Raw genomic sequence first — 45,164 nt, 5'->3', positions numbered from 1 at the left:
CCCAGACGAGCCCGGCGCAGCAGGCGGCCACGCCCGAAGCCCGGGCGGCGGCCACCGCCACGCCGTATGCCGCGCAGATCGCCGCGCCGGTCGGCTCGCCGGACTTCGCGCCGGGGCTGTCGGCCCAGGTCAGCGTGATGCTGCGCGAAGGCCTGCAGGAGGCCCGGCTGCAGCTCAACCCGGCCGAGATGGGCCCGATCACGGTGCGCATCCAGGTCGAGGGCAGCAGCGCGCAGGTCGTCATGGCGGCGCAGCAGGCCGACACGCGCCAGGCGCTGGAGCAGGCGCTGCCGACGCTGGCCGGCGCGCTGCAGGAGGCCGGGCTGACGCTGACCGGCGGCGGCGTCTTCGAGCAGCACCAGGGCCCCGCCCGCGACGACACCGAAGGCGGCCGCGGCACGGCCGACGCGGGACGCACACGCGGCGACGGCGGCGGCGACGAGTCCGTCGCGGCGGCCGCGCCGGCCCGCGCGCACACGCGCGGCATGCTCGACACCTACGCCTGATCACCCGCGGCGGCGGCACCGCCGCCACGGGCTTTAGACGGGCTTTCGGGCCGCTTATCGGCGCTTTCGCCGGCGGCGCGCCCCGAATAATTCCTTCCAAGCCCGTCGATGGCCGGTCATCGGCCACGACGGGGATCCCGACAGGAAGGAGTCCGCCCGATGGCCACCGCCGCCCCCGCCGCAGCCGCTGCAACCGATGCGGTCGCGCCGAAAAAAGGCAAGAAGAAGCTGCTGATCATCGTCGGCGCGCTCGTGGCCGTGCTCGCGATCGGCGGCGGCGCCGCGGTGTTCCTGCTGAAGAAGCCGCACGCCGACACCGAGGAAGGGGCCGAGGACGCCGAGCCGGCGAAGGCCGAGGTCAAGCACGACCCGAAGTCGGCGCCGACCTTCGTGCCGCTGGACCCGTTCACCGTGAACCTCGCCGACCGCGATGCCGAGCGCTACGCCCAGGTCGGCATCACGCTGGAGGTCCGCGACGCCAAGATGGGCGACACCATCAAGGCCTACATGCCGGCGATCCGCAACAACATCCTGATGGCGCTGGCCGACAAGACCGCCGCCGATCTGTCCGACCGCGAAGGCAAGGCCAAGCTCGCCGAGCAGGTGCGCCGCGAGACCGCACGCGCGATGGGCTACGAGGTCGAGGAGCCCGACGACGAGGCCGCCGCCGAGGACAAGCCGAAGAAGAAAAAGAAGAAGACCGAGGAGCTCCCGATCTCCGCCGTGCACTTCTCCAACTTCATCATCCAGTGACACCCGCTCGATGAACCAGCAGATCCTTTCGCAGGACGAAGTCGACGCACTGCTGCAGGGCATCACCGGCGAGAGCCAGAAGCTCGAGCAGGAAGAGCAGACCGCCGGCGGCATCCGCGACTACGACCTCTCCTCCCAGGAGCGCATCGTCCGCGGACGCATGCCGACGATGGAGGTGATCAACGAGCGCTTCGCCCGCAACATCCGCATCGGCCTGTTCAACCTGATCCGCAAGTCGCCCGAGGTGTCGATCGGCGGCATCAAGGTGCAGAAGTTCAGCGCCTTCCTGCGCGAGATCGTCGTGCCGACGAACTTCAACCTCGTGTCGGTGAAGCCGCTGCGCGGCTCCGGGCTGATCGTCTGCGACCCGAACGTCGTCTTCGCCGTCATCGACGCGCTGTTCGGCGGTGCCGGCAAGTTCCACACCCGCATCGAAGGGCGCGACTTCTCGCCGACCGAGCTGCGCGTCATCCTGCGCCTCGTCGAGTGCATCATCGCCGAGTACAAGAAGGCCTGGCACGGCATCTACCCGCTCGAGCTGGAGTACCAGCGCTCGGAGATGCAGCCGCAGTTCGCGAACATCGCCACGCCCAGCGAGATCGTCGTCTCCACCGCGTTCACGCTGGAGATCGGCGACACCTCGGGCGCGGTGCACTTCTGCATCCCGTACTCGACGCTGGAGCCGATCCGCGACGTCCTGTACTCGACGATCCAGGGCGACTCGGCCGAGCCCGACCGGCGCTGGGTCAACCTGCTCAAGCACCAGATCCAGGCCGCCGAGGTCGACCTCGTCGCCGAGCTCGGCCACGCCCCGGCCACCGTCGAGCAGCTGCTGTCGTTCAAGCCGGGCGACTTCATCGAGCTCGACCTCGACCCGATGATCCAGGCGAAGGTGGACGGCGTGCCCGTCTTCGACTGCCACTACGGCACGACCAACGGCCGCTACGCGATCAAGATCGACCGACTGCTGACCAGCTCCAACGTGGGCTGGCTCGGAGACCACCACCATGGCTGACACCAACATGTCCGAAGAGGACCGCATGGCCGCGGAATGGGCCGCCGCGCTCGCCGAGAGCAAGGAACCCGAGGTCGCCTCGGAGGTGCGGGCACCGGCCGAGACGGTGGCGCCGGCGGCGTTCACCAACTTCGGCGCGTCGGTGCCGGCTTCCGGCTCGGGCAACGACATCAACATGATCCTGGACATCCCCGTCCAGCTCACCGTCGAACTCGGCCGCACGCGCATCCCGATCAAGCACATCCTGCAGCTCGCGCAAGGGTCGGTCGTCGAGCTCGACGCGCTGGCCGGCGAGCCGATGGACGTGCTCGTCAACGGCTACCTGATCGCCCAGGGCGAGGTCGTCGTCGTCAACGACAAGTTCGGCATCCGGCTCACCGACATCGTCACGCCCAGCGAGCGCATGCGCCGGCTGTCGCGCACCTGAGGAGCCCCGCGTGGACGCTTCCGCCGGTTTCGGCGCCCTCTTCTCCTTCGCCGTCGTCATCGCGCTGATCCCGGTGGCGCTGTGGCTGCTGCGGCGCACGCCGATGGGCCGCAACGCCTCGTCGGCCGGGATGCGCACCGTCGCCGCGCTGCCGCTGTCGAACACCCAGCGCATCGTCACCGTCGAGGTCGGCAGCGGCGAGGAGCGCCGCTGGCTGGTGCTCGGCGTGACACCGGGCGCGATCAGCACGCTGCACACGATGGCGCCGCAGGACGAGGCCCCGGCGCCGGCCACCGGCACCGGCACGCCTTTCGGCCAGATGCTCGGCCGGCTGCAGCGCCGCGGGGACCACGATGCGCGCTGACCGTCTGCTGCGCGGGCTCGGCACGGCCGCGCTGCTGGCGCTGCCGGCGGCCGCCTTCGCCCAGCAGGCGCCGGGTGGCGGGCTGCCGCTGCTCGTCGGCCAGGGCGCCGGCGGCACCAGCTACTCGGTGCCGATCCAGACGCTGCTGTTCTTCACGGCGCTGTCGTTCATCCCGGCGCTGCTGCTGCTGATGACCGGCTTCACGCGCATCGTCATCGTGCTGTCGCTGCTGCGCCAGGCGCTGGGCACGCAGGCCGCGCCGCCGAACCAGGTCATCATCGGCATGAGCCTGTTCCTGACCTTCTTCGTCATGTCGCCGACCTTCGACCGGGTCTACGACCAGGCCTACAAGCCCTTCGCCGAGAACCAGATCGCCTTCGACGAGGCCTTGAAACGCGGTGAGGTGCCGATGCGCGAGTTCATGCTCAAGCAGACGCGCCAGAGCGACGTGCAGCTGTTCGCCAAGCTGGCCAAGCTGCCGGCCGAGGTCAAGAGCGAGGACGTGCCGCTGCGCGTGCTCGTTCCCGCCTTCGTCACCAGCGAGTTGAAGAGCGCGTTCCAGATCGGCTTCATGATCTTCATCCCGTTCCTGATCATCGACATGATCGTCGCGAGCGTGCTGATGAGCCTGGGCATGATGATGCTGTCGCCGGTGCTGGTGGCGCTGCCCTTCAAGCTGATGCTGTTCGTGCTCGCCGACGGCTGGAACCTGCTGCTCGGTTCGCTCGCCGCCTCCTTCGTCACCTGAAAGCCGCCGCCATGGACGCACAACAAGTCCTCTCGATGGGCCAGCAGGGCCTGTACCTGCTGCTGCTGGTGTCGGCGCCGATCCTGCTGGTCGTGATGGCCATCGGCCTGATCGTCAGCGTGCTGCAGGCGGCCACGCAGATCAACGAGGCGACGCTGAGCTTCGTGCCCAAGATCGTCGCCGCCGTCGCCGTGCTCGGCTTCGCCGGGCCGTGGATGATCACGACACTGGTCGAGTACCTGCAGCGCACGCTGCAGGCGATCCCGAGCGTCGTCGGCTGAACGTCGCCCGCCCCCGCACCCAAACGCGCCGGCCGTGATCAGCTTCGACGAGGCCCAGATCCTGGGCTGGATCACGCCGCTGATCTGGCCCTTCCTGCGCGCGCTGGCGCTGTTCACCGCGATGCCGGTGCTGGGCACGCGCAGCGTGCCCACGCGCGTGCGCATCGGCCTGGCCGGGCTGATCGCGTTCGCCGCGCAGCCCTCGCTGCCGGCCGTCGAGCCGGTGCCGCTGGACTCGCCGCAGGCCTTCGTGCTCGTCGTGCAGCAGGTCGTGATCGGGCTGTCGCTGGGCTTCGCGGTGCGCATCGTCTTCGCCGCCGTCGAGTTCGCCGGCGAGATCGTCGGCCTGCAGATGGGGCTGAACTTCGCCGCCTTCTTCGACCCGATCCGCGGCGGCACCGCCACCGCGACGAGCCGCTTCTACGGCACGACGATCGCGTGGCTGTTCATCGTCATCAACGGCCACCTGCTGGTCATCGCCGCGCTGGTGCAGAGCTTCACCGCCTTCCCGGTCGGGCCCGAGCCGTTCGGCTTCCTGAAGGAGGCGCGGCCGCACCTGTGGGCGGCGGAGATCTTCTCGACCGGCGTCTGGATCGCGCTGCCGCTGCTGGCGATGCTGCTGTTCGTCAACATCGTGCTCGGCGCGGTGTCGCGCGTAGCGCCGCAGATGAACGTGTTCTCGGTCGGCTTCCCGATCACGCTGGGCGTCGGCCTCGTCGGCATCCTGCTGACGCTGCCGGCGATGCAGGGGCCGTTCACCGTCGCGCTGGAGCGGCTGCTGGCCTTGTTCCAGTAAGGACGCCGGGGTCAGGACGCCGGGGTCAGGCACCTCGGACGCCGGGGTCAGGTACCTTGGTACCTGACCCCGGTATTTCGAGTATTTCGCCTCAGCGCTCGATGCGCGCCCAGGCGGAATGGTTGTGAATGGACTCGAAGTTCTCGACGTCGACGACGTAGCGGCCGATGCGCGGCTCGCGGTTCAGGCGCAGCGCGACGTCGCGCACCAGGTCCTCGACGAACTTCGGGTTCTCGTAGGCGCGCTCGGTGACCCACTTCTCGTCGGTGCGCTTCAACATCGGCCAGATCTCGCTGGAGGCCTCGTCCTCGGCGAAACGCACGAGTTCGTGCCACTCGACGGGCTGCAGCAGTTCGACGCGGATCGTGACGATCGAGCGCTGGTTGTGCGCGCCGTAGTCGGAGATCTCCTTGGAGCACGGGCACAGGCTCTTCACCGGCACCGCGACCTCGGCCCACAGCGTGGTCTTCGGCGTGTCGCCGTCCAGCCGCGTCTCGGCAATCCAGCGGCCCTGGTAGTCGAGCAGGCTCTGCAGGCCGGAAACTGGCGCGCGCTTTCTCAGGAAGAACGAGAACGAAGCCTCGACACGGCCTTCGCGCGCGCCGAGCTTGTCGAGCATCGCGGCGTGGCGGCGGGCCAGCGCGGCGGCGTCCAGCGGTTCGTCGAGCGCGTCCAGCCACGCGACGAAGCGCGACATGTGCGTGCCCTTCTGCTCGGCCGGCAGCGCGACGTCCAGCGTCCACGACGCCGCCGTCGCCTGCACCGCGCCGGCCACACGCAGCTGCAGCGGGTAGCGAACGTCCTTGACGCCCACGCGCTGGATCGCGACGTGGCGCTCGTCGCGCGCGCTCTGGGTGTCGGGGATGTGGAGGGCGTCGGTCAGGTTGGTCATGTCGGGCTGAATGATGCCTGCGTTCGGCAGCGCGGACGGTGCAAGGGTTTCCACGCAGCGTTCAATCAAGGCGAAGGCCGCCCGCAGGCGGCCTTCGGGTGCGGGCGCAGCCGGCTCAGCCGTTGACCGCGGCCAGCGCCGGGCGGCTGGCGAAACGCTTGACGATCGAGGCTTCGATGCCCTCGGCGTCCAGGCCCATCATCGACAGCAGCTTGTTCGGGTCGCCGTGTTCGGTGAAGCGGTCGGGAATGCCCAGCTGCAGCACCGGCGTCGTCACGCCGGCGGCGGCCAGGCACTCGAGCACCGCGCTGCCGGCACCGCCCATCACGCAGCCTTCCTCGACGGTGACGATGGCCTCGTGGCGGCGCGCCATCTCGAGCACCAGCGCCTCGTCCATCGGCTTCACGAAACGCATGTCGACGACCGTCGCGCCGAGCTTCTCGGCGGCGGCCAGCGCCGGGTGCAGCAGCGTGCCGAAGGCCAGGATCGCGATGCGCTGGCCTTCGCGGCGCACGACGCCCTTGCCCCATTCCCATTCGCCGAGGCCGGTCTCGATCTCGGCGCCGCAGCCGCTGCCGCGCGGGTAGCGCACGGCAACCGGCTGGTCTCGGCGATAGGCCGTGGTCAGCGCCTGGCGGCATTCGTTCTCGTCGCTGGGCGCCAGCAGCGCGCAGTTCGGGATGCAGCGGATGAAGGCGATGTCGTAGACGCCGGCGTGCGTCGGGCCGTCGGCGCCGACGATGCCGGCGCGGTCCAGCGCGAAGACCACCGGCAGGTTCTGCAGCGCGACGTCGTGCACCAGCTGGTCGTAGGCGCGCTGCAGGAAGGTGCTGTAGATCGCGACGACCGGCTTCAGCCCTTCGCAGGCCAGGCCGGCGGCGAAGGTCACCGCGTGCTGCTCGGCGATGCCGACGTCGTGGTAGCGGCGCGGGAAACGCTTGTGGAACTCGACCATGCCCGAGCCTTCGCGCATCGCCGGCGTGATGCCGACCAGGCGCTCGTCGGCCTCGGCCATGTCGCACAGCCACTGGCCGAAGACCTGGGTGAAGGTCGGCTTGCCGCCGCTGCTCTTGGGGAAGCCCTCGGCCGGGTTGAAGCGGCCGCTGGCGGCGTGGTACTTGACCGGGTCGGCCTCGGCCATCTTGTAGCCGTAGCCCTTCTTCGTGACCACGTGCAGGAACTGCGGGCCCTTCTTGTTGCGCAGGTTCTCCAGCGTCGGGATCAGCGCGTCGAGGTCGTGGCCGTCGATCGGGCCGACGTAGTTGAAGCCGAACTCCTCGAAGATCGTGCCCGGCACGACCATGCCCTTGGCGTGCTCCTCGAAACGGCGCGCCAGCTCGAACAGCGGCGGCGCAGCCTTCAGCACGCCCTTCACGCCCTCGCGCGCGGCGGCGTAGAAGTTGCCGCTCATCAGCCGCGCCAGGTGCTTGTTCAGCGCGCCCACCGGCGGGCTGATCGACATGTCGTTGTCGTTGAGGATGACGAGGATGTCGGCGTTGACGCCGGCATGCGGCACGCCGGCGTTGTTCAGCGCCTCGAAGGCCATGCCGGCGGTCATCGAGCCGTCGCCGATGACGGCGATCGCCTTGCGGTCCTCGCCCTTCTGCTTGGCCGCCAGCGCCATGCCCAGCGCGGCGCTGATGCTGGTCGAGCTGTGGCCGGTGGCGAAGGTGTCGTACTCGCTCTCGTCGCGGCGCGGGAAGCCGGCGATGCCGCCGAGCTGGCGCAGCGTGTGCATGCGCTCGCGCCGGCCGGTCAGCACCTTGTGCGGATAGGTCTGGTGGCCGACGTCCCAGACGATGCGGTCGTGCGGCGTGTTGAACACGTAGTGCAGCGCCACCGTCAGCTCCACCGTGCCCAGGTTGCTGCCGAGGTGCCCCCCGGTCTGGCTGACGGTGTTCAGCACGAACTCGCGCACTTCGCGCGCGAGCCCGGGCAGGTCGCTGCGCGACATGCGGCGCAGGTCGGCCGGCGTCTGGATCGAATCGAGGATTTTGCTCATGTCAGTTTCCACCGCGCTGGACGAGCCGCGGCGCCGGTGACGGCACCACGAACCGCTCCCGAAGTCGCCCGCCTCCCGACGGCCGGCAACGGGGATGAAGCCGTCAGTTCAGTTCTCGCGTTCCACCACCTTGTCGGCGATCGCGGCCAGGGCTGCGCCATCGGCCAGGCCGGCGCGCGCCAGTGCCGCATGCGCCTGCGTGCGCAGCTCCTGCGCGTAGCGGCGGGCAGGCTCCAGGCCGAGCACCGAGACGTAGGTCGGCTTGTTGGCCTCCAGGTCCTTGCCGGCGGTCTTGCCGAGCTTGTCGGAGGCCTGGGTGCAGTCGAGGATGTCGTCGACGACCTGGAAGGCCAGGCCGATGGCCTCGCCGTACTCGGACAGCGCCTGCCAGGTGGCCGGCGCCGGCGAGCCGCAGGCCGCGCCCATCTGCACGCTGACCAGCAGCAGCGCGCCGGTCTTCTTGCGGTGCATCTCGCGCAGCGTGGCCTCGTCGAGCAAACGCCCGGTGTTGGCCAGGTCGATGGCCTGGCCGCCGGCCATGCCGGCGTGGCCCGCGGCACGCGCCAGCAGGCGCACCAGGCTGGCCTGCAGCGCCGGCTCGACGCCCTCGTCGGGGGTCAGGATCTCGAAGGCCAGCGCCTGCATCGCGTCGCCGGCCAGCATCGCCTGGGCCTCGCCGTACTTCACGTGCACCGTCGGCTTGCCGCGGCGCAGCACGTCGTTGTCCATGCACGGCATGTCGTCGTGCACCAGCGAGTAGGCGTGGATCAGTTCCACCGCGCAGGCACTGCGCAGCGCGGCTTCACGCGAGCCGCCCAGCGCCTCGCAGGCGGCCATCACCAGCAGCGGCCGCAGCCGCTTGCCGCCGTCGAGCACGCCGTAGCGCATCGCTTCGCCGAGGCCGGCGGGGGCATTGTCGGGAACCCAGGCTTCGAGCGCGGCTTCCACCGCGTCGAGCTGGCGTCGCGCCCATTGATCGAAATTCAGGGTGCGCTCCATGTCTTCAGCTGTCCATCGTCAAGTAGCTTGACCTGTTCCTCGACCGCCTGCAGCCGGTTGCGACAAAAGGTCAGCAGTTCGCTGCCGCGCCTGTAGCCGTCGAGCAACTGGTCCAGCGGCATCTGGCCGGTCTCCATCTGCTGGACCAGACGGTCCAGTTCGGCGACGGCCTGCTCGTAGCTGGCGGGCTCCTGCGGGGCGGGGACGGACGACATTCGGTGGGAACGTGACAGCAAGCCGGGCATTCTAGACACACGGCAGTGCGGCGCTCGGACACTCCGCCTGCCCCGCTGCGCCACCCACCCGGCCGGTACAATGGTCGGTTCGCCTGACGAAACCCATGCGACGCCACCGAGGGGCGCATTCGTCAGTCACCATGCCCGCCCGCGGGGCCACCGGGCGGGGGTTTGGACATCCGTCACGGAGGATCCCCTCGGATCATGTCTGACCTGAGCATCCGTCTCGAAGCTCTCGATCGAAGCACGTCTCAGCTTCCCGTCACCCACTATTTCGACGAGGGTCTGTTCCAGCAGGAACAGAAACTCATCTTCGAGTCCGGCCCGCGCTACGTCGGGCACGAGCTCGCCGTTCCCGCCACTGGCGACTATCACGCCCTCGTGCACGAAGGCGAGGGGCGCGCGCTCGTGCGCCACGAACGCGGCATCGAGCTCGTCTCCAACGTCTGCCGCCACCGCCAGGCGATCATGCTCAAGGGCCGCGGCCGCACCCAGGGCGGCATCGTCTGCCCGCTGCACCGCTGGACCTACGACCTGCAAGGCCAGTTGGTCGGCGCGCCGCACTTCGCCGAAGACCCCTGCCTGAACCTGAAGCAGTACCCGCTGCGCGCGTGGAACGGGCTGTTGTTCGAGGACAACGGGCGCGACCTCGTCGCCGACCTGGCCGGCATGGCGCCGCAGCCGCTGCTCGACTTCTCGGGCTACGTCTTCGACCGCGCCGTCGTGCACGAGTGCGACTACAACTGGAAGACCTTCATCGAGGTCTACCTCGAGGACTACCACGTCGGCCCGTTCCACCCGGGGCTGGGTTCGTTCGTCACCTGCAACGACCTGCGCTGGGAGTTCGGCGCGCACCACTCGGTGCAGACGGTCGGCGTGCACCAGGCGCTGGCGCGGCCGGGCTCGCCGGTCTACCGCCGCTGGCACGACGCGCTGCTCGCCTACCGCGCCGGCCAGCCGCCGGCGCAGGGCGCGGTGTGGCTGACGATCTACCCGACGATCATGGTCGAGTGGTATCCGCACGTGCTCGTCGTGTCCTCGCTGTTCCCCAAGGGCCCGCGCAAGACGCTGAACCTGGTCGAGTTCTTCTACCCCGAGGAGATCGCGCTGTTCGAGCGCGAGTTCGTCGAGGCCCAGCAGGCCGCCTACATGGAGACCTGCATCGAGGACGACGAGATCGCGGAGAGAATGGACGCCGGCCGCCACGCGCTGATGGTGCGCGGCGACAACGAGGTCGGGCCCTACCAGAGCCCGATGGAAGACGGCATGCAACAGTTCCACGAGTGGTACCGGCGGCAGATGAACCTGTCACGGTGAGCCGCGCGCAGCCGGCCCCGGGCCCGCTGCGTGCCCCCTTGCTGATCGCCGGCGCCGCGTTCCTGTTCGCGGCGATGGGGCTGTGCGTCAAGCTCGCGTCGGCGCAGTACGGCGCCGGCGAGATCGTCATGTACCGCTCGGCCGTCAGCGTCGTGCTGATGGCCGTGCTGCTGCGCGCCAGCGGCACGCCGCTGGCCACACGCGTGCCGGGGCTGCACTTCAAGCGCAGCGCCGCCGGCGTCGGCGCGATCTGCCTGTGGTTCTACGCGCTGGGCACGCTGCCGCTGGCCACGGCGATGACGCTGAACTACACCTCGTCGGTGTGGATCGCCGCCTTCCTCGTCGGCGCCGCCTGGCGCGGCGGCCAGCGTCTCGACGCCCGGCTGCTGGCCGCGGTGCTGGCCGGCTTCGCCGGCGTCGCGCTGGTGCTCAAGCCAACGATCGAATCGAGCCAGCTTTTGCACGGGCTGGCCGGGCTGGTGTCGGGGCTGCTGTCGGCCCAGGCGCTGCTGCACGTGCGCTCGCTGGGCCAGGCCGGCGAGCCCGAGCAGCGCATCGTCTTCTATTTCGCTGCCGGTGGCGTGGCGGCCGGTGCGCTGCTGATGTTCGCGTCAGGCGGCCCCAGCGCGCACAGCGCACGCGGCGTCGCGCTGCTGCTGGCCACCGGCGTGCTGGCCTCGGTGGCGCAGCTGATGATGACGCGCGCCTACGCCATCGGCCAGCCGATGACGAACGCGGTGCTGCAGTACCTGGGCATCGTCTATTCCTTCGGCTTCGGCGTCTGGCTGTTCGACGACCCGGTCACGCTGTCGGCGCTGGCCGGCATGGCGCTGATCGTCGCCGCCGGCATCGCCGCCACCTGGCTCGCCCGCACGCCCCGCCTCACCCCTTCCACGGAGACCTGAGATGAGCTTCACCACCCTTGTCAGTGCCGAGGACCTGCGCACCGCGCCGGCCGGCGTCGTCGTGCTCGACTGCGGTTTCGACCTCGGCGACCCGGCCGCCGGCGAACGCGCGTACGCCGCCGGCCACCTGCCGGGCGCGATCTACGCCCACCTCGAACGTGATCTGTCCGGCCCCAAGGGCGACGGCCGGCGCGGCCGCCACCCGCTGCCCACGCGCGAGGCCTTCGCCGCCACCGTCGGCGCCTGGGGCATCACGCCCGAGACCCAGGTCGTCTGCTGCGACGCCCAGGGCGGGCCGTACGCGGCGCGCGCGTGGTGGATGCTGAAGTGGCTGGGCCACGAGAAGGTCGCGGTGCTCGACGGCGGCCCGGCGGCCTGGACCGCCGCCGGCGGCGAACTCGTGAGCTCGGCCACCGCGCCGGCCGCCGGCGCGCCCTACCCGCTGAGCCCCGAGCCGGCGATGCCGACGATCACCGCCGAATCGCTGCTGGCCGCGCTGGGCCACGTGCGCCTCGTCGACGCGCGCGCCGGCGAACGTTTCCGCGGCGAGGTCGAGCCGATCGACCCGGTCGGCGGCCACATTCCCGGCGCGACCAACCGCTGCTTCAAGGACAACCTGCAGGCCGACGGCCGCTTCAAGCCCGCCGCCACGCTGCGCGCCGAGTTCGAGCGCTGGGCGACGCCGGCCGAGCAGGTGGTATTGCAGTGCGGCAGCGGCGTCACCGCCTGCCACAACCTGCTGGCGATGGCGCATGCCGGCTTCGAGGGCATGCGGCTGTATCCGGGCTCGTGGAGCGAGTGGTGCCGCGACCCCGCGCGCCCCATCGCTCGCGGCTGACTTCCATCAATCCAACCCCGCTTGCAGGAACCCCGGCCCTGCAGAACACTCGAAACATCGAACCCAAAGGAGTCTCCATGTACAAGCGCATCCTGGTCCCCACCGACGGCTCCGAGATCACGGCCAAGGCGGTCCAGACGGCTCTGGAACTGGCCCGGCTCGCCGGCGCCGAAATGTTCGTCATCGGCGTCAAGGAGCCCTTCCCGTACAGCGCGATCTCCGAGATGCAGCCGGTGCCGCCGCAGGAGTTCTACGACGCGCAGGAACGCATCGCGTCGTCGCGCGTGAAGGCCGTCATCGAAGCCGCCAGCGCTGTCGGCGTGGCCTGCAGCGGCCACACCGTCGAGGCCCTGCATCCCTGGGAGGCGATCATCGACCACGCCAAGAACCAGGAATGCGACCTGATCGTCATGGCCTCGCACGGCCGCCGCGGCGTCAGCGCGCTGCTGCTCGGCAGCGAGACGCAGAAGGTGCTGACGCACAGCACGCTGCCGGTGCTGGTCGTGCGCTGAACGCACGCTCCGGTCTCGCGTTGAACCCCGCCGCCCGGCGGGGTTTTTCTTGGCGCCGCCTCAGGCCGGCTGCAGCGCCAGCCGCCCGTTCTGCGCGGCCAGCGTGCGCGCCAGCAGCGAGGCCAGCGCGTACAGCGCGTCCACCGTCGGCGTCGGCCGGCCGACGATGCGGCCGAGTTCGGCCACCGCGCCGACCAGCGCCTCCAGCTCCAGCGCGCGGCCGTGTTCGACGTCCTGCAGCATCGAGGTCTTGTGCGCGCCCACCGCCTCGGCACCGGCCAGGCGCTGCTCCAGCGTGATGCGGAATCGCACGCCCAGCGCCTCGGCCACCGCCTGGGCCTCGGCCATCGCCGCGGCGGCCAGCGCGCGTGTCGGGCCGAAGCGTGTGATGTCCTCGAGCGTCGCCTGCGTCAGCGCGCTGATCGGGTTGAAGCACAGGTTGCCCCAGAGCTTGACCCAGAGCTCGGCGCGGATGTCGCGCGCCACCGGCGCCTTGAAGCCGGCCTTCATCAGTGCCTGCGACAGCGCCTCGGCCCGCTCGCTGCGGCTGCCGTCGGGCTCGCCGATCGTGAAGCGGTTGCCTTCGACGACACGCACCAGCCCCGGCTCGAGCAGTTCGGCCGCCGGGTAGACGATGCCGCCGAGGATGCGCTCCGGCGCGATCGCCGCGGCGATGCGCCCGCCCGGGTCCACGCTTTCGAGCTGCCGGCCTTCGTACGGGCCGGCGAGCTGGTGGAAGTACCACCAGGGCACGCCGTTGATCATCGTGACGACGCTGGTGTGCGGCGCCAGCAGCGCCGGCAGCCCGGGCAGCAGGTCGGCGACCTGGTGCGCCTTGACGGCGAGGATGACGACGTCCTGCGGCCCGGCCTCGTCCATGCGCTCGAAGGCCCGGGCTTCGGGCGCCGCCAGCTCGCTGCCGTCTTCGAGGATCAGGCGGAAGCCGCGCGCGCGGATCGCCTCCAGGTTGCGGCCACGCGCGATGAAGCTGACCTGCTCGCCGGCGGCCGACAGCCGCGCGCCGAGATAACCGCCGATCGCGCCGGCGCCGACGATCGTGATCCTCATCCGCCCAGCCCCAGCTTGGCGGCCATGCCGATGCGCTGCAGCTTGCCGGTCGCGCCCTTGGGGATCTCGGCCATGAACAGGATGCGCCTGGGCACCTTGAAGTCGGCGACACGCGCGGCGACGAAGTCCTGCAGTTCGCGTTCGCTCGGCTGCTGGCCTTCACGCGGCACGACGGCGGCGGCGACCTCCTCGCCGAGCTTGGGGTGCGGCATGCCGAAGCAGACGACCTGGGCGACGGCCGGGTGGTCCATCAGGATCTCGTCGATCTCGCGCGGGCTGATCTTCTCGCCGCCGCGGTTGATGATCTCCTTCAGGCGCCCGGTGATCGTCACGTAGCCGTCGGCGTCCAGCGTGCCCTGGTCGCCGGTGCGGAACCAGCCGTTGGTGAAGGCCTCGGCGTTGGCCTTCGGGTTGGACTCGTAGCCGGCGGTGACGTTGGGGCCGCGGATGACGATCTCGCCGACCGCGCCACGCGGCAGCAGCGTGCCGTGCTCGTCCATGATCGCGATCTCGGGCCCCGCCGCCGGGCCGACGCTGCCGGACTTGCGCACGGCCGGCGGCAGCGGGTTGCAGGCCATCTGGTGCGTGGCCTCGGTCATGCCGTAGGCCTCGATCAGCGGCGCGCCGAACACCTCTTCGAGTTCGCGGATCACCTGCGGCGGCATCGACGACGAGGACGAGCGCAGGAAACGCAGCGGGTGCCGCGCGATGACCTCGGCGTTGCGCCGCGCGCGGCCCAGGATCGCCTGGTGCATCGTCGGCACCGCGGTGTACCAGGTGGGCGCGGCCTCGTCCATCCAGCCGAAGAACTTCAGCGCGTCGAAACCCGGCGTGCAGAAGATGCGCGAGCCCGCGGCCAGCGGCGCCAGCACGCCGGCGATCAGGCCGTGGATGTGGAACAGCGGCATCACGTTCAGGCCGCCGTCGGCCGGCGTCAGCTGCAGCGTGTCGCGGATGTGCTGCGCCGACGCCGCCAGATTGGCCTGCGACAGCGGCACGATCTTCGGCCGCGAGGTCGTGCCCGAGGTGTGCAGCACCATCGAGACGTCGCCGGGCTGGGCCGGGCCGCCGTCGGCCGCCGGCGTGCTGGCGGCAGAGCCGTCGCGCGGCACCAGCGTGAAGCTGCCCGCCGGCGCGCCGTCGGCGACGACGAGGTCGAGCACACGCACGCCCAGGCGTTCGGCGACCGCCACCGCCGGCGAGGCGCTGCCGCGTTCGACGATCAGCGCCTTGGCGCGCAGGTCCGAGAGGTAGAACTCGAACTCCTCGGCGCGGTAGGCCGGGTTCAGCGGCGCGCTGGCGACGCCGCTGGCGCAGGCGACGAAGCAGCTCGCCATCTCGGGGCCGTTGGCGAGCACGATGGCGACGCGGTCGCCGCGGCCGACACCCAGCGTGTTCAGCGTCGAGACGGTGCCGGCGATCTGCGCGCGCAGGCCGCGGTAGTTCAGCGGCGCGCGGCCGGGCGCGGCCAGCGCGACGGCGTCTTCGGCGCCGGCTCGCAGCAGCGCCTCCAGGGTCTGGTGCATCGGGTACTCCTTGCGGACGGACCGCGGCGTTATACCGCCGGCGCCGGCAGCGTCCCGAGCAGGCGCGCGACGGCGTCGGGGGCTTCCTCGTGCGCGAGATGGCCGACGCCGGGCAGCGGCAGGACCAGCGCCCGCGGGCACAGCGCTGCCACGCGCCGCGCCTGCGACGGCCGCACCGCGCGGTCGCGCAGCCCGGTGACCAGCCACAGCGGCACCGGAAAACGCCGCAGGTCCTGCTCCATCGTGCTCAGGTCCCAGTGGGCCATCATGCCCAGCGCCGCCTCGGCGTGGCCGGGGCGTGTCATCAGCGCCCGGTAGGCGTCCAGCCCGTCCTGGTCCAGGTGCGAGCCGGTGCCTTCGATCAGCCGGCGCACGACGGCCGGGTCCTCGGCGCGGCGCGCGAACAGGTGCGAGACCCAGCGCTGCGCGTACAAGAGCCGCGCCAGCGGCGACAGCAGCGCCGCCGCGCGGCCGCCGAACGGCAGGAAGGCGCCGTTGATCGACACCACGACCGACGGCATCACCAGGCCGTCGAGCACCATGCGCACCGCGACCGCGGCGCCGGCCGAGTGGCCGACGACGACGTCGGGCGCGATCTTCATCTCGGCCAGCAGCGCGCCGACGGCGGCGGCCATGCCGGGCAGCGTCAGCTGCTCGGGTGTCGGCCGGCTGGTCTCGCCGTGGCCCGGCAGGTCGGGCGCGACGAGGCGCCAGCGCCAGGCCAGGCGTTCGCCCAGCGCCGCCATGCTGTGCGCCGACGCGCCGGTGCCGTGCAGCAGCAGCATCGTGCCCGGGCCGCGCCCGGAACGTTCGACGTGCCAGCGCAGGCCGGCGGCGTTGACGAAGCGGCGGTCTTCAGCCACCGGCGCGGGCGCGCACCACCTGCGACAGGGTCTGCGCGCCGGCGTAAGGCAGCGGCATGTAGGTCGCCTGCATCGCGCCGGCGATCTTGCGCGCCTGGGCCGCGGGCTGCGGCGAGGTGTCGATCAGCATCGTCGCCGCGCCGCTGGCCAGCATGCGCTTGGCGGCGTCCAGCGCATCGGCCTCGGCCTTGGGCCGGCCGCCGGTGCCGTCGAGCGCGACATTGGCGCGGCCGTCGGTCAGGAAGACCACCAGCGGCGTGTCGCCGCGGCGGCGGATCGACTCGGCCAGCGCGCCGGCGGCGTCGACGGCCGCCGCCAGTGGCGTGCCACCGCCGCCGGGCAGGCCGGCCAGGCTGCGCTTGGCGCGCACCAGCGAACGCGTCGGCGGCAGCAGCAGCTCGGCGGCCTTGCCGCGGAAGGCGATCACCGCCACCTTGTCGCGGCGCACGTAGCAGTCGGCCAGCAGCAGCTCGACCGCGCCCTTGGCCTCGGCCATGCGGTTCAGCGCCGACGAGCCCGAGGCGTCGACGACGAAGATCGTCGTCGTCTCGCGCCGCTGGCGGTAGTGCGTGACGTGGAAGTCGTCGGGCCGCACCTGCACCCGCGGCTTGACCGCGCCGCGCACCCGTTGCCAGGGCGCCGCGGCGCGCAGCGTCGCGATCAGGTTCAGGCGCTGGCCGGCCTTGGGCTCGCCGCGGCGGATGCCCGACGGCCGGCCGCGGTGGCCGCCCTTGTGCAGCGCGCCCGACTTGCCCGACGAACGCGCGCGTTCGCGCGACGCGTAGTCGGCCTGCATCTGCGCCAGCAGCGCCGGCGGCAGCGACGCGAGCACGGCGTCGAGCACCTGGTCTTCCATCGGACCCTTCAGTTCCTCGGCATGCTGCTCGTTGTCCGGCGGCGGCGGGTCCTGGTTCGGGTCCTGCTGATCCGGCGGCGGAGGCGGCTCCTCGGGCGGGGCTTCCTGTTCCTGCTCGGGCGGCGCCGGCAGCTGCGTCGCGCGCGGCGCGAACACCAGGCGTGCGGCGGCGGCGGCGTCCTCGGCCTCGACCGTGTCGCGGCCGTTCAGCGCGGCGTGCGCGCAGGCCACGCGCAAGGCGTGCAGCGGCGCACGCAGCGAGGCGATGCCCAGCGCGACGGCGGCCTGCACCAGCGCCTGCAGCGCCTCGTCGCCGCAGCGCACGCGCGGCAGCAGCGCGCGCGCGTCGGCGACGTCGCCGAAGTCGATCTCGGGCGCTTCGCGCGGCGGGATCTGCGTGAAGTCGAGCTTGAGCCCCAGGCGGTCGGTCAGCGCGACCGGCACCGGGTCGTCGTCGGGGCCGCCTTCGTCGAAGGCGACGACGCCGAAACGTGTCGGGTGCGACAGCGCGACGCCGTCGCGTTCGACGACGACCTCGTGGCGGTCGATCACCGCGGCCATCTTCGCCGCGGTACCCGGCGGCAGGCGCTCGGCCATCACCGCGAGCACGACGCCGCCGTCGGCGTCGGCGAGCAGGCCACGCTGCGCGACCGGACGCCCGGCCTGCAGCGTGCCGGCGAGGTCCAGGCCGCCGAGCAGGCGGTCGTCGGCGATGCCCACCGGCATGCGCCGCGGCGGCGTCGGCAGCGCGCGTGTCAGCGCCGCCAGCCAGCGGTCACGCACCGGGCCGGCCGGCGAGCGCACGTGCACGCCGCCGATGCCCGCCGGATCGACGGCGAACACCGCCGCCGCCAGCGTGGCGTCTTCCCAGGCCTTGGAGGACATCAGGCGAACAGTTCCTGCACCGCGCGGTCCACGCGCACCGTGGAACCGGCGTCGTCGAGCACGTTGCGGCGCAGGCGGTGGCGCAGCGCCGGTGCGGCGATGCGCTTGAGCTGGCTGTCGCCGACGGCCTTGTCGCCGTCGATCGCAGCCAGCGCGCGCGCGGCGCGCATCAGCGTCAGCTCGCCGCGCAGGCCGTCGGTGCCGAGCTTCATGCACAGCTGGGCGGCACGCTCCAGCGCGGCGTCGGGCACCTGCACGTCTTCCAGGCGCTTGCGTGCGGCCAGGATGCGGCGACGGATCTTGTCGTCCTCGGCCTTCCACTTCTCGGTGAAGCCCTCGGGGTCGCGTTCGAAGGCGTCGCGGCGGCGCACGATCTCGATGCGCACCGGGATGTCGGTCGGCGTCTTGACCTCGACCGACAGGCCGAAACGGTCGAGCAGCTGCGGCCGCAGTTCGCCTTCTTCCGGGTTGCCCGAGCCGACCAGCACGAAGCGCGCGGGGTGGCGCACCGACAGGCCTTCGCGTTCGACGACGTTCTCGCCCGAGGCGGCGACGTCGATCAGCAGGTCGACGAGGTGGTCTTCGAGCAGGTTGACTTCGTCGATGTACAGGAAGCCGCGGTTGGCCCGCGCCAGCAGGCCGGGCTCGAAGGCCTTGACGCCTTGCGACAGCGCACGTTCGAGGTCGAGCGCGCCGACGACGCGGTCTTCGGTGGCGCCCAGCGGCAGGTCGACGACCGGCACCGGCACGAGGTGGGTCTTGGGCTTGGGCGCGCCGGCGGGTTCGAGCGCCGGGTCACGGTTGTAGGGGCAGCCGACGACGGCCTTCATCTTGGGCAGCAGCGCCGCCAGCGCACGCACGGCGGTCGACTTGCCGGTGCCGCGGTCGCCGAAGACCAGCACCCCGCCCACGCTCGGGTCCACCGCGGCGATGAGGATGGCGAGCTTCATCTCGTCCTGGCCGACGATGGCCGAGAAGGGATACGTCAACTTCATGAGGAAACGGGCTTTCAGGAGGGTCGGAGTTCTTCAGGAATCACGCTCGCTGGTGGCGAGGTGGCGGCGGGCGCGCCGCAGCACGAGGTAGGCGACGCCGGCCAGCAGCGGGATCGACAGGCCGACGATCAGCTCGGGGTCCAGCGGCAGCCCGGCGGCCTTGCCGCCCTTGACGACGTAGCCGACGAGGCCGGCGGCGTAGTAGACGATGGCCGCCATCGACAGCCCTTCGACGGCCTTCTGCAGCCGCAGCTGCAGCTGCGCGCGCCGGTTCATCGACGCCAGCAGCGCCTGGTTCTGCTTCTCGCGCACGATGCCCACGCGCGTGGCCAGCAGGCCGCTGGCCTGGGCGACGCGGTCGGCCAGCTCGTGCAGGCGCTGCGAGACGGTGTTGCAGGTGGCCACGGCCGGCGTGAAGCGCCGCGCCATGAACTCCTCGATGGTCTGCGTGCCGGGGATGCGCACCTCGCGCAGCTCGGCGATGCGGGTGCGCACCAGCTCGGCGTAGGCACGCGTGGCGCCGAAGCGGTATTGGGTCGCAGTGAGCTCGTGCTCGATCTCGGCGGCGGTGCGCGTCAGCTCCTGCAGCAAGCGCTCCTCGTCGGCGCCTTCACGGGCGATCTCGCCGGTCAGCGTCTCGAGCGAACGTTCGATCTGCACGATGCGCGGCAGCTGCTCGCGCGCCATCGGCAGCGCCAGCAGCGCGAGCATGCGGTAGGCCTCGATCTCGAGCAGGCGCTGCAGCATGCGGCCGGCCTGGCGCGGCGTCAGGCCGCGGTCCATCAGCACGAAACGCGCGCAGCCGTCGGCGTGGATCTTGAAGTCGGTGAAGGCGTAGCCCGCGCCCTCGCCGATCGACGAGCCGACGACGATGTTGCCGCCGAAGTGGTCGGCAAGCGCCTGCGGGTCGGGCACCGGCTCAGCGCCACCGACGAGCTTGGCGTGCGCGGCGACGATGGTCTGGCCGGGAATGGCCTCCAGCCAGCCGGCAGGCAGCCGCGTCGTCGCCGGCTCGGAGAACGGCGCCGGGCTCAGCCCGGGCAGCAGGAAGACGTAGCCGGAGAACTCGCCGTGGCGCTCCCACTTGATGCGCAGCGGCCCGATCGAGGCGCTGAACTGCGTCAGCGAGGCGTCCGGCGGCTCGGCGCCGAAGGCCTCGAACAGGCGCACGATGTGGGCGCGCTCGCTCTCGCGGTCGGTCGGGTCGACCATCACCGCGACATAGGTCGCTCTCGACGGCAGCTCCAGCGGCTCGGGGGGGCGCGCGTGGACCTCGTCGGCGAGTTCGAAACGACCGGGAAAGTCGGGTGGCAGCTGCGGCATCAGTCGTGACCTGAGGGCCTGAAGTATGGCATCCCCCCTGATCGGTCGAGGCGACACGGATCAAGCAGCGAGACGACCTCATTTCAAGGGACAATAAGGGGTTCGCGATACGAAAGGCTCTCGCAGCCTCCTACATAGCGCCATGGCCACCCGCCGTTCCGCAGCACCTCCGTCGACCCCGACCACCCCGCCCGGCCCGAAACTCCGCCAGACCCAGGCCGAGTACACCGCCGCCCGTCCCAATGCCGAACCCGGCGTCAAGCCGATGATGTCCAGCTCGAAGATGTACGTGTGCATCAAGTGCCACGCCAACTTCAAGACGGGCGACGGCAAGCCCGACCCGCGCCTGCGCGGGCTGGGCCGTTGCAACAACTGCCTGGGCATCACCACCCCGGCGACCTGAGCCGGCGTCGACGCCTGCCCCGTCCGGCCACGGCGCCATGCCGTGGCTGGCGTCTTGTCGCGTCGGCTCGCTCCCGGGCGGGCTGACCGCGCCGGCTCAGCCGCCGCTGCGCCGCACCGTCCAGCCCTGCTGCTGTAGGAAGGCCAGCACCTTGTCGCGGTGCTCGCCCTGGATCTCGATGACGCCGTCCTTGGCCGTGCCGCCGCTGCCGCAGTGCGCCTTCAGGCGTTTGGCCAGGGCGGCCAGCGCGGCCTCGTCGAGCGCCAGCCCGCGCACGACGGTGACACCCTTGCCGCCACGGCCGGCGGTCTCGCGGCCGACGCGCACGATGCCGTCGCCGGCCGGCGCCGCCTTCGGCGCAGCACAGGCGCACTCGGCCAGCGGCCGGCGGCAGGCCGGGCACATGCGCCCGCCCTCGGTGGAATAGACCAGGCCGCCGGCGCCGGCACGGCGGCGATCGTTCATCGCGCCCATGCTGCGTGCCGCGACGGCCGCGCCGCGGCACGGCGGCGGTTCATCGGGATCGTGTTCATCACGGCCGCGAGCATAAGCGCGCGCCGGGCACGGCCATGCGCCGCCGGCGCGGGCTGCGCTACGCTCGCGGCCCTCGCCGCCTCCGACACGTCACCGCCTTGAGCAGCACCGCCCGCCCCGCCGATCCCGCCCGCCCCGAACGCTGGCACCTGGACGCGGGCGACCGCGCCGACGCGCTGCTCGTCGTGCCCGCCGACGCGCGCCGCGAACGCCGCTTCGAGATCTCGGTGGCGATGAGCGTGCGTCCGCGCGCCGACGCGCACGAGCCCTGGCACGCGCTGCGTGTGCTCGCCGACGGCGAGCTGCAGTGGTCGCGGCGCATCGCCACCGACCCCGCAGGCCGCTACGACGGCCTGGACTTCCGCTTCCGCCGCAGCGTGCCGGTCGGGCGCGAGCTGCGGCTGCAGGCCTTCGTCGAATGCGGCGGCGCCGAGCGGCTGCGCCTCGTCATCGAGGCCGACGAAGAGACCTGATCAGCCCGCCGGCACGAGGCCGACGACGGCGCCGACCTCGTGCGCGCGCCCGGTGTCGCCGTGCACCAGCACCCGCGTCGTGTCGGCGAGCACGAGCTCGTACTCGAAGTGGCTGCCGCGGAACATGCGCACGGCCACCGTCGCCGGCACACCGCCGTCGTCGACCAGGCGCAGCGCCTGCGGGCGCAGCAGCACGCGGGTGCCGTCGCCGTCGCCGAAGGCCGGCGTCGCCGCGTCGTGCCGGCCCAGCGCGGTCTGCCAGCCCTCGGCGACACGCCGCGCCGGCAGCAGCACGCCGCTGCCGACCAGCGCCGCGACCTCGGGCGTCGCCGGACGCCGGTACAGCTCGAAGGCGTCGGCCCACTGGCACAGCCGGCCGCCGGCCATGACGCCGATGCGGTCGGCCATCGCGAAGGCCTCGGGCTGGTCGTGCGTGACCATCAGCGCCGTCGCGCCGGCCTGGCGCAGGATGCTGCGCAGCTCGCGCGCGATCGACTCGCGCAGCCCGGTGTCCAGGCTGGAGAACGGCTCGTCGAGCAGCAGCAGCGCCGGCCGCGGCGCCAGCGCGCGGGCGATCGCGACACGCTGCTGCTGGCCGCCGGACAGCTCGTGCGGCCAGCGCTGCCGCATCCCGTCCAGGCCGACCAGCGCCAGCATCTCGCCGACACGCGCGCGGCGTTCGGCAGCCGCCAGCCCGCGCAGCCCGAACGCGACGTTGCCCTCGACGTCCAGATGCGGGAACAGCGCGTGCTCCTGGAAGACCATGCCGACGCCGCGTTCGCGCGCCGGCAGCTGGCGTTCGGCCGTCGCGACGACACGCCCGTCGAGCAGGATGCGGCCGGCACGCGGCGCCTCGAAACCGGCGATGGCGCGCAGCAGCGTCGTCTTGCCGCAGCCCGAGGGCCCCAGCAGGCAGCCGATCTCGCCGCGCGCCAGGGCCAGCGAGGCCCGCTGCACGACGTCCGTCGCGCCATAACCCAGGGTGAGGTGTTCGACTTCGAGCATCGTGAGCGACTCAGGACGGGGTTCGGGACGAGGGCCGGCGTTCGGTCTGCATGACCAGCAGCGCCACCGGCAGCAGGCCGACGAGCACGATGGCCAGCGCCGGCAGCGCCGCCTGCTGCCACATCGACTCGGAGGTGAGCTGGAACACGCGCACGGCCAGCGTGTCCCAGCCGAAGCTGCGCGTCATCAGCGTGATCGGCATCTCCTTCATGACGTCGACCAGCACCATCAGGAAGGCCGCGAGCAGGCCGCCGCGCAGCAGCGGCAGGTGCAGCCGGCGCAGCGTCTGCCACGGCGTCAGACCCAGCGAGGCGCAAGCCTCTTCCTGGTGGCGGCTGACGCGCTGCATCGCGCTGTCGGTGGCGTGGAAGCCCACGGCCATGAAACGCGCCGCCAGCGCCAGCAGCATCGTCGCCAGGCTGCCCTTGAGCAGCGCCAGCGGCTCGACGCCGAAGGGTTTCAGCAGCGCCAGCAGCTGCTCGTCGAGCCAGGCGATCGGCACGAACACGCCGACCGCCAGCACCACGCCGGGGAAGGCGTAGCCGACGACCGCCAGCCGCACCAGCCAGGCGGTGGCGGCGTCGGCATGGCGGCGGCGGATCCACGACAGCAGCAGCGCCAGCACCGTGACCGCCGCCGCGGTGGCGCCGGCCAGGCGCAGCGTGTTCCAGGCGAAGCCCCAGTAGCGCGCGTCCAGGTCCTCGCGCCAGACCTGCAGCGACCAGACGACGATCTGCAGCATCGGCACGACGAAGGCCGCACCGAGCACCGCCGCGCAGAACGCGGTGGCCAGCCAGCGCGCGCGCGGCCCGAGCGCGCGCCGCGCATCGCCGCCGGCCGCGGCGTCGAAACGCTGCGCCTGCCGCGAGCGCTGCTCGGCCGCGACCAGCACCAGCACGACGAGCACCAGCAGCGAGGCCAGTTGCGCCGCCGCACCCAGGTCGTGCAGGTCGAACCAGGCCTTGTAGAGCGCGGTCGTGAAGGTGTCGACGTTGAACACCGCGACGGCGCCGAAGTCGGCCAGCGTCTCCATCAGCACCAGCGCCAGGCCGGCGCCGATCCAGGGCCGCGCCATCGGCAGCGCCACGCGCCACAGCGCGCCGGCCGGCGAGCAGCCCAGCGTCTGCGCCGCCTCCAGCGCACGCCGGCCCTGGGTCAGGAAGGCGCCGCGCGCCAGCAGGTAGACGTAGGGGTAGAAGGCCAGCACCAGCACCAGCGTCAGCCCCCAGAAGCTGCCGCGGATCTCGGGGAACCAGCGGCTGCTGCCGAAGAGCTCGCGCAGCGCCGTCTGCACCGGGCCGGCGTACTCGAACAGGCCCATCTGCACGAAGGCCAGCACGTAGGCCGGGAAGGCCAGCGGCAGCACCAGCGCCCAGGCGAAAACGCGCCGGCCGGGGAACTCGCACATCGCCGTCAGCCAGGCCAGCGGCACGCCGACGGCGAGCACGCCGACGGCCACCAGCGCCATCAGCAGCGCGGTGTTGGCCAGCACGCGCGGCAGCACGTGCTGCCACAGATGGGCCCAGGTGTCGGCCTGCGGCGCGAGCGCCAGCACCAGCACCGCGCCCAGCGGCAGCAGCGTCAGCAGCGCGATCGGCAGCGCGGCGAGCGCGCCGCGCCAGGGCAGATGCCGCGTGCGGTGCGCCGCCGGCACGAAGGCCGGCGGGTTCAGGCCGCGTTCAGCGGTAGCCAACGCGGTCGAGCAGGCGGATCGCCGCGGCCTGGCGCGAGCCGATGTCGGCTGCGTTCAGCGGGCTCGCCTTGAACGTGCCCCAGGCCTGCACGATCGGGTCGGCCTCGGCCTTCGGGTTGATCGGGCTCTCGAAGGTGCCGTGCGTGTAGTCGCGCTGCACGCCCTGCGAGGACAGCCACTCGAGCAGCTTGCGCCCGCCCTCGGGGTTGCGCGCGTGCGTGGTCACGCCGCCGCCGGACAGGTTGACGTGCGCCCCGCCCTCGCCTGCGCCCTGGTTGGCCCAGAACAGCTTGACCTTGGCGTTGAACTCGGGCTCGCGCGCCAGGATGCGGCCGTAGTAGTAGGTGTTGGCGATGCCGACCTCGCACTGCCCGGCCTCGATCGCCTTCAGCAGGCTGTTGTCGTTGGTGAAGACGTCGGTCGCGAGGTTGGCGACCCAGCCGCGCGCGATCTCCTCGGCGCGGGCCTCGCCGTGCTTGGCGATCATCATCGCCACCAGCGACTGGGTGTAGGTCTGCTTGCCGGTGCGCAGGCAGAGCTTGCCCTTCCACTTCGGCAGCGCCAGGTCCTCGTAGGTCGACAGCTGCGCCGGCTGCACCTTGCCGGCGGCGTAGAAGATCGTGCGTTCGCGCTGCGACAGCCCCCACCAGCGGCTGCCGGGGTCGCGGAAGCTGGCCGGCACGTTGGCGTCCAGCGTCGGAGACTGCAGCTTGCGCAGCAGGCCGCGTTCGGCGGCGTTCCACAGGTTGCCCATGTCGACGGTGATCAGCACGTCGGCCGGCGAGCTGGCGCCTTCGGCGGCCAGGCGCTCGGTGAGCGAGCCGCCGCGGTCGGTCAGCAGGTTGATGCGCACGCCGGTCTCCTGCGTGTAGCGGTCCAGCGTCGGCTTGAGCAGCTGCTCGATGCGCGACGAGTAGACCGTCACCGGCTGCGGCGCGGCCTGCGCCAGGGCCTGGCCGGCCGCGGCGAGCGCGACGGCGCCGACGGCCAGCGTCGTCTTCCAGTTCTTCATCGTTTCTCCTGGTGGGGGATCAGAACGTCAGATTGGCGCCGACCCAGAAGGTGCGGCCCGCGGGCGCGGTGCCGCGCACCGAGCTGGTCGACTTGTAGTAGGGGCTGCCGAGCACCTCCTGGCCGCTGGTGTTGGTCCAGGCGCGGAACTCGTCGAAGTCCTTGTCGAGCAGGTTGTGCACGCTGGCGCTCAGCGTCAGCGTCTTGGTCGGCTGGTAGCTGCCGCCCAGGTGCCACAGCGAGTAGCCCTTCAGGTCGCCGAGCGCGGCGTACTCGAGCGCGTCGTTGCCGGCCAGCGCCGAGGTCTTGCCGTCGAAGCGGCGGCTGTCGCCGCGGTACTCGCCGCGCAGCCAGGCGCTCCAGCGATCGCTGGCGTTCCAGCGCAGCTGGACGTTGGCGACGTGCTCGGCGGTGTCGCTGAGCTTGCCGCTCTCGACACCGTTGACGATGGCCTCGCTGTCGGTCCAGGTGTAGTTGGCGGTCAGCGCCCAGCGTTCGGCCAGCGCCAGCCGGCCGGCGAGCTCGACGCCCCAGGTCTTGCCTTCGTCGATGTTGATCGCGTAGGTGGCGCCGGGGTTGGCGCTGCAGCTGGAGATCCAGTCGACGCTGCAGCTGCCGCCGCCGCTGCTGATGCGGTCCTTGATCTTGTTGCGGAACAGCGTCACCGAGCCGCCCCAGGCCTTGCCGCCGTCGTAGAGCGCGGCGAGTTCGGCGCTGCGGCTGACCTCGGGCTTGAGGTTCGGGTTGCCGATCGCCAGCACCGTGCCCTGGCCGCCGATGCCGGAGACGCCGTCGATCAGCTGGTTCAGGCGCGGCGCCTTGAAGCCGCCGCTGATGCCGCCCTTGAGCGTCCAGCCCGGCGCCGCGTCCCAGACGAGGTAGGCGCGCGGGCTGAACTCGCCGCCGAAGGCGTCGTGGCGGTTGTAGCGTCCGCCCAGCGTCGTCGTCAGGCCGTCGGCGAGCTGCCACTCGTCCTCGGCGAAGACGGCCCACATCGTCTGCTCGTGGTCCTCGGGCAGCAGGCTGTCGTGGAACTCGGCCTTCCACCACTGCAGGCCGGTGCTCAGCACGTGGCGCTCGCCGAGCGGGCTGACGAGCTTGGAGTCGAGCACGACGTTGGTGGTCTCGAGCTCGCGGTCCTGGCCGATCTCGGGGCTGCCCGCCGGGCGCGAGGCGCTGGGGATCGTGCGTCCCAGGGTCTCGGTGACGCTGCGGGTCAGGCTCGACTCGAGCAGGCCGACAGGCAGGCGGCTGGTGTGGCCCAGCGCGACCTGGTCGCGGTTGAAACGCAGCTCATCGCGGTAGCCGACGGCGGTGGTGGTGGCCGCGCCGGTGGCGCAGTTCAGGTAGTCGACGCCGCCGAGGCGGCAGTCGGCGTTGTCGTAGCGCGTGCGCGCCTGGTCCAGGTCCAGCCAGACGTCGTGGCCGGCGCCGGGGGTCAGCGTCAGCTTGGCGCCGACGCCGGTCTGCAGACTCTCGCCGGGGCGCGGGTCGCGGGCATTGCCTCGGCTCCAGATGCGCTCCGAGGCGTTGCGGTCGTAGACGTTGCCGCGCAGCTGCAGCCCCAGCGTGTCGGCCACCAGCGGGCCGCTGAGGTAGACGTCGGCCTTGCGCTGCAGGCCTTCGTCACCGGCCTCGGGCACGCCGAAGGTGACGCCGGCGCTGCCCACCCATTGGCGGCCGACCTTGCGCGTGATGATGTTGACGACGCCGCCCAGCGCGTCCGAGCCGTACAGCGTGGACATCGGGCCGCGGATGATCTCGATGCGTTCGATCGCCGCCACCGGCGGCATGAAGCTGTTGAGCGCCGCGCCGAAGCCGTTGGGCGTGACGTCGCCGGCGACGTTCTGGCGCCGGCCGTCGATCAGCACCAGCGTGTACTCGCTGGGCAGGCCGCGGATGCTGATGTCCAGACCGCCGGTCTTGCCGGTGCCGCCGCGCACGTCGACGCCTTCGACGTCCTGCAGCGCCTCGGCCAGGTCGCGGAACTGGCGCGTCTGCAGATCCTCGCGCGTGATCACCGTGATCGACGCCGGCGCCTGGCGCAGCTCCTGCTCGAAGCCCGAGGCGGTGACGACCAGCGTCGGCAGCGAGCCGGTCTCGGGGGAGGCCTGGGCGTGTGCGGCGGCCGCGCAGGCGGCGATGGCAGCGGCGGCGGTCAGGCGGTGCCGGCAGCAGCGTTTGACGGAGACCTGGGACATGCGCTTGTTTCCTGTGGCGTGGTGTTGACGTCGAGCCGATGCCCGACTGGAAGCTTGTGCGGATTATCCCTATTGAGTGTTGTTGAGAATCATTCGCCTTTCGCTTCGTCGTGCCACTTGCCAGCAGACGGTTGGCCGTGTAATGCGTGCTCCAGCCACCACCGGCAGCCTCGATCCGGGGAGGCGACGGCCGCGGACCACGTCGACACACCACACTGGCAGCGGCGGGAGGCAATGCAGGCTGCGGCGCCGCTGCCAGCCGGAGGACGAGGATGACGAAGCAGGCCCGGATCGCGTTCATGCTGGCGGCATGCGTCTGGGCCACCGCGGTGCCGGCCGACGGACGCCGGACCAGCCCGCCACGCCCCCCCGCCAGGCGGCTTCGCCATCCCGCGACGAGCCCTTCTATGCCGCCTACGCCCGCCACGCGCGCGAGCTGACGCCGCCGCAGCGCGCGCAGCTCATCGTCAAGCCGGACGCGATGGCCGAGCAGGCGGGGGGCGGTTCGCCCAGGCCGACGTGGCGCGGCGGCGGCAGCAGGAGTTGCTGCTGCTGAAGGAGCGCAAACGGCCCGCCTACGCGCTCATCGTCGCCGCGCTCGCCTCGCTGGGCGGGCGGCGGAGAACCTCTTCCTGCTGCGCTACCGCGCCAGCTCGCCGCTGCGGGCGGCCCATGCGCCTTCGGTGGCGCTGACCGTCACCGGCACGCAGTTCACGATCGTCATCGCCGACACCGACCGCCTGCTCGCGGCCGCCGGCGACCTGCTCGGCGCCGCGCACGGCCGTCAGAGCAGCCCGCGCGCCTCGGCCAGCAGCCAGCCGGCCACGCAACTGGTACCCACGCCGATCAGCCCCGGCAGGATGAAGCTGTGGTTGACGACGAAGCGGCCGATGCGTGTCGTGCCCGAGCGGTCGAACTGGATCGCCGCGAGGTCGCTCGGGTAGGTCGGCAGGATGTAGTAGCCGTAGCAGGCGGCCGCAAAGGCCACGACGTAGCCGGGAGGCACGCCGACCGACAGCGCCACCGGCACCAGCGCGCTGATCGCCGCGGCCTGCGAGTTGACGAGCTTGCTGACGAGCAGCAGCGCGATGGCATAGGTCCAAGGATGCTCGCGCACCATGCCGGCCAGGCCTTCCTTCAGCGAGTCGATGTGCGCGTCGAACATCGTGTCGGCCATCCACGCGATGCCGAAAACCGCGACGACGGCCACCATGCCGGCGCGGAAGACCTCGTTCTTGGACACCTGCGAGGCGTCGGTGCGGGTGGCGAGCAGGATCAACGCGCCGGCCAGCAGCATGAACATCTGGATCGTCAGCACCATTGACAGCGGTTTGCCGCCAACCACCGGCCTCAGCGACTCCACCGCCCCGAGCAGCGCGACGACGGCGATGGCACCGACGAAGATCCACATCGCGACCCACTGTCCGCGCTCGAGCGTCTTGCCGATCAGCGTCGTGCCTTCGCCGTAGACCCGCGCACGACCCTCGGGCGTGGCGATCAGCGCCTGGAACTCGGGGTCGCGCTCGAGGTCCTTGCCGCGGAACCAGCTGAAGGCGCCGATCGCGAGCACGCCGGCCAGCGTCGACGGGATGGTGATCGACAGCAGCGTCGCGAAGTCGATGGCGTGGCCGGCCACCGGCACCGCGGCCATGAAGGCCACCAGCGAGACCACCGCCACCGACACCGGGCTGGCGATGATGCCCATCTGGCTGGCCACCGAGGCCGCGGCCATCGGCCGTTCCGGGCGCACGCCGTTCTTGATCGCGACGTCGTAGATGATCGGCAGCATCGTGTAGACCACGTGGCCGGTGCCGCACAGCATGGTCAGCGCCGCGGTGGTCAGCGGCGCGACCACGGACACGTAGCGAGGGTTGCGGCGCAGCAGCTTCTCGGCGGCCTGCAACAGCACGTCCAGCCCGCCGGAGGCCTGCAGCGTCGCCGATGCGGCGACGACGGCGACGATGGTCAGCATCACGTCGACCGGCGGCTTTCCGGGCTTCAGGCCGAAGCCGAAGACCAGCACCACGACACCGATCCCGCCGAGCAGGCCCAGCGCCAGCCCGCCGCGACGCGCGCCGTAGAAGAGGCAGACGAGGATCAGCGCCAGCTGAAGCACAAACGAGAGGTCCATGGGCAGGGCACCGAGGCGAGCGGCGCCTGGAAGATGACTGGAACGACGATAAGCGCGAACTGCGGGTTGCCACCGATTACCCACTGGACTCGACACCGGATTGAGCGCGCTTGACGGCGACGCCCTCGGCCGCCGGGCGCAGGCCCAGCGCGCGCCCTGCAGCGTGATCCCCGGAGTCGCTGACGTCCTTGGAGCGGTTCAGGTCGAGACGGAGCGCGCCGCCAAAAGCGGCGGCTCCGTGGCGCTCTGGAGCACGCGCTGCGCCGGGTGCCGCTCAGCCGGCAGGTGGCCAGCGCCGCAGCGCGCGCTGAAAGAACAGGCTGTTGGGCAACTGCAGCCGGGCGTGGCTGCCGTCCGCGGCCGTTTCGATCAGCGTCGTGTAGACGAGGTTGATGTCGTCGACCTGGCCCTTGAAGCCGGGCTTGTCGCCGGCTTCGACCAGTTCCACCAGGTCGCCGGGGCGAAAGGCGCGCGTGGTGAAGATCAGCAGCGCGCAGAACAGGTTGGACAACACGCTCCACGCGGCAAAGAAGGCCACGGCTCCCACCGCCGCGAAACCGGTGAAGGCCGTCCACAGCACGCTGCCGGACACGCCCATGCGTTCCAGCGACCACAGCAGCGCGCCGGTGTAGACGAGCAGCGCGATCACCCGGCGCGCCGGCACGAGCAGCGTCGTCGGCAGCGCGTAGGCCTGCGCCAGCCGGCGCAGCAGGCGGCGCAACAAGCGCATCAGCAGCCACGCCGCCAGCAGGATGGCCGCCACCTGCGTGCCGAGCACCAGCGTCTCGAGGCCGCCACCGGCCCAGGCCGGCAGCCGCGCGAAAAACATCGAAAGATACTTGTCCATAGGGCCGCGATGATGGCGACCCCGTCTCGACCGTCGACGCATGGCCCGACCGGGCCAGGGGACGCTGGCCGCCTCGTCGGCGCCGCGCCGAGGCGCACCGAGGCGAGGCGATGCGCAGCGCCTGCCGGGGATCGATCAGGTGATCGACGGCCTCCGCATCCTCGGCGATCGCGAGCGGGACACCCCTGACCGTGCCGTTGAACGCGTTGCCGGTCGGCCCGTAGTCGGGAGAGACCGGGGCCATCGTGGCCTGCCATCGTCGCGGTCCCGTGGCCGGTCTTCGGGCCGAAGCTGATGCAAGCCCGCTGGAACAGCGGTGCGCGGGCACGCCACGTCCGCCGGGGGCGTCGTGCTCGTCGAGGCTGGCGAGGAGCCAGGTCCGGAACAGCCAGCGGCCGTTCTGCCCGCGGAAAAGAAAAAAGGCCCCGAAGGGCCTTTTTTCTCGAACATTTTTTTGGGGTGGCTGATGGGACTCGAACCCACGACGACCAGAATCACAATCTGGGACTCTACCAACTGAGCTACAGCCACCGCAGCAAAGAAGCGAGAGTATAGCGCGAAAGCGCCGGTTTCAAGGCGTAGTCGACTTGGCCGCAGCCTGAACTGCCGCTTCCTTGATCTCGGCCTTGGTGCGGCGCTTCAGCGCGTCCAGGTAGGCCAGCGCCTCGGCGGTGGCCCAGGTCTGGGCGAGCTGCTGCTGCAGCATCGCGTCGGTGGCCGGATCGGCCTCGCGCTGCAGCACCTTGGAGACGCGCACGACGGCGTAGCCCTGGCTGCCCAGGTCGACACCGACGATGGCCGGCAGCTGCTTGGTGTCGGCACGCAGCACGGCGTCGATGACCGCACGCGGCGCGCCCTGCGGCTGCGCACGCGACAGCGTCAGCGAAATCGGCAGCGCCTCGTTCGGCGACTTCTTCAGCGCCTCCAGGCGCTTGGCGCCCTCGGCCTTGGCCAGCGCGGCGGACTTCTGCGCGACGACCGCCTCACGCACCTGGTCGCGCACCTCGGCCAGCGGCAGCGTGCGCGCCGGCGAGTGCGTGACGATGCGTGCCGACACGAGCTGGTTCTGGCCGATCTCGACGGCGTCGGTGTTGCGCTTGTTGCGCACCACGTCGTCGGAGAACACGGCGTCGAGCAGCTTGGCCGAGGCCAGCGCGCCGCTGGCGCCCGGCGCCGGCTGGCGCAGCACGGTGGCGGTCTGCTTCTGCAGCTTCAGCTTGTCGATCACCGGCTGCAGGCTGTCGGACTGCTCGTAGACGGTGTTCGTGAAGGTCTCGGCGGCCTCTGCGTAGCGCTTCTGCGCCAGCGAGCGGCGCACCTCCTGCTCGATCTCGGCGCGCACCGTGTCGAAGGCCTTCTTCTGGCCGCCGCGCAGGCCGGTCAGCGTGATGACGTGATAGCCGAAGTCGGTCTCGATGACGTTGCTGATCTCGCCGGTCTTCATCGCGTAGACGGCGTCCTCGAAGGGCTTGGCCATCATGCCGCGGCCGAAGAAGTCGAGATCACCGCCGCGCGACGCGGAGCCCGGGTCCTGGGAGTTCTTGCGCGCGACCTCGGCGAACGAGTTCGGCGACCGGCGCACCTCGGCCAGCAGCTGCTCGGCACGCGCCTTGGCGGCCTTCTTCTCGTCGGCCGGCGCCGACGGGTCGACACGGATCAGGATGTGGCTGGCGCGGCGCTCCTCGGCCTGCGTGTAGCGGCTGGCGTTTTCCTCGTAGTAGCGGCGCAGGTCTTCCTCGGGCACCGCGACGTCCTTGGCGAGCGCGGCCAGGTCGAGCACGACGTACTCGATCTGCGCCTGCTCCGGCGCGCGGAACTCGCCCGAATGGGCCTCGTAGTAGGCCTGCAGGTCGGCATCGCCCGGCGTCGCCTGGGCACGGTAGGCGGCCGCGTCGAAACGCTGGATCTGCACCTCGCGGCGCTGCAGCAGCGCGTCCAGCGACGTCGCGGCGACGGCCGGCGGCGTGAACGAGGACTGGGCCACGGCGCCCAGCACCTGCTGCATGCCGAACTCCTGGCGCAGCTGCTGCTCGAAAGCCTCGACGCTCATGCCCTGGGCGGCCAGGATCTCGCGGTTGACGCTGCCGTCGGGGTTGCGCAGGCCGGCGAACTGCGGGTCGGTGACGAACAGCCGCTGCAGGCGCGCGTCGTCGGGCACGAGGTGGTACTGGCGCGCGGTGGCCATCAGCACGCGGTCACGCACCAGGCCGTCCAGCGTCTCGCGCTTCAGTTCGGGGGTCTCGAGCAGCTTGGGGTCGAGCTCGGGGCGCTGGCGGCGCAGGCGCTCGATGTTGTTCTGGTGGGCGGCGTCCCACTCGGCGCGCGAGATCGCCTGGCCGCCGACCTCTGCCACCGTCACCGCGCCGCCTTCGGTGAAGCGGCTGTAGCCCTGGACCCCGAAGAAGATGAACGACGGGAAGATCAGCAGCACCAGGATGCCCAGCACCAGGCGCGAGTGGTTGCGGACGAAATCGAACATCGTTGTGTGGGGTGGGGGCCGTGGACGGCGGGAGCCGGAGCCCTGAAGCAAAAGAAGGCGAACCGCGGTTCGCCTTCCGGGGCCGGCGCAAGCCGCGGGATTCTATGCCGCGGCCATGGCCGTTTTCTGGTGGGTGCTGACGGGTTCGAACCGCCGACCTACGCCTTGTAAGGGCGCCGCTCTACCGACTGAGCTAAGCACCCGGCTGGACTTCAGCCGAGCAGGTCCTTCAGGGCCTTGCCCGGACGGAACTTCGGAACCTTCGCGGCCTTGACCTCGATGGCCTCGCCGGTGCGCGGGTTGCGGCCGGTGCGCGCGGCGCGCTCCGAGACCTCGAAGGTGCCGAAGCCGGCGATCGCGACGCTGTCGCCGTTCTTCAGCGCGGTCTGCACGCCTTCGAGCGCGGCTTCCAGGGCGCGCGTGGCCGAGGCCTTGGACAGGTCCGCCTGCTGGGCGATGTGGGCGATCAGATCCGTCTTGTTCACGTCGTTTTCCTCGTGTGTTTCGTTCGGGTCGCCGGCCCGGCCTCGTGGGACGGGCGAGCGGCAAGGCCGCGAATTATGGTTCAGGCGCGCCGGACGCCGTCCAAGCGCCGACACCCGGCGCGGTCTTCAGCGCACCTTGGCACGGATCTCGGGGATCGCACGCTGCAGGTAGTAGACCATCGACCAGACCGTCAGCACCGCGGCGATCCACATCAGCCACGAGCCCCAGACACGCGTGTCCAGGCCGAACACGCGGCCGTCGTAGAGCAGGAACGGGATCGCGACCATCTGCGCCGTGGTCTTCAGCTTGCCGAGCATGTGCACGGCGACGCTGCGCGACGCGCCGATCTGCGCCATCCACTCGCGCAATGCCGAGATCGCGATCTCGCGGCCGATGATGATCAGCGCGACGAAGACGTCGGCGCGGCCCAGGTGCACCAGGATCAGCAGCGAGGCGCAGACCAGGAACTTGTCGGCCACCGGGTCGAGGAAGGCGCCGAAGGCCGAGGTCTGGTTGAGCTTGCGCGCCAGGAAGCCGTCGAGCCAGTCGGTGGCGGCGAAGAACACGAACATCACGGTGGCCGCGAGGTTGCGTGTGCCCCATTCGAGAGGCAGGTAGTACACGCCGATGATCAGCGGGATCGCGGCGATGCGCGCCCAGGTCAGCAGCGTGGGGACCGTGAAGAACATCGGTGGATCGTACCGAAAGCGGCGGACGCGGACTTGACGGCGGTTCAGTCGTCCAGCGTGCGGGGCTTGAAGCGCCGCTCGTCGTCGAACAGGAACACCTCGGTGAAGGCCCACGGCCGGGGCAGGTGCGAGACGTCGCCGAAGGGCGCGGCACGGCGCACCGCGTCGATCGCGAGCTGCGTCGTGTCCTTGGCCTGCGAGGGCACGCGCCGCACGTGGATCTGGCGCACGCGGCCGTCGTGCTCCAGCTCGACCTCGAGCACCGGGATCGCCAGCAGCGGCTGCGACACCGGGCCGAGGTAGCTGCGCTCGGGGTTGGCGGCGACCAGGCGCTCGGCAGCGCGACGCCGGTACTCGTCCCAGCTGCGCGCCGGCGGCAGCGGCATCGTGCCGGGCGCCGCCGCCGAGCTCGGCGGCACGGGTTGCAGCGCCGGCTTCGGCGTCGGCTTGGACGCGCAGCCGGCCAGCGCCGCGGCCGCCGCGATGACGCTCGCCAGCCAGCCGCGGGAATCAGTGAAGCGCACGGTAGATCTCCTCCGCGAGGTCGTGCGAGATGCCGTCGACCGAGGCCAGGTCCTCGACGCTGGCCGCGGCCACGCCGCGCACGCCCCCGAAACGTTGCAACAGGCGCGAGCGCTTGCGCGGCCCGACGCCGGGAATGTCCTCGAGCTTGCTGCCGCCGGTGCGCACGCTGGCGCGGCGGGCGCGCATGCCGGTGATCGCGAAGCGGTGGGCCTCGTCGCGGATCTGGGCGACGAGCATCAGCGCCGCCGAGTCGTGGCCGAGGTACACCTTCTCGCGGCCATCGGCGAAGACGAGCTCTTCGAGGCCGACCTTGCGGCCTTCGCCCTTCTCGACGCCGACGATGATGGACAGCGGCAGGCCGAGCTCGGTGAAGACCTCGCGCGCCATCGACACCTGGCCGCGGCCGCCGTCGACCAGCACCAGGTCGGGCAGGCGCGCCGTGCCCTTCTTCGCCGGCGCGGCGGCCTCGTCGGCGGCGCCGTCCTGGGCGTCCTGGCGGCGGGCCTCGGCCAGCCGGGCGTAGCGCCGCGTCAGCACCTGGCGCATCGCCGCGTAGTCGTCGCCGCCGGTCACGCCCTCGATGTTGAAGCGCCGGTACTGCGCGCTTTGCATCGCGTGGGCCTCGTAGACCACGCAGGAAGCCTGCGTCGCCTCGCCGGCGGTGTGGCTGATGTCGAAGCACTCGATGCGCAGCGCGTCGGGCTCGACGTCGAGCTCCAGTGCCTCGACCAGCGCGCGTGTGCGTTCGCGCTGCGAACCTTCCTCGGCCAGCAGGCGCGCCAGCGCCAGTTCGGCGCCCTTCTCGGCCAGCTCCAGCCAGATGCGCTTCTGCTCGCGCGGCTGCTGCGTGGCGCGCACACGCACGCCGGCGGCCTCGGACAGCGTCTCGATCAGTTCCGGGTCCACCGGATGGCTGGTGACGAGCTGCGGCGGCACCGCCTGGCCGAGGTAGTGCTGGGCGATGAAGGCCTCGAGCACCGCGGTCTCGGGGCTGGGCGCGTCGGCGCGCTCGTCGGCCTCGGTGGCGCTGAGCGCCGCGCCGTCGTCGACGTGGGTCGGGAAGTAGGCGCGGTCGCCGAGGTGGCGGCTGCCGCGCACCATTGCCAGGTTGACGCAGGCGCGGCCGCCGGCCACGCGCACGGCGAGGATGTCGACGTCCTTGTCGCCGGCCGACAGGCTGCTGGCTTCCATCGCCTGCTGGTGCAGCACGCGCGACAGCGAGCCGATGCGGTCGCGCACGGCGGCCGCCTTCTCGTACTCGTAGGCCTCGGCGAAGGCCATCATCTGCGCCTGCAGGTCGGCGACGACCTCCTGCTGCTCGCCGAGCAGGAAGCGCTCGGCGTCGTGCACGTCGCGGGCGTAGTCGTCCTTGGAGACGAGGCCGACGCAGGGGCCCGAGCAGCGCTGGATCTGGTAGAGCAGGCAGGGCCGCGAGCGGTTGGCGAACACCGTGTCCTCGCAGGTGCGCAGGCGGAAGACTTTCTGGATCAGCTGGATCGTCTCCTTGACGGCCCAGGCGTTCGGGTACGGCCCGAAGTAGCGGTGCTTGCGGTCGACGGCGCCGCGGAAGTAGGCGACACGCGCGCAGCTGGCGGCCGTCAGGGCCCCCGCCCCGTCGGCGGAACGCGTGCCGGTGATCTTCAGGTAGGGGTAGCTCTTGTCGTCCCGGAACAGGATGTTGAACTTCGGGTTCAACGTCTTGATCAGGTTGTTCTCGAGCAGCAGCGCCTCGGCCTCGGTGCGCACCACCGTCGTCTCCAGCCGCGCGATGCGCGCGACCATCGCGCCGATGCGCGTGCCGCCGTGGTCCTTGTGGAAGTAGCTGGAGACGCGCTTCTTCAGGTTGCGCGCCTTGCCGACGTAGAGCACGCCGCCGGCGGCGTCGAAATAGCGGTAGACGCCGGGCAGGCCGGGCAGCGCGGCCACTTCGGCCAGCAGGCGCTCGCGGACGGCGTCGGGCGCGGCGGCCGGGGCGGCCGGCGCGGCATCAGGAACGGCGGGAGACTCGGGCTCGGGGATCACGGGCCCTATTGTCGCGGCTGCCGATAATCCGGCCGATGCGAGCCTGGACCTGGGACCTGTTCTGCCGCGTCATCGACAACTGGGGCGACGTCGGCGTCTGCTGGCGCCTGGCGCGTGACCTCGCCGCACGCGGTGCACGCGTGCGGCTGTGGATCGACGACGCCAGCGCGCTGGCGTGGATGGCGCCCGCCGGCACCGGCGGTGTCGAGGTCGGCGCCTTCGACGCCGCAGCTGAACCCGGCGACGTCGTCGTCGAGGCCTTCGCCTGCGACCCGCCGCCGGCCTTCGTCGAACGCATGGCCGTGCGCACGCCGGCGCCGGTGTGGATCAACCTCGAGTACCTGAGCGCCGAGCCCTGGGTCGAACGTGTGCACGGCCTGCGCTCGCCGCATCGTTCGGGGCTGGACAAGTGGTTCTTCCATCCGGGTTTCACCGCCGCCACCGGCGGCCTGCTGCGCGAGCCCGGGCTGCTGGCCGAGCACGCGGCCTTCGACGGCGACGCCTGGCTCGCGGCCCACGGCCTGGCGCGGCGCGACGGCGAACGGGTCGTGACGCTGTTCTGCTACGACAACCCGGCGGTGCCGGCGCTGCTGGACGCGCTGGCCGCCGAGCCGACGCTGCTGCTGCTGACACCCGGCCACGCCCAGCGGCTGGTGAGCACGACGCCGCCCGGCTTGCGCAGCGCCGCCCTGCCCCACCTGCCGCAGCCCGAGTTCGACCGCCTGTTGCGCGCCTCGGACCTGAACTTCGTGCGCGGCGAAGACTCGCTGGTGCGCGCGATCTGGGCCGGCCGGCCCTTCGTCTGGCACATCTACCCGCAAGAGGACGGCGTGCACGCCGACAAGCTGGACGCCTTGCTGGCGCGCATGCCCGCGGTGCCGGGGCTGGCCGAGTTCTGGCGCGGCTGGAACGGTCTCGGGCCCTGGGCGCCACTGCCCGAGGCCGGCGTCTGGGCCGCCGCGATGGCCGCATTCCGCGACGGACAAGCGTCGCGACTTGATCTGACCGGCGCTCTGTGGCAGTTCGCACAAGGCAAAGCCGGCCCCGAATGCTAGAATCAAGGGCTTTGCGCAAACGGGCCCGTCGGGCTCGCCCAGTTCTACACCGGTGATGGAGCGGCTGCCCGCCAGCGCTCGCCGGGGATCAACCAGCCGCGGGGGCACGCCCCGCTCGACGCCATGAAACTCGCTCAGGAAATCCGCGCCGGCAACGTCATCATGCAGGGCAAGGACCCGATGGTCGTGCTGAAGACCGAATACAGCCGCGGTGGCCGCGGTGCCGCCACGGTCCGCATGAAGATGAAGAACCTGCTGAACGGCGGCGGGGCCGAAGTCGTCTTCAAGGCCGACGACAAGATGGACCAGATCATCCTGGACAAGAAGGAGTGCACGTACACGTACTTCGCCGATCCGATGTACGTGTTCATGGACCCGGAATACAACCAGTTCGAGGTGGAAGCCGAGAACATGGGTGACGCCATCAGCTACCTCGAAGACAACATGCCGGTGGAAGTCGTCTTCTACGACGGCAAGGCGATCTCGGTCGAACTGCCGACCACCGTCGTGCGCGAGATCATCACCGAGCCGGCCGTCAAGGGCGACACCTCGGGCAAGGTCATGAAGCCGGCCAAGATCGTCGGCACGGGTTTCGAGATCTCGGTGCCGCTGTTCGTCGAAAACGGCGACAAGGTCGAAATCGACACCCGCACCCACGAGTACCGCAAGCGCGTCTGACGCGTCTTCGCTCCTGACCGAGGGCACCGCGAGGTGCCCTTTGTCGTTGCTGGGGCATCATCGACGCATGGCCTTCGACTTCGACGCGGCGGTCTCGGCGCCGTCGCGCATGACGCGGCAGGCCGGGTTGTCCAGACACGCATGAAGACCGAACCCGTCGTCCCGGCGCGCATCGAGTTCGACACCGCCGGCCTGCCGCACGCGCCGGACTTCGGCGACGTCTACCACGCCCAGGTCGGCGCCTTCGAGCAGGCGCGGCACGTGTTCCTGGCCGGCAACGGTCTGCCGGGGCGCTGGGCCGGGCAGCGGCGTTTCGTCATCGCCGAGACCGGGTTCGGCCTGGGCAACAACTTCCTCGCGACCTGGGCCGAATGGCGCGACGACCCGGCGCGCTGCGCGCAGCTGGTCTTCGTCAGCGTCGAACGCCATCCGCCGACACGCACCGACCTCGCGCGCGCGCTGCGCGGCTCGCCGCGGCCGGAGCTGGCCGCCGAACTCGTCGCCGCCTGGCCGCCAGCGACACCCGGCCTGCACCCGATCGACCTCGACGGCGGCCGCGTGCGCCTGCTGCTGGGCTACGGCGACGCCGCGGCGCTGCTGCCCGAGCTGCGCCTGGTGGCCGACGCGATCTACCTCGACGGATTTGCGCCCGGCCGCAACGCCGCGATGTGGTCGGCGCCGGTGTTCCAGGCGCTGGCGCGGCTGTCGGCGCCGGGCACGACGGCGGCCACCTGGAGCGTCGCACGCGCGGTGCGCGACGGGCTGGCGGCGGTCGGCTTCGAGCTCGAACGCCGCGCCGGCATCGGCGGCAAACGCGAGATCAGCGTCGCACGCTACGCGCCGCGTTACCTGCCCCCGCCGCCACCGCGCGACACCGCGGCGCTGCCGCAGGCGCGCGACGCGGTCGTCATCGGCGCCGGGCTGGCCGGCGCCGCGGTCGCGCAGGCCTTGGCCGCCGAAGGGTTGGTGGTGACGGTCTTCGAGCGCCGCGCCACGCCGGGCGCCGAGACCTCGGGCAACCCGGCCGGCATCTTCCACGGCACGGTGCACGCCGACGACGGCCCGCATGCGCGGCTGCTGCGCGCCGGCGCGCTGCTGGCCACGCGCACTTACTCGCCGCTGTTCGACGCCGGCCTGGTGCCGGGCTCGACGCGTGGCCTGCTGCGGCTGGACAGCGGGCCGGTGGACGCGATGCGGGCGCTCGCCACACGCGCCGGGCTGCCGGCCGACTGGGTGCAGGCACTCGACACCGACGAGGCCTCGGCACTCGCCGGGCTCACGCTGCCGTCACCGGCCTGGTTCTATCCGGGTGCCGGCTGGTGTTCGCCGGCGGCGCTGGCGGCGCACTGGATCGCGACGCCGGGCGTGCGTTTCGTCGGCGGCACCGAGGTCGCGCGCCTGGAACGCCGCGCCGACCGCTGGCGCCTGCTGGACGCGGCCGGCGGCACGCTGGCCGAGACGGCGATCGTCGTGCTGGCCAACGCCTCCGACGCCGCGCGCCTGGCCGCGCCGTGGATGCCCGAGGCCTGCACCTGGCCGCTGCAGCGGGTGCGTGGCCAGGTCAGCGCCTGGATGGGCCCGCGCGCGCCGCTGGCGCTGCCGGTGGCCGGAGGCGGCTACGCGCTGCCCGGTCCAGACGGTGGTGTCGTCTTCGGCGCCAGCAGCCAGGCCGGTGACGAAGACCCAACGCGGCGCGACGCCGACCACGTCGACAACCTCGCCAAGCTGAAGCGCCTGACGGGGCTGGAGCCGCCGGCAGACGCCCGGCCCTGGCCCGGCCGGGTCGGCTGGCGTCTGGTGGCGGAGGACAGGATGCCGATCGTCGGCGCGCTGCCGGCGGTGCTGCCGGCGCACCGCGCCGAGCAGCCGCGGCGCTGGCCGCGGCACGAGGGGCTGATGGTCTGCACCGCGCTGGGCAGCCGCGGCATCACGCTGGCGCCGCTGGCCGGCCGGCTGGTGGCGGCGATGGCCACCGGCGCGCCGTGGCCGCTGGAGCAGGACCTGGTGGACGCCGTCGACCCGGCGCGTTTCGCGGCGCGCGCGCTGCGGCGCCGGGGCTGATCAGTCTTCGCGCTGGCCTTCGGCGGCCGGCGGCGGGGTGTCGGCGGAGCCTTCGCCCGTCTGGGCCTGGTTGTCAGGCGCGTCGTCGTGCTGCGACGGGCTGGCCTTGCGCGAGGCCTTCTCTTCCTTCTTGCGCTTCTTCGCGAGTTCTCGCTGGCGCTTTTCGAAGGCGTAATTGGGTTTGGCCACGGGCGGTCCTTTGATCAGGGGGCGCCATTATGGAGCCGCGCACCGGGCGCGGGCTCCGCAATGGCGCGGGTTTGAGAAGGGCCAAGCTCGACGCCCGGCCGCCCTCGGGAACGGTCAGAAACGCAGCGTGCGCACGCCTTCGGCGGTGCCCAGCAGACACAGGCTGGCCTTGTGGCGAGCGAAGATGCCCACCGTCACGACGCCCGGCCACTGGTTGATCTCGGTCTCCATCGCCAGCGGGTCGGTGATCTTCAGGCCGCGCACGTCGAGGATCGGCTGGCCGTTGTCGGTCGTCACGCCCAGGCGCAGCGTCGCGGTGGCGCCCATCGCCTCGAAGCGACGCGCGATCTGCGGCGCGGCCATCGGGATCACCTCGACCGGCAGCGGGAAGCGCCCCAGCGTGTCGACCAGCTTGCTCTCGTCGGCGATGCAGACGAAACGTTCGGCCAGGTCGGCGACGATCTTCTCGCGCGTCAGCGCCGCGCCGCCGCCCTTGATCATGTAGCCGTGGTGGTCGATCTCGTCGGCGCCGTCGACGTAGACCGGCAGCGGCCGGTCCAGCGCCGCGGCCTCGACGACCGGGATGCCGTGGCGGCGCAGCCGTTCGGTGCTCTGCACCGAGCTCGACACCGCGCCGGCGATGCGGTCCTTGATCTTCGCGAGCGCGTCGATGAAGTGGTTGACCGTCGATCCCGTGCCCACGCCGACCAGCGCGCCCGGGACGACGTGCTCGATCGCCGCTTGGGCGACCAGGGCCTTGAGTTCGTCCTGTGTCATGGGCGCCGATTATCCGCGCCGGCCGGGCCCGACACCGTTTGCGACAATCGCCGCCCATGTCCCTGCTGCCCTACGGCCTGGCCCGCCGCTTCCTCTTCGGCCTCGACCCCGAAGCCGCCCACGACCTGACGATCTCCGGCCTGGCCCGGCTGCAGGACACGCCGCTGCGCTGCGCCTGGAGCGAGACGCGCATCGACGACCCGGTCACCGTCGCCGGCCTGCGTTTCCCCAACCGCGTCGGCCTGGCCGCCGGGCTGGACAAGAACGGCCGCTGCATCGACGCGCTGGGCGCGATGGGCTTCGGCTTCATCGAGGTCGGCACCGTCACGCCGAAGCCTCAGCCGGGCAACCCGAAGCCGCGCATGTTCCGCCTGCCGGAGGCCGAGGCGCTGATCAACCGCATGGGCTTCAACAACGACGGCCTGGCGGCCTTCGTCGCCAACGTGCAGCGGGCCAAGTCCTTCCGCGCCGCCGGCGGCATCCTGGGCCTGAACATCGGCAAGAACGCCGCGACGCCGATCGAGCGCGCCGTCGACGACTACCTGATCGGCCTGGACGGCGTCGCGCCGCACGCCGACTACGTGGCCGTCAACATCTCCAGCCCGAACACGAAGAACCTGCGCGCGCTGCAGAGCGACGAGGCGCTCGACGCACTGCTGGGCGCACTCGCCGCGCGCCGCGACGAAATCGCCGGCACGCTGGGCCGGCGCGTGCCGATGTTCGTGAAGATCGCGCCCGACCTCGACGAAGCCCAGGTCGACGTCGTCGCCGCGACGCTGCGCCGGCACGGGCTGGACGGTGTCATCGCCACCAACACGACGATCTCGCGCGAAGCCGTGCAGGGCCTGCGCCACGCCGAGGAAACCGGCGGCCTGTCCGGCCGGCCGGTGGCCGAAGCGAGCAACCGCGTCATCCGCCGCCTGCGTGCGGCGCTGGGCGCGGGTTTCCCGATCATCGGCGTCGGCGGCGTGATGGCCGCCGAGGACGCACGCGCCAAGATCGACGCCGGCGCCGATCTGGTGCAGATCTACACCGGGCTGATCTACCGCGGCTCCGCGCTGGTCGGCGAAGCGGCGCGCGCGCTGGCGCGCCGCTGATTCAGAACACGTCGAGCAGCGGCAGCCGGGCGCGCCCGGCCAGCGCCTCGGCCAGCCCCCAGGCGACGCCCAGGTCGCCGGTCCACAGCGACGGCCGGCCTCGGCCGTAGTGCTCGCGTGCCGCTTCCACCTGCGCCGCGGCGTGGGCCAGCATCGCCAGGCCACGTTCGCGCCAGCGATCGTCGCCGCTGCGCTCGGCCAGGCGCAGCAGCGCGAGCGCGTTGCCGGCGGTGCCATGGCACAGGCTCGGGCCCTTGTTCAGCGGGCCGGCGAGCCAGACCGCCTCGCCGGCGGCGAGCAGCAGTCCGTCCCACTCGGACGTGCGCGGCGCGTCGGCCAGCCGGGCCAGGATGCCGGGCGAACCGTGGCAGTCCTGCAGCAGCGGCAGCCGGCCGACGACACGCGCGGCGTCGATCATCGGGTGCCAGTTCCAGGCGCCGGCCTGTTCGCCCTCGCCACGCAGCGCGGTCGCCGCCAGCGTCGTGTACGCGCCGTCCAGCAGCGACGCAACCGCGGCCTCGGGCACCAGACGGCGCGCACGCAGCGCCAGGTAGACGTTGCCGGCCAGCCCATGGCCGGCGCCCAGCCAGCGCACGCGGCGGCCGTAGAGATCCTGTTCCCAGACCGGCGTGCCGGTCTCGGGGTCGGCGATGCGGGTCGCCAGCAGCCGCGCGACCGCGGCTTCGGCCAGCGAGCGCCAGCGTGCGCCGCCGTCCTGCTCGGCCAGATGCACCGCGGCCAGCGCGCTGCCCGGAAAGCTCCACAACGATTCCAGCGACGGGTGATCGAGCTGCGCCGTCAGCAGCGCTTCCAGCCGGTCCAGCGTCGCGGCGTCTTGCGTCACCTGCCAGGCCAGCAGTTCCAGCCCGGTGTCGCCGAGCCAGAACGAGCCGCGTTCGTCGGGCTTGCGCGTCGCGGCGTTGCGTTCGACGAGGCCGTCGAGCAGGCGGTCTTCCAGCGCCCGGCGCTTCGGCGAGTCGGCGATCGCGCCGTCCTGCACCAGCCGGCGCAATGTCCACAGCACGCCGCCGGCGCCGTCGTAGAGCGCGTGGCGGTGGTCGTCGGGCGACTCCGGGTCGTCCAGCGGGTGGGCGGGCCAGCCTAGCGTGTCGGCCTCGTCCAGCGCCGAGGCGACGATGCGCGCCAGCGACTGGCGGGCCGCGGCCTCGGACCAGGCCGCCGCCAGCGGCTCGTGGCGCGAAGGGTCGAGAAGAACCACGCTCACTGGAGCACCCTACGGCCTGGCGGCCGGTCCCACCAGGCGGGAATGAGCCCCGGACAAGTCCTGAGGGCTCATGCCGCCGCCGGCGCGACGACGCGGCGCTTGGCGATCGCCAGCGCCGCCACCGAGACCGCGGTGCCGACCAGCAGCGCGACGACGAAGGCGCCCAGGTGCGTCACCGCGTTCGGGATCGGCAGCACGAAGACGCCGCCGTGCGGCACCTTGAGCTGCACGCCCATCGCCAGGCAGATCGCGCCGGCCACCGCCGAGCCGGCGATCAGCGACGGGATCACGCGCAGCGGGTCGCGTGCCGCGAACGGGATCGCGCCTTCGGTGACGAAGGCCAGACCGAGCACGAAGGCGGCGTTGCCGGCCTCGCGCTCCTCGGCGGTGAAACGCGAGGGCAGCAGCTTGCAGGCGACGGCCAGCGCCAGCGGCGGCGTCATGCCGGCGCACATCACCGCCGCCATCGGCTCGGTGACGTTGGCCGCGATCAGCGTCGTGCCGAAGACGTAGGCCGCCTTGTTGATCGGCCCGCCCATGTCCACCGCCATCATGCCGCCCAGGATCAGCCCGAGCACCACGGCCGACGCGCCCTGCATGCCCTGCAGCCAGGTGGTCAGCGCCGCCAGCAGCGTGGCCGCCGGAGCGCCGACGACGTAGTACATCAGCAGCCCGGTCGCCGCCGTGCCCAGCAGCGGCAGGATCAGCACGGGTTTGAGGCCCTCCAGCGTGCGCGGCAGCTTGATCGCCTTGTTCAGCCACAGCACGCCGTAGCCGGCGATGAAGCCGGCGACGATGCCGCCGAGGAAACCGGCGCCGATCGCCCCGGCGATGACGCCGCCGGTCATGCCCGGCGCGATGCCCGGCCGGTCGGCGATCGAGTAGGCGATGTAACCGGCCAGTGCCGGCACCATCAGCGTGAACGCGCCTTTGGCGCCGATCTGGAACAGCGTCCAGCCCAGCGTGCCCTTGTGCACGTCCTCGTAGACGTAGATGCCGCCGAGCGCGAAGGCGATCGCGATCAGCAGCCCGCCGGCAACGACGAAGGGCAGCATGAAGGACACGCCGGTCATCAGGTGCTTGTAGACGCCGGTGCGTGCGGCCGGGGCAGCGGCCGATGCCGACGCGTCCGGCGCAGCCTCGCCGCCGTGCACACGCGCCTCGGCCAGCGCACGCTTGATCAGGCCGGCGCCGTCGCCGATCGCCGGCTTGGTCGGCGACTGGAACAGGCGCTTGCCGGCGAAACGCGACAGCTCGACCTGGCGGTCGGCGGCGACCAGCACCAGATCGGCGGCGGCGATCTCTTCGGCCGTCAGCGCATCCTGCGAGCCGACCGAGCCCTGGGTCTCGACGCGGATCTGGTGGCCCAGCGCCTTGGCGCCTTCCTGCAGCCCTTCGGCGGCCATGAAGGTGTGCGCGATGCCGGTCGGGCAGGAGGTGATGGCGACGATCTTCAGCGCGGCCGACGCCGGCGCC

At 71.8% G+C, this 45,164-nt stretch carries 44 protein-coding genes and 2 tRNA genes; 18 read left to right on the top strand and 28 right to left on the bottom strand.

What is annotated here, in order from left to right:
* The 8 genes from RBXJA2T_RS00620 to fliR all read left to right on the top strand — a co-directional run.
* On the top strand, positions 1–506 hold a 506-nt coding region (locus RBXJA2T_RS00620), incomplete at its 5' end, for a flagellar hook-length control protein FliK (protein ID WP_009855368.1).
* A gap of 159 nt (positions 507–665) precedes the next feature.
* Positions 666–1,259, top strand: coding sequence for a flagellar basal body-associated FliL family protein (locus tag RBXJA2T_RS00615; protein WP_009855367.1), 594 nt, complete (start codon positions 666–668; stop codon positions 1,257–1,259).
* Between the two features lie 10 nt (positions 1,260–1,269).
* The gene (gene fliM / locus RBXJA2T_RS00610) at positions 1,270–2,274 is read left to right on the top strand and encodes a flagellar motor switch protein FliM (RefSeq protein ID WP_009855366.1); all 1,005 of its coding nucleotides are present in this window, start codon (positions 1,270–1,272) and stop codon (positions 2,272–2,274) included.
* Entirely contained in the window at positions 2,267–2,701 is a 435-nt protein-coding gene (gene fliN, locus RBXJA2T_RS00605) for a flagellar motor switch protein FliN (protein WP_009855365.1), read from the top strand. Before fliM ends, fliN begins: the two co-directional genes overlap by 8 nt.
* Positions 2,702–2,711: 10 nt before the next feature.
* Positions 2,712–3,065, top strand: a complete 354-nt coding sequence (locus tag RBXJA2T_RS00600; protein ID WP_009855364.1) for a FliO/MopB family protein — start codon at positions 2,712–2,714, stop codon at positions 3,063–3,065.
* Positions 3,055–3,813 carry a flagellar type III secretion system pore protein FliP gene (fliP, locus tag RBXJA2T_RS00595; RefSeq protein ID WP_009855363.1) on the top strand — a complete coding sequence of 253 codons (759 nt, stop codon included), beginning with the start codon at positions 3,055–3,057 and terminating at the stop codon, positions 3,811–3,813. The genes RBXJA2T_RS00600 and fliP overlap by 11 nt, the downstream gene beginning before the upstream one ends.
* Positions 3,814–3,824: 11 nt before the next feature.
* Positions 3,825–4,094: a flagellar biosynthesis protein FliQ gene (gene fliQ / locus RBXJA2T_RS00590; RefSeq protein ID WP_029718837.1), complete on the top strand. Its 270-nt coding sequence runs from the start codon at positions 3,825–3,827 to the stop codon at positions 4,092–4,094.
* 34 nt (positions 4,095–4,128) lie between these two features.
* Positions 4,129–4,890, top strand: coding sequence for a flagellar biosynthetic protein FliR (gene fliR / locus RBXJA2T_RS00585; RefSeq protein WP_009855361.1), 762 nt, complete (start codon positions 4,129–4,131; stop codon positions 4,888–4,890).
* Between the two features lie 91 nt (positions 4,891–4,981).
* Here the strand turns inward: fliR and folE2 are convergent, their stop codons facing one another.
* From folE2 to xseB, 4 genes are all read right to left on the bottom strand, one after another.
* Entirely contained in the window at positions 4,982–5,782 is an 801-nt protein-coding gene (folE2, locus tag RBXJA2T_RS00580; RefSeq protein ID WP_009855360.1) for a GTP cyclohydrolase FolE2, read from the bottom strand.
* 115 nt (positions 5,783–5,897) lie between these two features.
* Entirely contained in the window at positions 5,898–7,784 is a 1,887-nt protein-coding gene (dxs, locus tag RBXJA2T_RS00575) for a 1-deoxy-D-xylulose-5-phosphate synthase (protein WP_009855359.1), read from the bottom strand.
* 108 nt (positions 7,785–7,892) lie between these two features.
* On the bottom strand, positions 7,893–8,783 hold the full coding sequence (locus RBXJA2T_RS00570) for a polyprenyl synthetase family protein (protein WP_009855358.1): 891 nt from the start codon (positions 8,781–8,783) through the stop codon (positions 7,893–7,895).
* Positions 8,768–8,998 carry an exodeoxyribonuclease VII small subunit gene (gene xseB / locus RBXJA2T_RS00565; RefSeq protein ID WP_009855357.1) on the bottom strand — a complete coding sequence of 77 codons (231 nt, stop codon included), beginning with the start codon at positions 8,996–8,998 and terminating at the stop codon, positions 8,768–8,770. The genes RBXJA2T_RS00570 and xseB overlap by 16 nt, the downstream gene beginning before the upstream one ends.
* 225 nt (positions 8,999–9,223) lie before the next feature.
* Here xseB and RBXJA2T_RS00560 point away from each other — a divergent pair, with 225 nt between their 5' ends.
* From RBXJA2T_RS00560 to RBXJA2T_RS00545, 4 genes are all read left to right on the top strand, one after another.
* Positions 9,224–10,336, top strand: coding sequence for an aromatic ring-hydroxylating oxygenase subunit alpha (locus RBXJA2T_RS00560; RefSeq protein ID WP_009855356.1), 1,113 nt, complete (start codon positions 9,224–9,226; stop codon positions 10,334–10,336).
* The gene (locus RBXJA2T_RS00555; protein ID WP_009855355.1) at positions 10,333–11,241 is read left to right on the top strand and encodes a DMT family transporter; all 909 of its coding nucleotides are present in this window, start codon (positions 10,333–10,335) and stop codon (positions 11,239–11,241) included. Before RBXJA2T_RS00560 ends, RBXJA2T_RS00555 begins: the two co-directional genes overlap by 4 nt.
* A 1-nt stretch (position 11,242) precedes the next feature.
* Positions 11,243–12,079 carry a sulfurtransferase gene (locus RBXJA2T_RS00550; RefSeq protein ID WP_009855354.1) on the top strand — a complete coding sequence of 279 codons (837 nt, stop codon included), beginning with the start codon at positions 11,243–11,245 and terminating at the stop codon, positions 12,077–12,079.
* A 77-nt stretch (positions 12,080–12,156) separates the two neighbouring features.
* A complete protein-coding gene (locus RBXJA2T_RS00545; RefSeq protein WP_009855353.1) occupies positions 12,157–12,591 on the top strand; it encodes a universal stress protein in 435 nt (144 codons plus the stop codon).
* 60 nt (positions 12,592–12,651) lie between these two features.
* Here the strand turns inward: RBXJA2T_RS00545 and RBXJA2T_RS00540 are convergent, their stop codons facing one another.
* The 6 genes from RBXJA2T_RS00540 to RBXJA2T_RS00515 are packed head-to-tail and all read right to left on the bottom strand — an operon-like array spanning position 12,652 to position 20,107.
* A complete protein-coding gene (locus tag RBXJA2T_RS00540; RefSeq protein ID WP_009855352.1) occupies positions 12,652–13,659 on the bottom strand; it encodes a 2-dehydropantoate 2-reductase in 1,008 nt (335 codons plus the stop codon).
* Positions 13,656–15,185, bottom strand: a complete 1,530-nt coding sequence (locus RBXJA2T_RS00535; RefSeq protein WP_009855351.1) for an acyl--CoA ligase — start codon at positions 15,183–15,185, stop codon at positions 13,656–13,658. Before RBXJA2T_RS00535 ends, RBXJA2T_RS00540 begins: the two co-directional genes overlap by 4 nt.
* Before the next feature lie 29 nt (positions 15,186–15,214).
* Positions 15,215–16,048 carry an alpha/beta fold hydrolase BchO gene (gene bchO, locus RBXJA2T_RS00530; RefSeq protein ID WP_009855350.1) on the bottom strand — a complete coding sequence of 278 codons (834 nt, stop codon included), beginning with the start codon at positions 16,046–16,048 and terminating at the stop codon, positions 15,215–15,217.
* Positions 16,041–17,789, bottom strand: a complete 1,749-nt coding sequence (locus RBXJA2T_RS00525; protein ID WP_009855349.1) for a magnesium chelatase subunit D — start codon at positions 17,787–17,789, stop codon at positions 16,041–16,043. The genes bchO and RBXJA2T_RS00525 overlap by 8 nt, the downstream gene beginning before the upstream one ends.
* On the bottom strand, positions 17,789–18,784 hold the full coding sequence (gene bchI / locus RBXJA2T_RS00520; RefSeq protein WP_009855348.1) for a magnesium chelatase ATPase subunit I: 996 nt from the start codon (positions 18,782–18,784) through the stop codon (positions 17,789–17,791). Before bchI ends, RBXJA2T_RS00525 begins: the two co-directional genes overlap by 1 nt.
* A 33-nt stretch (positions 18,785–18,817) precedes the next feature.
* A complete protein-coding gene (locus RBXJA2T_RS00515) occupies positions 18,818–20,107 on the bottom strand; it encodes a DUF3422 family protein (RefSeq protein ID WP_009855347.1) in 1,290 nt (429 codons plus the stop codon).
* A 142-nt stretch (positions 20,108–20,249) separates the two neighbouring features.
* Between RBXJA2T_RS00515 and RBXJA2T_RS19985 the strand changes: the two genes are divergently transcribed.
* The gene (locus tag RBXJA2T_RS19985; protein WP_138938741.1) at positions 20,250–20,510 is read left to right on the top strand and encodes a hypothetical protein; all 261 of its coding nucleotides are present in this window, start codon (positions 20,250–20,252) and stop codon (positions 20,508–20,510) included.
* 96 nt (positions 20,511–20,606) lie between these two features.
* Here the strand turns inward: RBXJA2T_RS19985 and RBXJA2T_RS00510 are convergent, their stop codons facing one another.
* Positions 20,607–20,975 carry a translation initiation factor Sui1 gene (locus RBXJA2T_RS00510; protein ID WP_009855345.1) on the bottom strand — a complete coding sequence of 123 codons (369 nt, stop codon included), beginning with the start codon at positions 20,973–20,975 and terminating at the stop codon, positions 20,607–20,609.
* Positions 20,976–21,142: 167 nt separating this feature from the next.
* Between RBXJA2T_RS00510 and RBXJA2T_RS00505 the strand changes: the two genes are divergently transcribed.
* Positions 21,143–21,517, top strand: a complete 375-nt coding sequence (locus tag RBXJA2T_RS00505) for a hypothetical protein (RefSeq protein WP_009855344.1) — start codon at positions 21,143–21,145, stop codon at positions 21,515–21,517.
* On the opposite strand, the gene RBXJA2T_RS00500 is transcribed toward RBXJA2T_RS00505, so the two are convergent.
* The 13 genes from RBXJA2T_RS00500 to uvrC all read right to left on the bottom strand — a co-directional run bounded on the left by RBXJA2T_RS00500 (position 21,518) and on the right by uvrC (position 36,606).
* Positions 21,518–22,522: an ABC transporter ATP-binding protein gene (locus RBXJA2T_RS00500; protein WP_009855343.1), complete on the bottom strand. Its 1,005-nt coding sequence runs from the start codon at positions 22,520–22,522 to the stop codon at positions 21,518–21,520.
* Positions 22,523–22,532: 10 nt separating this feature from the next.
* Positions 22,533–24,215, bottom strand: a complete 1,683-nt coding sequence (locus tag RBXJA2T_RS00495) for an ABC transporter permease (protein ID WP_009855342.1) — start codon at positions 24,213–24,215, stop codon at positions 22,533–22,535.
* On the bottom strand, positions 24,202–25,227 hold the full coding sequence (locus RBXJA2T_RS00490) for a Fe(3+) ABC transporter substrate-binding protein (RefSeq protein ID WP_009855341.1): 1,026 nt from the start codon (positions 25,225–25,227) through the stop codon (positions 24,202–24,204). Before RBXJA2T_RS00490 ends, RBXJA2T_RS00495 begins: the two co-directional genes overlap by 14 nt.
* A 19-nt stretch (positions 25,228–25,246) precedes the next feature.
* On the bottom strand, positions 25,247–27,427 hold the full coding sequence (locus RBXJA2T_RS00485; protein WP_009855340.1) for a TonB-dependent receptor domain-containing protein: 2,181 nt from the start codon (positions 27,425–27,427) through the stop codon (positions 25,247–25,249).
* 784 nt (positions 27,428–28,211) lie between these two features.
* Positions 28,212–29,558, bottom strand: a complete 1,347-nt coding sequence (locus tag RBXJA2T_RS00475; protein WP_009855338.1) for an anaerobic C4-dicarboxylate transporter — start codon at positions 29,556–29,558, stop codon at positions 28,212–28,214.
* A 274-nt stretch (positions 29,559–29,832) separates the two neighbouring features.
* Positions 29,833–30,405 carry a mechanosensitive ion channel domain-containing protein gene (locus RBXJA2T_RS00470; RefSeq protein WP_009855337.1) on the bottom strand — a complete coding sequence of 191 codons (573 nt, stop codon included), beginning with the start codon at positions 30,403–30,405 and terminating at the stop codon, positions 29,833–29,835.
* Positions 30,406–30,860: 455 nt separating this feature from the next.
* Positions 30,861–30,936 (bottom strand) — tRNA-His (locus tag RBXJA2T_RS00465).
* Positions 30,937–30,976: 40 nt separating this feature from the next.
* A complete protein-coding gene (locus tag RBXJA2T_RS00460; protein ID WP_009855336.1) occupies positions 30,977–32,884 on the bottom strand; it encodes a SurA N-terminal domain-containing protein in 1,908 nt (635 codons plus the stop codon).
* A gap of 127 nt (positions 32,885–33,011) precedes the next feature.
* Positions 33,012–33,087, bottom strand: a tRNA-Val gene (locus RBXJA2T_RS00455).
* Between the two features lie 9 nt (positions 33,088–33,096).
* Positions 33,097–33,483, bottom strand: coding sequence for an HU family DNA-binding protein (locus tag RBXJA2T_RS00450; RefSeq protein ID WP_259372412.1), 387 nt, complete (start codon positions 33,481–33,483; stop codon positions 33,097–33,099).
* A 12-nt stretch (positions 33,484–33,495) separates the two neighbouring features.
* Complete coding sequence (gene pgsA / locus RBXJA2T_RS00445; protein WP_009855334.1) at positions 33,496–34,059, bottom strand: CDP-diacylglycerol--glycerol-3-phosphate 3-phosphatidyltransferase; 564 nt, start codon at positions 34,057–34,059, stop codon at positions 33,496–33,498.
* A gap of 44 nt (positions 34,060–34,103) precedes the next feature.
* Positions 34,104–34,583, bottom strand: a complete 480-nt coding sequence (locus RBXJA2T_RS00440; protein WP_009855333.1) for a hypothetical protein — start codon at positions 34,581–34,583, stop codon at positions 34,104–34,106.
* Positions 34,570–36,606 carry an excinuclease ABC subunit UvrC gene (gene uvrC, locus RBXJA2T_RS00435; RefSeq protein ID WP_009855332.1) on the bottom strand — a complete coding sequence of 679 codons (2,037 nt, stop codon included), beginning with the start codon at positions 36,604–36,606 and terminating at the stop codon, positions 34,570–34,572. Before uvrC ends, RBXJA2T_RS00440 begins: the two co-directional genes overlap by 14 nt.
* 35 nt (positions 36,607–36,641) lie before the next feature.
* On the opposite strand from uvrC, the gene earP reads away from it, so the two are divergent.
* The 3 genes from earP to mnmC all read left to right on the top strand — a co-directional run bounded on the left by earP (position 36,642) and on the right by mnmC (position 40,400).
* Positions 36,642–37,661: an elongation factor P maturation arginine rhamnosyltransferase EarP gene (earP, locus tag RBXJA2T_RS00430; RefSeq protein ID WP_009855331.1), complete on the top strand. Its 1,020-nt coding sequence runs from the start codon at positions 36,642–36,644 to the stop codon at positions 37,659–37,661.
* Positions 37,662–37,784: 123 nt separating this feature from the next.
* Positions 37,785–38,339, top strand: a complete 555-nt coding sequence (gene efp / locus RBXJA2T_RS00425; RefSeq protein WP_009855330.1) for an elongation factor P — start codon at positions 37,785–37,787, stop codon at positions 38,337–38,339.
* A gap of 141 nt (positions 38,340–38,480) precedes the next feature.
* Positions 38,481–40,400 (top strand): bifunctional tRNA (5-methylaminomethyl-2-thiouridine)(34)-methyltransferase MnmC2/FAD-dependent 5-carboxymethylaminomethyl-2-thiouridine(34) oxidoreductase MnmC1, encoded by a 1,920-nt coding sequence (gene mnmC / locus RBXJA2T_RS00420; protein ID WP_009855329.1) that lies wholly within the window; start codon positions 38,481–38,483, stop codon positions 40,398–40,400.
* Here the strand turns inward: mnmC and RBXJA2T_RS00415 are convergent, their stop codons facing one another.
* Positions 40,401–40,589, bottom strand: a complete 189-nt coding sequence (locus RBXJA2T_RS00415) for a hypothetical protein (protein ID WP_009855328.1) — start codon at positions 40,587–40,589, stop codon at positions 40,401–40,403.
* A 114-nt stretch (positions 40,590–40,703) separates the two neighbouring features.
* Positions 40,704–41,366, bottom strand: coding sequence for a ribose-5-phosphate isomerase RpiA (gene rpiA, locus RBXJA2T_RS00410; RefSeq protein ID WP_009855327.1), 663 nt, complete (start codon positions 41,364–41,366; stop codon positions 40,704–40,706).
* 56 nt (positions 41,367–41,422) lie between these two features.
* On the opposite strand from rpiA, the gene RBXJA2T_RS00405 reads away from it, so the two are divergent.
* Positions 41,423–42,463: a quinone-dependent dihydroorotate dehydrogenase gene (locus tag RBXJA2T_RS00405; RefSeq protein WP_009855326.1), complete on the top strand. Its 1,041-nt coding sequence runs from the start codon at positions 41,423–41,425 to the stop codon at positions 42,461–42,463.
* 1 nt (position 42,464) lies between these two features.
* On the opposite strand, the gene RBXJA2T_RS00400 is transcribed toward RBXJA2T_RS00405, so the two are convergent.
* Positions 42,465–43,688 carry a lanthionine synthetase C family protein gene (locus RBXJA2T_RS00400; RefSeq protein WP_009855325.1) on the bottom strand — a complete coding sequence of 408 codons (1,224 nt, stop codon included), beginning with the start codon at positions 43,686–43,688 and terminating at the stop codon, positions 42,465–42,467.
* A gap of 68 nt (positions 43,689–43,756) precedes the next feature.
* Positions 43,757–45,164 (bottom strand): PTS fructose transporter subunit IIC (locus tag RBXJA2T_RS00395; RefSeq protein WP_009855324.1); only part of this gene is annotated, 1,408 nt, incomplete at its 5' end.

Origin of the sequence: Rubrivivax benzoatilyticus JA2 = ATCC BAA-35 (assembly GCF_000190375.1) — a bacterium.
Classification (GTDB): Bacteria; Pseudomonadota; Gammaproteobacteria; order Burkholderiales; family Burkholderiaceae_C; genus Rubrivivax; species Rubrivivax benzoatilyticus.
The sequence above is the reverse complement of the archived record's forward strand: the minus strand, read 5'-3'. Positions and strand labels throughout refer to the sequence as shown.

What these genes read in the sequence shown, in the direction of transcription:
- RBXJA2T_RS00545 (WP_009855353.1), top strand. Translation starts at nt 12,157, where the DNA reads ATGTACAAGCGCATCCTGGTCCCCACCGACGGCTCCGAGATCACGGCC.
- RBXJA2T_RS00560 (WP_009855356.1), top strand. Translation starts at nt 9,224, where the DNA reads ATGTCTGACCTGAGCATCCGTCTCGAAGCTCTCGATCGAAGCACGTCT.
- dxs (WP_009855359.1), bottom strand. Translation starts at nt 7,784, where the DNA reads ATGAGCAAAATCCTCGATTCGATCCAGACGCCGGCCGACCTGCGCCGC.
- RBXJA2T_RS00490 (WP_009855341.1), bottom strand. Translation starts at nt 25,227, where the DNA reads ATGAAGAACTGGAAGACGACGCTGGCCGTCGGCGCCGTCGCGCTCGCC.
- xseB (WP_009855357.1), bottom strand. Translation starts at nt 8,998, where the DNA reads ATGTCGTCCGTCCCCGCCCCGCAGGAGCCCGCCAGCTACGAGCAGGCC.
- RBXJA2T_RS00515 (WP_009855347.1), bottom strand. Translation starts at nt 20,107, where the DNA reads ATGCCGCAGCTGCCACCCGACTTTCCCGGTCGTTTCGAACTCGCCGAC.
- RBXJA2T_RS00460 (WP_009855336.1), bottom strand. Translation starts at nt 32,884, where the DNA reads ATGTTCGATTTCGTCCGCAACCACTCGCGCCTGGTGCTGGGCATCCTG.
- RBXJA2T_RS00615 (WP_009855367.1), top strand. Translation starts at nt 666, where the DNA reads ATGGCCACCGCCGCCCCCGCCGCAGCCGCTGCAACCGATGCGGTCGCG.
- bchI (WP_009855348.1), bottom strand. Translation starts at nt 18,784, where the DNA reads ATGAAGTTGACGTATCCCTTCTCGGCCATCGTCGGCCAGGACGAGATG.
- RBXJA2T_RS00525 (WP_009855349.1), bottom strand. Translation starts at nt 17,789, where the DNA reads ATGTCCTCCAAGGCCTGGGAAGACGCCACGCTGGCGGCGGCGGTGTTC.
- mnmC (WP_009855329.1), top strand. Translation starts at nt 38,481, where the DNA reads ATGAAGACCGAACCCGTCGTCCCGGCGCGCATCGAGTTCGACACCGCC.
- fliN (WP_009855365.1), top strand. Translation starts at nt 2,267, where the DNA reads ATGGCTGACACCAACATGTCCGAAGAGGACCGCATGGCCGCGGAATGG.
- RBXJA2T_RS00405 (WP_009855326.1), top strand. Translation starts at nt 41,423, where the DNA reads ATGTCCCTGCTGCCCTACGGCCTGGCCCGCCGCTTCCTCTTCGGCCTC.
- efp (WP_009855330.1), top strand. Translation starts at nt 37,785, where the DNA reads ATGAAACTCGCTCAGGAAATCCGCGCCGGCAACGTCATCATGCAGGGC.
- RBXJA2T_RS00535 (WP_009855351.1), bottom strand. Translation starts at nt 15,185, where the DNA reads ATGCACCAGACCCTGGAGGCGCTGCTGCGAGCCGGCGCCGAAGACGCC.
- RBXJA2T_RS00540 (WP_009855352.1), bottom strand. Translation starts at nt 13,659, where the DNA reads ATGAGGATCACGATCGTCGGCGCCGGCGCGATCGGCGGTTATCTCGGC.
- RBXJA2T_RS00500 (WP_009855343.1), bottom strand. Translation starts at nt 22,522, where the DNA reads ATGCTCGAAGTCGAACACCTCACCCTGGGTTATGGCGCGACGGACGTC.
- RBXJA2T_RS00475 (WP_009855338.1), bottom strand. Translation starts at nt 29,558, where the DNA reads ATGGACCTCTCGTTTGTGCTTCAGCTGGCGCTGATCCTCGTCTGCCTC.
- fliP (WP_009855363.1), top strand. Translation starts at nt 3,055, where the DNA reads ATGCGCGCTGACCGTCTGCTGCGCGGGCTCGGCACGGCCGCGCTGCTG.
- rpiA (WP_009855327.1), bottom strand. Translation starts at nt 41,366, where the DNA reads ATGACACAGGACGAACTCAAGGCCCTGGTCGCCCAAGCGGCGATCGAG.
- RBXJA2T_RS00485 (WP_009855340.1), bottom strand. Translation starts at nt 27,427, where the DNA reads ATGTCCCAGGTCTCCGTCAAACGCTGCTGCCGGCACCGCCTGACCGCC.
- fliQ (WP_029718837.1), top strand. Translation starts at nt 3,825, where the DNA reads ATGGACGCACAACAAGTCCTCTCGATGGGCCAGCAGGGCCTGTACCTG.
- RBXJA2T_RS00470 (WP_009855337.1), bottom strand. Translation starts at nt 30,405, where the DNA reads ATGGACAAGTATCTTTCGATGTTTTTCGCGCGGCTGCCGGCCTGGGCC.
- RBXJA2T_RS00510 (WP_009855345.1), bottom strand. Translation starts at nt 20,975, where the DNA reads ATGAACGATCGCCGCCGTGCCGGCGCCGGCGGCCTGGTCTATTCCACC.
- earP (WP_009855331.1), top strand. Translation starts at nt 36,642, where the DNA reads ATGCGAGCCTGGACCTGGGACCTGTTCTGCCGCGTCATCGACAACTGG.
- pgsA (WP_009855334.1), bottom strand. Translation starts at nt 34,059, where the DNA reads ATGTTCTTCACGGTCCCCACGCTGCTGACCTGGGCGCGCATCGCCGCG.
- folE2 (WP_009855360.1), bottom strand. Translation starts at nt 5,782, where the DNA reads ATGACCAACCTGACCGACGCCCTCCACATCCCCGACACCCAGAGCGCG.
- fliM (WP_009855366.1), top strand. Translation starts at nt 1,270, where the DNA reads ATGAACCAGCAGATCCTTTCGCAGGACGAAGTCGACGCACTGCTGCAG.
- RBXJA2T_RS00570 (WP_009855358.1), bottom strand. Translation starts at nt 8,783, where the DNA reads ATGGAGCGCACCCTGAATTTCGATCAATGGGCGCGACGCCAGCTCGAC.
- RBXJA2T_RS19985 (WP_138938741.1), top strand. Translation starts at nt 20,250, where the DNA reads ATGGCCACCCGCCGTTCCGCAGCACCTCCGTCGACCCCGACCACCCCG.
- RBXJA2T_RS00550 (WP_009855354.1), top strand. Translation starts at nt 11,243, where the DNA reads ATGAGCTTCACCACCCTTGTCAGTGCCGAGGACCTGCGCACCGCGCCG.